Annotated in this window: 41 protein-coding genes; 33 read left to right on the forward strand and 8 right to left on the reverse strand. The window is 50.6% G+C overall.

Going from position 1 to position 40,474, the window contains the following annotated elements:
- Window positions 1–41 precede the first annotated feature (41 nt).
- Together FD32_RS05040 and FD32_RS05045 are read right to left on the reverse strand one after the other, a co-directional pair.
- The gene (locus tag FD32_RS05040; protein WP_047767875.1) at window positions 42–488 is read right to left on the reverse strand and encodes a YolD-like family protein; all 447 of its coding nucleotides are present in this window, start codon (window positions 486–488) and stop codon (window positions 42–44) included.
- On the reverse strand, window positions 488–2,002 hold the full coding sequence (locus FD32_RS05045; RefSeq protein WP_082126033.1) for a Y-family DNA polymerase: 1,515 nt from the start codon (window positions 2,000–2,002) through the stop codon (window positions 488–490). The genes FD32_RS05040 and FD32_RS05045 overlap by 1 nt, the downstream gene beginning before the upstream one ends.
- Before the next feature lie 294 nt (window positions 2,003–2,296).
- Here FD32_RS05045 and trpS point away from each other — a divergent pair, with 294 nt between their 5' ends.
- The 6 genes from trpS (at window position 2,297) to FD32_RS05075 (ending at window position 8,455) form a co-directional block, all read left to right on the forward strand.
- Window positions 2,297–3,319, forward strand: a complete 1,023-nt coding sequence (gene trpS / locus FD32_RS05050) for a tryptophan--tRNA ligase (protein ID WP_047767879.1) — start codon at window positions 2,297–2,299, stop codon at window positions 3,317–3,319.
- A gap of 178 nt (window positions 3,320–3,497) precedes the next feature.
- Entirely contained in the window at window positions 3,498–4,433 is a 936-nt protein-coding gene (locus FD32_RS05055) for a Ppx/GppA family phosphatase (protein ID WP_047767880.1), read from the forward strand.
- A complete protein-coding gene (locus FD32_RS05060; RefSeq protein ID WP_047767882.1) occupies window positions 4,426–5,676 on the forward strand; it encodes a hydroxymethylglutaryl-CoA reductase, degradative in 1,251 nt (416 codons plus the stop codon). Before FD32_RS05055 ends, FD32_RS05060 begins: the two co-directional genes overlap by 8 nt.
- 4 nt (window positions 5,677–5,680) lie before the next feature.
- Window positions 5,681–6,640 carry a hypothetical protein gene (locus FD32_RS05065; protein ID WP_047767884.1) on the forward strand — a complete coding sequence of 320 codons (960 nt, stop codon included), beginning with the start codon at window positions 5,681–5,683 and terminating at the stop codon, window positions 6,638–6,640.
- Between the two features lie 4 nt (window positions 6,641–6,644).
- Window positions 6,645–7,343 (forward strand): NAD-dependent protein deacylase, encoded by a 699-nt coding sequence (locus tag FD32_RS05070; RefSeq protein WP_047767886.1) that lies wholly within the window; start codon window positions 6,645–6,647, stop codon window positions 7,341–7,343.
- 131 nt (window positions 7,344–7,474) lie between these two features.
- The gene (locus tag FD32_RS05075) at window positions 7,475–8,455 is read left to right on the forward strand and encodes an aldo/keto reductase (protein WP_047767889.1); all 981 of its coding nucleotides are present in this window, start codon (window positions 7,475–7,477) and stop codon (window positions 8,453–8,455) included.
- A 45-nt stretch (window positions 8,456–8,500) separates the two neighbouring features.
- Here FD32_RS05075 and FD32_RS09810 read toward each other — a convergent pair whose 3' ends face one another.
- The 3 genes from FD32_RS09810 to FD32_RS05085 are packed head-to-tail and all read right to left on the reverse strand — an operon-like array spanning window position 8,501 to window position 10,879.
- Window positions 8,501–8,674, reverse strand: coding sequence for a FeoB-associated Cys-rich membrane protein (locus FD32_RS09810; protein ID WP_082126034.1), 174 nt, complete (start codon window positions 8,672–8,674; stop codon window positions 8,501–8,503).
- A gap of 10 nt (window positions 8,675–8,684) precedes the next feature.
- On the reverse strand, window positions 8,685–10,670 hold the full coding sequence (feoB, locus tag FD32_RS05080; RefSeq protein ID WP_047767891.1) for a ferrous iron transport protein B: 1,986 nt from the start codon (window positions 10,668–10,670) through the stop codon (window positions 8,685–8,687).
- Window positions 10,670–10,879, reverse strand: a complete 210-nt coding sequence (locus tag FD32_RS05085) for a FeoA family protein (protein ID WP_047767893.1) — start codon at window positions 10,877–10,879, stop codon at window positions 10,670–10,672. The genes feoB and FD32_RS05085 overlap by 1 nt, the downstream gene beginning before the upstream one ends.
- 204 nt (window positions 10,880–11,083) lie before the next feature.
- Here FD32_RS05085 and sufC point away from each other — a divergent pair, with 204 nt between their 5' ends.
- From sufC to FD32_RS05195, 22 genes are all read left to right on the forward strand, one after another.
- Window positions 11,084–11,881 (forward strand): Fe-S cluster assembly ATPase SufC, encoded by a 798-nt coding sequence (gene sufC, locus FD32_RS05090; RefSeq protein WP_047767895.1) that lies wholly within the window; start codon window positions 11,084–11,086, stop codon window positions 11,879–11,881.
- Window positions 11,882–11,891: 10 nt separating this feature from the next.
- Window positions 11,892–13,178, forward strand: coding sequence for a Fe-S cluster assembly protein SufD (sufD, locus tag FD32_RS05095; protein WP_047767897.1), 1,287 nt, complete (start codon window positions 11,892–11,894; stop codon window positions 13,176–13,178).
- A complete protein-coding gene (locus FD32_RS05100) occupies window positions 13,159–14,397 on the forward strand; it encodes a cysteine desulfurase (protein ID WP_047767899.1) in 1,239 nt (412 codons plus the stop codon). The genes sufD and FD32_RS05100 overlap by 20 nt, the downstream gene beginning before the upstream one ends.
- Window positions 14,384–14,839 (forward strand): Fe-S cluster assembly sulfur transfer protein SufU, encoded by a 456-nt coding sequence (sufU, locus tag FD32_RS05105; protein ID WP_047767901.1) that lies wholly within the window; start codon window positions 14,384–14,386, stop codon window positions 14,837–14,839. Before FD32_RS05100 ends, sufU begins: the two co-directional genes overlap by 14 nt.
- Window positions 14,839–16,248: a Fe-S cluster assembly protein SufB gene (sufB, locus tag FD32_RS05110; protein WP_047767904.1), complete on the forward strand. Its 1,410-nt coding sequence runs from the start codon at window positions 14,839–14,841 to the stop codon at window positions 16,246–16,248. The genes sufU and sufB overlap by 1 nt, the downstream gene beginning before the upstream one ends.
- A 17-nt stretch (window positions 16,249–16,265) precedes the next feature.
- Complete coding sequence (locus FD32_RS05115) at window positions 16,266–16,613, forward strand: metal-sulfur cluster assembly factor (protein ID WP_047767906.1); 348 nt, start codon at window positions 16,266–16,268, stop codon at window positions 16,611–16,613.
- A gap of 20 nt (window positions 16,614–16,633) precedes the next feature.
- Window positions 16,634–17,512, forward strand: coding sequence for a helix-turn-helix domain-containing protein (locus FD32_RS05120; protein ID WP_047767908.1), 879 nt, complete (start codon window positions 16,634–16,636; stop codon window positions 17,510–17,512).
- Window positions 17,513–18,103: 591 nt separating this feature from the next.
- Entirely contained in the window at window positions 18,104–18,955 is an 852-nt protein-coding gene (locus tag FD32_RS05125; RefSeq protein ID WP_047767910.1) for a DUF72 domain-containing protein, read from the forward strand.
- 87 nt (window positions 18,956–19,042) lie between these two features.
- A complete protein-coding gene (gene metG / locus FD32_RS05130; RefSeq protein ID WP_047767912.1) occupies window positions 19,043–21,067 on the forward strand; it encodes a methionine--tRNA ligase in 2,025 nt (674 codons plus the stop codon).
- A 3-nt stretch (window positions 21,068–21,070) separates the two neighbouring features.
- Complete coding sequence (locus FD32_RS05135) at window positions 21,071–21,883, forward strand: TatD family hydrolase (RefSeq protein WP_047767914.1); 813 nt, start codon at window positions 21,071–21,073, stop codon at window positions 21,881–21,883.
- Window positions 21,870–22,436, forward strand: coding sequence for a ribonuclease M5 (rnmV, locus tag FD32_RS05140; protein WP_047767916.1), 567 nt, complete (start codon window positions 21,870–21,872; stop codon window positions 22,434–22,436). Before FD32_RS05135 ends, rnmV begins: the two co-directional genes overlap by 14 nt.
- On the forward strand, window positions 22,429–23,322 hold the full coding sequence (gene rsmA / locus FD32_RS05145) for a 16S rRNA (adenine(1518)-N(6)/adenine(1519)-N(6))-dimethyltransferase RsmA (protein WP_047767918.1): 894 nt from the start codon (window positions 22,429–22,431) through the stop codon (window positions 23,320–23,322). Before rnmV ends, rsmA begins: the two co-directional genes overlap by 8 nt.
- A gap of 81 nt (window positions 23,323–23,403) precedes the next feature.
- Window positions 23,404–23,637, forward strand: coding sequence for a Veg family protein (locus FD32_RS05150; protein WP_047767920.1), 234 nt, complete (start codon window positions 23,404–23,406; stop codon window positions 23,635–23,637).
- Window positions 23,638–23,850: 213 nt separating this feature from the next.
- Window positions 23,851–24,702, forward strand: coding sequence for a 4-(cytidine 5'-diphospho)-2-C-methyl-D-erythritol kinase (ispE, locus tag FD32_RS05155; RefSeq protein WP_047767923.1), 852 nt, complete (start codon window positions 23,851–23,853; stop codon window positions 24,700–24,702).
- A 191-nt stretch (window positions 24,703–24,893) separates the two neighbouring features.
- Entirely contained in the window at window positions 24,894–25,805 is a 912-nt protein-coding gene (locus FD32_RS05160) for a metal ABC transporter solute-binding protein, Zn/Mn family (protein WP_047767925.1), read from the forward strand.
- On the forward strand, window positions 25,805–26,479 hold the full coding sequence (locus tag FD32_RS05165) for an ABC transporter ATP-binding protein (RefSeq protein ID WP_047767926.1): 675 nt from the start codon (window positions 25,805–25,807) through the stop codon (window positions 26,477–26,479). The genes FD32_RS05160 and FD32_RS05165 overlap by 1 nt, the downstream gene beginning before the upstream one ends.
- On the forward strand, window positions 26,473–27,270 hold the full coding sequence (locus tag FD32_RS05170) for a metal ABC transporter permease (RefSeq protein ID WP_047767927.1): 798 nt from the start codon (window positions 26,473–26,475) through the stop codon (window positions 27,268–27,270). Before FD32_RS05165 ends, FD32_RS05170 begins: the two co-directional genes overlap by 7 nt.
- A gap of 132 nt (window positions 27,271–27,402) precedes the next feature.
- Window positions 27,403–28,239 carry a pur operon repressor gene (purR, locus tag FD32_RS05175; protein ID WP_047767951.1) on the forward strand — a complete coding sequence of 279 codons (837 nt, stop codon included), beginning with the start codon at window positions 27,403–27,405 and terminating at the stop codon, window positions 28,237–28,239.
- A 1-nt stretch (window position 28,240) separates the two neighbouring features.
- Window positions 28,241–29,608, forward strand: coding sequence for a bifunctional UDP-N-acetylglucosamine diphosphorylase/glucosamine-1-phosphate N-acetyltransferase GlmU (glmU, locus tag FD32_RS05180; protein ID WP_047767928.1), 1,368 nt, complete (start codon window positions 28,241–28,243; stop codon window positions 29,606–29,608).
- A gap of 83 nt (window positions 29,609–29,691) precedes the next feature.
- Complete coding sequence (locus FD32_RS05185; RefSeq protein WP_047767929.1) at window positions 29,692–30,672, forward strand: ribose-phosphate diphosphokinase; 981 nt, start codon at window positions 29,692–29,694, stop codon at window positions 30,670–30,672.
- 142 nt (window positions 30,673–30,814) lie between these two features.
- Window positions 30,815–31,525, forward strand: coding sequence for a hypothetical protein (locus tag FD32_RS05190; RefSeq protein ID WP_047767931.1), 711 nt, complete (start codon window positions 30,815–30,817; stop codon window positions 31,523–31,525).
- A gap of 80 nt (window positions 31,526–31,605) precedes the next feature.
- A complete protein-coding gene (locus tag FD32_RS05195) occupies window positions 31,606–32,484 on the forward strand; it encodes a linear amide C-N hydrolase (RefSeq protein ID WP_047767933.1) in 879 nt (292 codons plus the stop codon).
- Window positions 32,485–32,546: 62 nt separating this feature from the next.
- On the opposite strand, the gene FD32_RS05200 is transcribed toward FD32_RS05195, so the two are convergent.
- Genes FD32_RS05200 through FD32_RS05210 form a run of 3 tightly spaced genes read right to left on the reverse strand, consistent with a single transcriptional unit; the run spans window position 32,547 to window position 35,610 of the window.
- Window positions 32,547–33,365, reverse strand: coding sequence for a Cof-type HAD-IIB family hydrolase (locus FD32_RS05200; RefSeq protein WP_047767935.1), 819 nt, complete (start codon window positions 33,363–33,365; stop codon window positions 32,547–32,549).
- Window positions 33,366–33,422: 57 nt separating this feature from the next.
- Entirely contained in the window at window positions 33,423–34,784 is a 1,362-nt protein-coding gene (locus tag FD32_RS05205; RefSeq protein WP_047767937.1) for an HD domain-containing protein, read from the reverse strand.
- A 1-nt stretch (window position 34,785) separates the two neighbouring features.
- Entirely contained in the window at window positions 34,786–35,610 is an 825-nt protein-coding gene (locus tag FD32_RS05210) for a lipoate--protein ligase family protein (protein ID WP_047767939.1), read from the reverse strand.
- Between the two features lie 173 nt (window positions 35,611–35,783).
- Here FD32_RS05210 and FD32_RS05215 point away from each other — a divergent pair, with 173 nt between their 5' ends.
- The 5 genes from FD32_RS05215 (at window position 35,784) to FD32_RS05235 (ending at window position 40,352) form a co-directional block, all read left to right on the forward strand.
- Window positions 35,784–36,173, forward strand: coding sequence for a YwiB family protein (locus FD32_RS05215; RefSeq protein WP_047767942.1), 390 nt, complete (start codon window positions 35,784–35,786; stop codon window positions 36,171–36,173).
- A 45-nt stretch (window positions 36,174–36,218) separates the two neighbouring features.
- Window positions 36,219–36,764 carry a DNA-directed RNA polymerase subunit delta gene (rpoE, locus tag FD32_RS05220; RefSeq protein WP_191980293.1) on the forward strand — a complete coding sequence of 182 codons (546 nt, stop codon included), beginning with the start codon at window positions 36,219–36,221 and terminating at the stop codon, window positions 36,762–36,764.
- Window positions 36,765–36,938: 174 nt separating this feature from the next.
- A complete protein-coding gene (locus FD32_RS05225) occupies window positions 36,939–38,543 on the forward strand; it encodes a CTP synthase (RefSeq protein ID WP_047767946.1) in 1,605 nt (534 codons plus the stop codon).
- Window positions 38,544–38,735: 192 nt separating this feature from the next.
- Window positions 38,736–40,013, forward strand: a complete 1,278-nt coding sequence (locus FD32_RS05230; protein ID WP_047767947.1) for a UDP-N-acetylglucosamine 1-carboxyvinyltransferase — start codon at window positions 38,736–38,738, stop codon at window positions 40,011–40,013.
- A gap of 93 nt (window positions 40,014–40,106) precedes the next feature.
- Complete coding sequence (locus FD32_RS05235; RefSeq protein WP_003714015.1) at window positions 40,107–40,352, forward strand: type B 50S ribosomal protein L31; 246 nt, start codon at window positions 40,107–40,109, stop codon at window positions 40,350–40,352.
- The last annotated feature ends 122 nt before the right edge of the window (window positions 40,353–40,474 follow it).

Raw genomic sequence — 40,474 nt, forward strand, 5'->3', positions numbered from 1 at the left:
AAATCCGAAGATTTCATCTAACTCCATTAATTATTTGGGACTTATGTCACAGCCCCATTTTTTACTGCAATTCTTTTCAAGTTTCGGATCACAACCGAGCTCCCGTCACGAAATCGTAGTCGCTGTCGTTGCCAGTCAACGTTGACCAACTGTCCGGTGTACTGTTCATAGTAGCCGTTTTGCCCATTGAAGTAGGTAACCGTGACTAAGGGCCAAGGCCAAATTTTACTCAGCTTCTTGATCTGCTTAGTGAGGGCCAACAACTGTGAATGACTGAGGTAGTCCTTATTTCGGTAGCGTTTGGCCGTCTGGTCCAGAAGTTCTTTATAACCGGTCAAAGCAGCAAACGGGGCGAACTGGCCCGCCCGGTCAATTTGGGGCATTGGCAAGTGGGCCTTCGAGACGTGGCGAGGCACGTCCATTATATCGTTATAACGGGATGTATCGTTGAACTGTTTCTTCTCGGCTTCCCATTGTTTTTTGTCCATTATGCCCGGTGTCCCCCAATCTCCTTGTTACGTTTCTTGGCGACTGCCCCGTCCTTCAAGTCCGCGGCACGAATAATCGAATTTTTCCCAAAGCGGTCCTGCAGTTTGAGGACCATCTTTTGTACCCGTTGGTCCTGTTGACGCTGGCGACGTTCCTGGTCTGCTTTTCGTAGGTGCTGGTTGGTGTTGGTAAAGAGGTCCAGCTGTTCCGTATGGGTCATCTGGTCCGCGACCGCCTGCTTTACGAGGTGGTTAGCGGTGACGGTAACCCGGCGGACGAAGAGGTCGGGATTGACCTTCTGCCGAAACACCTCCAGAAAGTGATCCGTTAGCTCCCGTGGTGATGCCGTCGGGAGTTTAGTTGTAAAACTACCGTGATCAGGGTGGGGAACCTTCCGGCCATAAAAGTCAGTCGTTGTCGGCCCGTGGTAGCCGTGACCCTGGTGGAGGCTTTCGACATCGTAGTTGACCGTCAGCGAGAACTGGTCCGCAACCATGTCCCGTTTGACCATCTGGAGGCTCAGCATGTCGACCATCTCCCGGACCACCAGTCGGGCTTCGTTGTACTTATACGGCTTAGGCAGAATAATACTGGAATAGATACCGTGGCTGCTTGACCGGTAGTTCTTAATGTCCTCCATAGTAGCTGATTCGTATCCCCAGGCATGGTCAATGATCAACTCGGCGTTCTTACCGAATTCGCGGTAGAGGACCTCCTCGTTTAAAGGGTCGGATAATTTACCCAAGGAACAGCGGGCAATGTCACCCATTGTGTTTAGCCCCAGCTTTTGCAGACGTTTGGCGTAACCACGACCAATCCGCCAAAAATCGGTCAACGGTGTGTGGGCCCAGAGGTAACGGCGGTATTCCTGTTCGTTCATTTGGGCGATCCGGACGCCATCCTCGTCCGCTGGAATCCGCTTGGCAACGATATCCATCGCCACTTTTGCAAGGTAGAGGTTTGTCCCAATCCCCGCCGTAGCGGTAATCTTGGTCTCCAGCTGAATCGTCTGGATCATCTCCTTGGCCAGGGCATGTGCCGAAACGTGGTGCTCAGCCAGGTAATCGGTAATGTCCATCAAAACCTCATCGATGGAGTAGGGGTGAATCTTTTCCGGTGGGAGGTAACGGAGGTAAATTTCGTAAATCTCCGCACTCTTCTTTAAGTAGAAGGACATTCGCGGCGGGACAATCTTGAAGCCAATCCGCAAACAGGGGTTACGCAAGAGCTGCGACCGATAAGCGGAGCTATACTTGGCTAACCGGTGGTGGGGCGCCTTTTGAGAACGCTCCCGGTTCAACTTTCCCACAATTTGCTCGACTTCGAAGAGGCGGGGGCGACCTGGTACCCCAAACTGCTTAAGGGCCGGGGAGACGGCTAGGCAGATGGTCTTGCTTGTCCGGGACTCATCGGCGACCACGAGGTTTGTGGTCAGCGGGTTGAGGTGGTGGGCGGCACACTCCGCTGAGGCATAGAAGGATTTGAGGTCAATTGCCAAGTAGGTGCGGGCCACGGTTAGCCCTCCTTTCATCAGATTCTTATTCCATTATACGGGGACTTTTTGTCCGGAACAAGCGTTTGCCTTGCCCGCTTGCCTTTTGGGGCGAAAATCGTTAGAATATAGACATTAAGTAGCACGAGTTTAGCGAGGGACGGCTGGTGAAAAGGTCCCCAGGGTGCGAACTGGATTTTAACATGATTATCAATAAAGAGCGGCAAGTTATTTGCAATGTAGGTGGCACCGCGCGCAAGCGTCCTATTAGTCAATCGGCTAATGGGGCGCTTTTAATATAAGGAGGAATTAATGATGGCAGAAAAGAAACACGTAATTTTAACTGGTGACCGGCCAACGGGTAAACTGCACATTGGTCACTATGTTGGTTCACTGAAGAACCGGGTGGCTTTGCAAAACACGGGGAAGTATGACACCTTCATCATGATCGCTGACCAGCAGGCCCTGACCGATAACGCCCGGGATCCCGAGAAAATTCGTCGCTCACTGCACGAAGTGGCCTTGGACTACCTGGCGGTGGGAATCGACCCAAAGAAGTCAACCATCCTCGTCCAGTCCCAAGTACCGGCCCTGAGCGAACTGACCATGCACTACCTGAACCTGGTCACCGTTTCCCGTCTGAAGCGTAACCCAACTGTCAAGACGGAAATCAAGCAGAAGAAGTTTGGCCAGAGTGTCCCAGCGGGCTTCTTGATTTATCCAGTGAGTCAGGCCGCGGACATCACCGCCTTCAAGGCTGATACCGTGCCAGTTGGTGACGACCAGGAACCAATGCTGGAGCAGACACGGGAAATCGTCCGGACATTTAACCGAATTTACAAGAAGAACATTTTGGTTGAACCGGAAGGGGTTTTCCCGCCAAAGGGTGAGGGCCGGATCCCTGGCCTTGACGGCAATGCTAAGATGAGCAAGTCCCTCGGCAACTGTATCTACCTCTCTGATGATGCCGACACAATCCAGAAGAAAGTTATGTCGATGTACACTGACCCGACCCACATTAAGGTTTCCGACCCCGGTCATGTGGAAGGAAATACTGTCTTTACCTACCTTGACATCTTCGATCCAGACAAGGAACAAGTGGCGAAGCTGAAGGAACAGTACCAGGCAGGGGGCCTCGGTGACGTCAAGATCAAGCGTTACTTAAACGAAGTCCTGCAAGCAGAACTGAAGCCAATTCGAGAACGGCGTGAAAAGTACGCCGCCAACATGGACTACGTTGACCAGGTCCTGAAGGAAGGATCCGCCCACGCCAATGAGGTTGCCAACCAGACCCTGAAGGAAGTTCGGGACGCCATCGGTATTAACTACTTCGGTTAAAATATAATTGAAAATGAGGGACGCCCTTCGTATTCGTTAATTTGAGTACGAGGGGCTTTTCTCTCACAAAAAAAGTTGCGAAACACCAGTAACAATTAGTGTTTCACGGAACGGAACATGGTAACATAAAAGAGATCGATTCTTTTAAATTAAATTTAATGTAGCGGAGGTGAAAATAGTGGAAAACCTCGCAATTGTTGACCTCGGCTCTAACTCGGCACGGATGGCAATTACAGAAGTTGCACCGGATGGCCGTTTTCGTGAAATCAAGCGGGTAAAGGAAAATACCCGCCTTTCTGAAGGAATGGGGCGCGAAAAGGTGCTCCAAGAAGCAGCGATGACGCGGACAATTGAAGCTCTGAAGCGTTTTAAGCAGCTCTATGAAGGAATTCCCAACGTCAAAGTTCGGGCAATCACCACGGCAGCTGTTCGTCAGGCCCAGAATCGTCAGGAATTCTTGAACCGGGTGCAGAAGGAAGTTGGCATCCAGCTTCAGGTTTTGTCGGGTAAAAAAGAGGCGTATTACGACTACTTGGGAGTCATTCGGACCCTTAAGCTTAACCACTGTTTAATTTTAGATGTTGGTGGGGCAAGCTGTGAACTGGTGTTAGTTCAACAGCGCCGCGCCCGGGACTTGATCTCGATTCCGGTTGGTGCGGTCAACCTTTCGGAGCAGTTCCACCTGAATGGTTATGTGCGTTCGGTGGACCTATTTCGGGCCCAGGTAGCGATGAATGACCGTCTGAAGAAGATTCCCTGGCTGCGTTACGCAACGCGGGTGCCAATCGTCCTCCTTGGCGGTGCTAACCGGACCCTGGCCCGGATGACCTGGGCCTACCACCACCGCCATCACCGGCGGACAATTCACGGTTACCAGCTTAGCGCCCGGGCGGTTTACGCCACTTATCGGGAGCTGTTGAACCGGAACTTGGCTCAGCGCAAGCGGATCCCGGGCCTGGAGCCGGAACGGGCGGACATTATTGTCGGGGGGATGCTCCCCTTAGTCAGCCTTCTCCAGCGGAACACCGATGGCCGGGTAATCTTTTCGGAGAGCGGTGTCCGGGAAGGTATCATTACCGAATACGTCAACCAAAGGAAGAAGAACAATGAGTGATTGGCAACACGGCTTTTATAAATTGTCACCAGAGGAGCGGCGGCAGCGGCTAACGGCAGCCCTGAAGCTACCGGCCTCCGTGAGCAACCTATTGGCTGACCACGCGTCTGTCCTGGGTAACCAGCTGGTGGAAAACTACCTCACGGATTATTCCCTGCCAGAAGGGGTGGCCCTAAAACTTGTCGTCAATGGCCAGGAATACCAGGTACCAATGGTGGTTGAAGAACCGTCCGTTATTGCGGCGGCTTCCAATGGCGCACAGCGGGTCGCCAAGAGTGGCGGCTTCACTGCCAAAAAGCAAAGCCGGGAACTGGTTGGTCAGGTGGTGGTGGAACCACGCGGTGATGTCAGTACCGACTTAACTTGGCTAAGGCAACACACAAGCGCGATGCTTAAGGTCGCTAACGATGCGCACCCGTCAATGCAGCGGCGCGGCGGCGGGGCCCAAAACGTCCATTTACGGACCCCGGGCCGCTTTATCAGTGTGGACCTGGGAATTGACGTTTGCCAGGCGATGGGGGCCAACAGTGTCAACACGATGGCCGAAGCGGTCGGCAAGTGGCTGCGGGCCCAGGACTTTAACGTCCTCTGCGCAATCCTGAGTAACTACGCAACCGCCAGTCTGCAGACGGTCACGTGTACGGTGGCCTTCCAAGACCTGGCGACTCCCCAGATGCCGGGGCAAAGAGTTGCGGAGCGGATTGCGGCGTTAAGCGCCCTTGCCCAAACTGACCCCTACCGGGCGGTGACCCACAACAAGGGAATTATGAACGGGATTGACGCCGTCTTAATTGCCAGTGGCAATGACTGGCGCGCCATCGAAGCGGGTGCCCATGCCTATGCCGTGCGTGATGGTCAGTACCGGGGCCTCAGTAGTTGGCAAGTGGAAGATGGCCAGCTAGTCGGACGCTTAACCCTTCCGTTACCGGTGGGGGTTGTTGGGGGCTCAATTGGCCTGAACCTGTTGACCCGGGCAAACTATCGGATTAGTGGTATCAAGACGGCTGAAGAATTAGCAGCTGTGACCGCCAGTGTCGGTTTGGCCCAAAACCTGGCTGCACTGCGGGCCCTTGCCAGTGCCGGAATTCAGGCGGGCCATATGAAACTCCAGTACCGGTCACTGGCAATTAGCGTGGGGGCCCAGCCGGCGGAGGTTCCACTGGTGACGAAGCGTTTGGCCCAACTCAACCATGTGGACCAGGCAGTAGCCCGGCGGGTACTCGATGAAATAAGAAAGGATTAATTGCATGAGTGAAGAAATTAAGTTAAATGCGGCGAACCAGGAACTGCTTAAGCAGGTTAACGAACTCTATCCTGAGGGGACCGTTTTTGTTCAGTTTCATGGTGAAAAATCGGGTTACGTCCGTCATGACCAGGCAACCCAGAAGACGCTGCCGGGCGGACTCTTTATCATTGTGACCGACCTGACCGCGCCCAACTACACGGCCTCCCATGAGCTCCTCCACCTCTTGATGCTCTTGCGCGGCTTTCCCCAGATCTTTTTCCAACTTTCCCTGGGTGATAAGCAGCTTGATGAACAGATGATGATCATGTCGACGGACCTGTACAACGTTGCCATGCACCGAGTCGTGGTCGCTGAACAACGAAAGCACGGCTTCATTGATGAACAAATTGAGCAGGAATACCTGAAGGGGATTGAACACACCCTGACGCCGGAAGGGGAAAAGGGGGATGAGGAGAAGACCCTCCGTCTTTTGACCCTCCTTGACGCCTTGGTATTCTACGGTGACCACCTGGACCAGTACGAAGAAACGCTGAAGGCTAAGTACCCAGAAGCATTAGCCGCAGCCAAGAAGATGTACGCAACGATCACCGCCAAGCCGATTAAGACACCATTTGACATGCGGCGGTCAATCATCAAGATTTACTCCTTGTTTGACCAACAGATGCAAGAGTGGAACCTGCCGGCCCTCCACAACAACGAGTACACGACCCTTTCACCAGTCCTGAGCGAGCGGCAATTGCGGTTGAGCCTCCGCCAGGTCTTTGAAATCTACCACTCTGATATGAAGGAGCGGGGAACGAAGAAGCGGGCGTACATTGGCATTCGGCGTAGCGACCGGCAGAATTCGTTTACCATGCCGGCCCCCCAACCGGAGACACCAGAAATGTTTAAGCGTATTTACGCCCAACCGGTGAAGAAGTTTCTTGAGCAACACAGTATCCCATATATTGTAAGGAAGTAATTAGATGGACACGAATATTCAAGCAAAGTTTGATAACGCAAAGCACATTGTTTTCCTGACTGGGGCGGGCGTTTCGACAGCCTCCGGGATTCCGGATTTTCGGTCGGCAAACGGCCTCTACACCCAGAACCGGAATGCGGAATACTACCTGAGTCACCGCTACTTTATAAGTGATCCGGAAGGATTTTACGAATTTTGCAAGAAGAATCTCTACTTTCCTGATGCTAAACCAAATATCATTCATGAAAAGCAGGCGGCCCTGACCCAGCAGGACCGTGCGACGGTGATTACGCAAAATATTGATAACCTGTACGAAGAAGCGGGCACCAAGCACCTGATCGATTTCCACGGGGACCTCTACAACGTGTTTTGTGAAAAGTGCGGTAAGACGGTTCCGGTTGAAGACTACCTGAAGAGTCGGATTCACGAGGAAGATGGCGGACCGCTGCGCCCGGATATCGTTCTCTATGATGAAGGAATCAAGCAGGAAAACATCATCAATTCTGTCCGGGCAATGCAAGGCGCCGACCTTGTGGTAATCGTTGGGACGTCCATGAAGGTCTACCCGTTTGCTGGCCTGCTGGAATACCGGAATAAGAACGCGGAAGTAATTGCCATTAACCGGCAGAAGTTGTCGTTTGGCTTTGACTTTACGATGGTTCAAGAAGACGCCACAAAGTTCTTTGCCGAATTAGATGTGTAAAAAATAAGCTGGGGAAAGCTTGTGATAGCTTTCCCCAGCTTATTTTTTCTTAAAACTACATTTACTTATCGCCAAGCCAGGATAAAATCAGATATAATGATGGAAACGAAAACGCTGACAACGAAAGGAGCATGACAATGGTTAAATTTGGTCATTCAACAGTTGAAGCAAACCCACTAGGATTAGGGACAAACGCCGTTGGGGGTTACAACCTCTTCCCGGGCCTTAGTGATGACGATGGCCGCAAGTTAGTTGAGGCGGCACTGGCAAACGGGATTAACCTTCTCGATACGGCCTACGTATACGGGCTAGGTCATTCCGAGGAACTGGTCGGCGAGGTTGTCAAAGAGCATTCCCGTGATCAGATTGTGATTGCCACGAAGGGCGCCCACGACTTCTCCACTGGTGAAGAGGTCATCAACAACGATCCCCAGTTTCTGGCGGACCAGGTCAACAAGAGCCTGGAACGGTTGGGAACGGATTACATCGACATTTACTACATCCACTTCCCGGACCACGATACGCCAAAGGCAGAGGCAGTGGGGGCCCTCCAGCGCCTGCGTGAAGAAGGAAAGATTCGGGCGATTGGCTTATCCAACTTTAGTCTCGACCAGATTAAAGAAGCTAACGCGGACGGCTATGTTGACGTTGTTGAAGACGAATTCAGCCTTCTTCACCAGGACCACCTGACGGACGGGATGCTGGACTACCTGCATGACAACCAGATTAGCTTTGTGCCATACTTCCCATTGGCTTCCGGCCTGCTAACTGGTAAGTATGACCAGGATGTGACGTTCCCGAAGGATGACATCCGCAGCCAGATTGCGGACTTTAAGGAACCACGCTACAGTGCCATCCTGGCAGCGGTTGATAAGGTGCGGCCGATTGCTGCTAACCATCATGCAACATTGGCCCAAACAATTCTGGCGTGGTACCTACAAAACCCACTGATTACGGCCGTAATCCCGGGAGCCAAGCGGGCTGACCAGGTAATTAGCAACGCTAAGGCAATGGACGTGACCCTGACTTCTGAAGAATACGGGCAAATCGAAGCGGCCTTTAAGGAATTTGCAAAGGTGAAGAGCGGTAAGTCACTAAAGGATCCAGACTAAAAATAAAAGCGCCTAACGAGAATTTCTCGCTAGGCGCTTTTGCTTTTAAAGGGTTAAATGCTGCCGTGTTTGGCGGTTCTTTAGCTGCTTGAGCTCACAATCGTAGTCGCAGGCGGCACACTTGCCACCCGTCTTGACCTTTTTGAAGGTGCGGATGATGACCCAGACGGCCAGACCGATGATTGCAGCAATGATTAACAGGTTAACTAGTAGTTTCATAATTGTCCTCCTAAAAGATTAGCGAACCAACTTGGAAAAGAATAAATGCCGTGATGTAGGCAATGATAAAACTGGAAACAACCGAGAAGAAGACCCACTTATAAGACCCGGTTTCCTCCTTGATCGTGGCCAGGGTGGCAAAGCATGGAATGTAGAGTAGGACGAAGGCCAACATTGCGTATGCCGCGACCGGACTCATGAACTGGCCGAGGGCCGCAATTAAAACGGCCTTACTACTGGTGTGGAACATGACCATCATGCTGGAAGTAATGACTTCCTTTGCCAAAACCCCCGTAAAGAGGGCACTAATAGCTTGCCACTGGACGATCCCAATTGGTTTAAACATCGGCACAAGGGCGTGACCAAGACTAGCAGCATAACTAGCTGTCGAATCGGTGACGAACCCATGGGGGCCAAAACTAGAAAGCAGCCAAATTAGGACGGTCCCGGCAAAGATAATGGTCCCGGCCTTTTTGATGAAGCCCTTCCCCTTATCCCAGGTCCCGTGCCAAATAATATCTAAGCGGGGGAGGTGGTATTCGGGAAGTTCCACAATAAACACGGAACGGTCCTTGACGTGGAAAAGCACCTGGTAGAGCTTGGCCACGAGGAGGGCGACGACCACACCAAGGAAGTAGATTGAAAAGACAATCAATGCCTGGTGGTGCGGGAAGAAAGCGGCCACCACGAGGCTGTAGATTGGTAGGCGGGCCGAACAACTCATGAAGGGCATAATCAGGGTTGTGACGAGCCGCTCCTTAGGCTGCTCAATTGTCCGGGCGGCCATGATCCCCGTGACGTTACAGCCGAAACCGATAATCAGCGGGATGAATGATTTACCATTGAGGCCAATCATCTGCATCAACCGGTCCGTTACCAGAGCCGCCCGCGCCATGTAGCCTGAATCCTCAAGCAGGGAGATACAGGCAAAGAGGGTAAAAATCTGGGGGATAAACGCTAACACCCCACCGACCCCCGCAATAATTCCGTTGACAATCAGTGAACGGAGGGCGGGAATGGCCCCTGCTTGAATCAGCAGGTGGTTAACGGTATTTGAGACGGGAACGGACAGGAACCAGTCAAGCAAATCTGATAGTGGGGTCCCGACCCAGTCGAAGGAGAGCTTGAACATCAGGAAAAAGATTCCCGCAAAGATTGGTAGTCCCAAAATAGGGTTGGTGACCACCTTATCAATCTTGCTTGTCAGCTGGGGCTGTTGGCTTTGCCCTGTTTCAGTTGCGTCCTTCAACAGTTTTTCGATAAATGCCAGCCGGGTGTCGTAGATCTTGTCCGCAAAATGCTGGGCATCGTAATATTTCTCCTGACTCAAAAGCGGGGTCAGTTTGCGCTGCCTAGCAATTTTACGAATGGCCTTATTTTGGTCGATGAACTGAATTGCTAACCAGCGGGCGAGGGTGGGCTCAAATTCAAAGTCTGCGGTGAGGGCCTCACTAGCCTGGCGAATGGCCTGCTGAAGCATTGGTGGGTAGGTCAATTGCAGGGGGTGGGCAGTTACCCTTTGATAGTTGGCAATCTGATCATGCAGCTCCTTGATTCCCCGGTGCCCCCGGGCGTTGGTGGCCAAGACCTTGCACCCCAGTCGTTCACTAAGAAGGTCCAGGTTGTAACTTCGGCCGCTTCTCTTGAGGTCATCAATCATATTTAAAATTAAAATAGCGGGGATACCCCGTTCAAGGACCTGAATCGTCAATAGGAGGTTGCGCTTCAACTGACTAGCGTTGGTGATGTTTAATATAAGGTCTGGCCGGTTATGGAGGAGGTAGGTCGTTACAACGGCCTCGTCCTTAGTTAACGGGTTCAGTGAATATGCTCCCGGTAGGTCGACGATTTGGACGGCCGAATCCTTGAGGGTCCCGACCTTTTTCTCAACCGTTACCCCCGTCCAGTTACCAACGTAGGCATACTTATTGGTGAGTGAATTAAAAAGAGTTGTTTTACCTGTATTAGGGTTACCAATTAAGGCGACACTTGGCATTATGCTTCAGCCTCCGTTAAAGCGTAAAAGTCGTGGTAACGAATTCCAATCCGCTGGTTATTATTTTCAATAATTACGGGACCATGAAATGGGTAACGCTGGATTACCTTAATGGGGCACCCTTCACAAAGACCCATGTTATGGAGCCGGTTAGCAGTTGGTTGGTTTAGACAGCTGAAAGAATGAAGTATGTATTTATGACCATTCATAATTATCACCCGAATAAAATATTCTAAAAGTATATAAAAAGCTACATTTTATAGTTATATTATACCGCATTGAAACCGCTTAAAAAATATTTGCTTGTAAAGCTTCAATCTTGATACTATTCGGTTATAATAAATGTGTATATTTTTTAACCATTATTTCTTACGGAATAATTTGGAATATTTAGTTTAAGGGGATGCTTTGAAATGGCCACACTTGAAGTGCGCGATTTACATGTTTCTGTTAAGGATGAAGAAAGTAAGAAGGAAAAGGAAATCCTCAAAGGGGTTAACCTGAAGATGAAGACGGGTGAAATCCACGCCATCATGGGACCAAACGGGACCGGGAAGTCCACTCTTTCACAAACGATCATGGGACAACCGGGTTACAAGGTTACGCAAGGTGACATCCTCTTAAACGGTGAAAGTATTGTTGGCATGCCAGTTGATGAACGGGCACGGAAGGGCTTGTTCCTGGCAATGCAGTACCCAGCAGAAATTCAGGGGGTAACGAACGCTGAATTTCTCCGGGCCGCAATCAACGCCCGTCGTCCACAAGACGACCAAATTTCCGTAATGGACTTCATCAAGAAACTGGACAAAAACCTGGAACTGTTGGACATGAGTCAAAAGATGACGGAACGGTACCTGAACGAAGGCTTCTCCGGTGGTGAAAAGAAGCGGAACGAAATTCTGCAACTCCTGATGATCGAACCAACCTTTGCCATCCTTGACGAAATTGACTCCGGCTTGGACATCGATGCCTTAAAGGTTGTCTCCAAGGGTGTTAACTCGATGCGGGGCGACAACTTCGGCTCACTGATTATTACCCACTACCAACGGCTGCTTAACTACATTGTTCCAGACACGGTCCACGTTATGATGGACGGACAAATTGTTGAGACCGGGGGCCCAGAACTGGCTAAGAAGCTGGAAGACGAAGGTTATGCCGGCCTGCGGGATGAATTAGGTCTCGACATCAAACTAGTCGACGATGAAGACTAGGAGGTGCACTATGACTGAACTAGCAGAAGCAAAGGAACAGCTGACCAGCGCCAGCCAGCAGCATGATGAACCGCGGTTCTTGCTGAACCAGCGGCTTTTTGCACGGGACCTGATGGAAAAATTGCGGCTGCCACGGATGCAGCGGTTTAAGTTCCACGACTGGCCGCTAATTGCCGATCAGCCCCTAACCTGGGTTAGTTCTAATACTGACCTGGAAGAACTCGCGCCGGACGATGAAGTTATCCGGGTGACCCAGGTTGGCCAGACAACGGTTAAAATTCATATTCCAGAAAAGCTGCAGGATGAAGGGGTCGTATTGACCGACATCTTCACGGCGGCAAAGAACTATCCAGAAATCTTTAAGAAGAACTTCATGACGGCCATCAAGGCGGACGAAAACTTGCTGACTGCCTACCACATGGCATACCTGAATGCCGGCCTCTTCTTGTATGTACCAAAGAACGTCGAGATTAAGAAGCCGATTGAAGCTGAAATCGTTCAGGACAACACCCAGGACCAGCCACTGATTTCTCACATCTTGGTTGTTGCTGATCAGGGAAGCAAGGTCAAGTTTATCCAACACCTGACGACCGTTGGGAAAAATGAAAATCCGGCCAACATGATGATTGAGCTGATTGCCAAGGACAACAGCGAGATTGACTTCTCCTCTCTTGATGAGCTGGGGGCCAGCACCCACACCTACTTCAAGCGGCGGGCCGACATTGGCCGTGACGCCCACGTTGAATGGGCTGTCGGCCTGATGAATGATGGGGACACGGTTGGTGACATGGACTCCGAATTATTAGGCGAATGCGGTTATGCTAACTCCAAGATGATTGCCGTGACGACCCTTAATCAGGAAGTCGGGGTCAACAACCGCGTTACTAACCACGGTAAGCACACGATTGGTCTGATCAACCAACGGGGAGTCATCCTCGAAAACTCTGAACTGATCTTTAATGGGATTGGTCAAATCATCCACGGGGCCCACGGTTCCAAGGCCGACCAGCAGAACCGGGTCTTGATTATGTCAGATAAGGCCCGGGGAGATGCCAACCCGATCCTCTTAATTGACGAAAACGATGTGGAGGCTGGGCACGCCGCCAGTGTCGGCCCGGTTGACCCCCACCAGATGTACTACCTGATGAGTCGAGGGATTCCACGTAAGCAAGCGGAACGGATGGTTATCCGGGGCTTCCTTGGTGCCGTTTTGAGTGCCATTCCAGCTGCCGACGTCCGTAAGAAGCTGGTTGATATTCTAGAAAGGAAGCTTACTGATGGCCAACAGTATCAATGATTCATACCAAGACTTTCCAATTCTGGACCAAAAAGTAAATGGTGAGCGGCTTGCTTACCTCGACAACGCGGCAACCGCCCAAAAACCACAGCAAGTGATTGATTCCTTGGTCCACTTCTACGAGCACGATAACGCTAACGTTCACCGGGGGGTTCACACCCTGGCGGAACGGGCCACTGAGCAGTATGAGGCCGCTCGGACGAAGGTCCAGCACTTCATCAACGCCAAGAACCACAACGAGATCATCTTCACTAAGGGCTGCACCGACGGATTAAACCTCGTCGCCGCTACTTATGGCGAACAAAATATCCATGAAGGTGACGAAATCGTCATCACCATCATGGAACACCACAGTAACCTGATTCCTTGGCAACAACTGGCGATTAAAAAGCACGCCACGTTGAAGTATATTGAATTAACACCAGAGGGCACCCTAGATATGGAAGACGCTAAACGTAAGATTACCGATAGGACCAAAATCGTGTCGGTAGCCCACGCCAGCAACGTCCTCGGGACGGTTAACCCACTGAAGGAATTAGCCAAGATTGCCCATGAACACGGGGCGGTGATTGTTGGTGACGGTGCCCAATCCGTTCCCCACATGCCAGTGGACGTCCAGGACTTAGACGTTGATTTCTACGCCTTCTCTGGGCACAAGATGATGAGCCCGACGGGGATTGGGGTCCTCTATGGCAAGGCAGACCTCTTACGGGCAATGCCGCCATACCAGTACGGTGGTGAAATGATCAATACCGTTCACCGGGATGAGACCACCTTCGCAGATATTCCGTTCAAGTTTGAGGCGGGGACCCAAAACATTGCCGGAGCGATTGCCCTGGGGACCGCGGTTGACTACCTGGAAGAGATCGGCATGGAAAACGTGGAAAAGAAAGAACAAGAAATCGTTGACTACGTTCTTCCTAAGCTAGAAGCACTACCTTACATTACTGTTTATGGGCCCCAAGATCCGGCCCAGCATACGGGGGTAATTGCCTTTAACATGGACAACCTGCACCCGCATGACGTGGCAACGGCCCTCGATGCTGAAGGGGTGGCCGTTCGTGCTGGTCACCACTGCGCACAGCCACTGATGGAAGCGCTGGGCGTAAGTGCCACCACCCGGGCCAGCTTCTACTTCTACAATTCGAAGAAGGATGCTGATCAATTAATTAACGCAATCAAAGCAACAAAGGAGTTCTTTAACGGTGGGACTATCTAAGTTAAATGGCTTGTATCTGGACGTCATCTTAGATCACGCCAACAATCCGCGGAATAAGCATGATATCCCTAACGCAACGAGTAAGATGACGATTCATAACCCAACCTGCGGTGACACGATCAACGTGGCCGTTGAGGTTGAGGGTGACCGGATTAAAAACATCGGTTATACCGGTTCTGGGTGCACGATTAGTCAAGCCTCTGCCAGTATGATGACTGAAGCAGTTAAGGGGAAGACCACTGAAGAGGCCCTCGACATGGCGAAGACTTTTTCCGACATGGCCATCGGGAAGAAACACTCCGAAGATGACCTGGAAAAGCTTGGCGATGCCCAAATCTTGACCAGTATTATGGAATTCCCAGCCCGGATCAAGTGCGCCACAATTTCATGGTGGGCACTACAGCGGGCCCTGCTAAAGAAAGATGACGAGGAGGAAGAGTAATGAGTGATGATGCAGCCAGCATTGTAAATAACGACGAAAATTATGAATACGGCTTCCACGATGACGTCAAGCCGGTCTATTCAACGGGACGGGGGCTTACGGAAGACGTTGTTCGTAAGATTTCCGCGGAAAAGCATGAGCCAAAGTGGATGCTTGATTACCGCCTGAAGGCCTACAAGATTTACAAGAAGCTTCCCATGCCTAAGTTTGGTCCAGACCTGTCTAAGCTGGACCTGAAGAACATGCTTTACTACCAAAAGATGACGGACAAGAAGTTTCGGGACTGGAAAGATGTTCCAGAAGACTTAAAGAAGACCTTTGACCGCCTGGGGGTTCCGGAAGCAGAACGGAAGTACTTGGCCGGGTCATCTGCCCAGTACGAATCAGAAGTGGTTTACCACAACATGAAGAATGAATTCTCCAAGCTGGGGATTATCTTCACGGATACGGATACCGCTTTGCGTGAGTACCCGGACCTCTTTAAGAAGTGGTTTGGTAAGCTGGTTCAACCAACCGATAACAAGTTTGCGGCCCTAAACGCTGCGGTTTGGTCTGGTGGTTCCTTCATCTACGTTCCTAAGGGTGTTAAGACGAAGACCCCAATCCAGTCTTACTTCCGGTTGAACGCTGAAAATACCGGACAGTTTGAACGGACCCTGATCATTGTTGACGAGGGTGCCAGCGTGGACTACGTTGAAGGGTGCACGGCCCCGAATTACTCTTCTGACAGTCTGCACGCGGCCGTAGTTGAGGTAAACGTCTGCAAGGATGCCTACTGCCGCTACACGACCATTCAGAACTGGTCCGACAACGTCTACAGCCTGGAAACCAAGCGGGCGGCCGCAGCCGAAAACGCCACGATGGAATGGGTTGATGGTAACCTGGGTTCCAAGGTCACGATGAAGTATCCAAGCGTATACCTGAATGGTGAAGGCGCCCGGGGAACAATGCTGTCCATTGCGGTTGCCAGCAACGGGATTCACCAGGACTCCGGTGCCCGGATGATCCACAATGCCAAGAACACCTCGAGCTCAATCGTTTCCAAGTCGATTGCCAAGACTGGTGGTTCGACGGACTACCGAGGGACGGTGCGCTTTGGTAAGCACTCGGACGGGTCTAAAGCCCACGTTGAATGTGATACCATTATCATGGATGATCAATCATCGTCAGACACGATCCCGTACAACGAAATTGATAACGCCCACGTGGCAATGGAACACGAAGCCAAGGTTTCCAAGATTTCAGAAGAGCAGCTTTACTACTTGATGAGTCGGGGAATTTCTGAAGCGAAGGCAACGGAAATGATCATTATGGGCTTTGTTGAACCATTTACCAAGCAGTTACCGATGGAATACGCGGTCGAATTAAACCGGCTGATTAGCTTCGAAATGGAAGGCTCAATCGGCTAATAAACGGAGGTATTAAGATGGCCAAAGATAGTGATGAAGAAAAAGAAAGTAAGGAATACTCGCCGACCGAAGATGCGGTAATGGGGGCTTTGGAAAAGGTTATCGACCCAGAACTAGGGATTGACCTGGTAAACCTCGGCTTGATTTATGATGTATCGGTTGATGACGACGGCCTGTGCATCGTAACGATGACTTTGACAACGATGGGCTGCCCACTTGGTGACTTCTTGAACGATGCCATCACCGAAGCGGCCACCTCCGTTGATGGAGTAGACAAATGCAAGATTAACTTAGTCTGGGAACCTGTTTGGGGCATTGACAAGATGAGTCGGTTTGCCAAGATTGCCCTCGGTTTGCATGGCTAAACGAAAAGGTGGGAGCGCGAATGGATATTCAAAAGTTTGTCCAACGACGAAAGAAACGGGGCATTTCCCAGGTCGCATTGTGTGACGGTATCTGTACGCAATCCACGCTCAGTAAATTTGAAAGCAACGGTCAAATTCCCTCAGTGTTGATTTTGGGAAAGCTATGCCAACGGTTAGACTTGAGTATCGATGACCTTGCTGAAAATGGGAAGAGTACGCAAGAGCCCGTCCACAAAACAGTCTTGGACGAGGCGGAACTTAATCTGATGGCGGAAAAGTTTCCCCTGGTAATCAGCCAGCTGCGAGGCGTTAAGGAACAGGAATTACCGAACCTCCAGCAGCGGATGCAGTACTACTACTTGCGGGGGATGCTTGATACCCTAACTAATAACCAAACAGCCACGACGATGTTTAATTTCACGCAGATCCTGGATAAGCTGGATGAGCAGCACGAAACGGTGTATTCTCAGCTGGCCTATCTCGGGTCAGGGATTCTTTACGCCCGTAAAAACGAGCTCGGCAACGCAGAGTTCTTTTTCACGAAGGTAATCAACTACCTGCGGGCGCAAAACGACTCCGTCAAGTTGGCTAAGGAATCAACGACGACTTACTTGCGGTTAATAATGATGTTGTACTACGTTGCGGAATACGAGGCGTTACGGGAACGCTACCCACGCAGCAACCACTGTCTACAGATGGTGACGGACTTCTGCGCCCGGCGCCACGTAACCTTCTTCATGCCGCGGACCCGGCTTCTGCAGGCCAACAACGCAATTCGTGGCGGTGGGGACCCGGACCATATTGCCGACCTGCTGAACGATGCGCTAGTGTTTGCCCGCTTCAACCACAATAACGTTGTTGAATTGCAGGCTGCGGCACTGAAGAAGCACTTTGCCTAAAAAGCGACTGGGAAAGTACCGGCCCCATAGTCAATGGACTTGCTCTGCAGCGCTAGGTACTCGCTTATGGTTTTTAGACAATTGCTGTATAATTATTCGAGAACATAAAAAGAGGGTGGAAAAAACCGCGGTTTTTTCCACCCTCTTTTTACATAACAGGTGAACTAAGCAAAGAAGACGACCTTCCCATCCACCTTGATGGGTAATACTGCTGAACCCTTCCGGTTCTCAGTCGACTTCTTAGTGTTGTGAAAAAGCTTCTTAGTTAGTAGCATTGTGATCGCTCCTTTCATATTTTCCATATCTAACATATCATCTTAAATGTCGTCTGGCCAGCTTTTTGAACGATTTTGCCCACCGCCTCTTATTTTATAAACTGCATAAATTTTCGGTGGACTCGGAACCTTGTGCATATTAAAATTAAACTATGCATAACAGCCGTTAAATCAGCTGATGATCACGTGAATAATGCATATATATTTTTTGCAAAAATTAAGAATTTGCTAAGCAATTAATGAGTAAGGGCCCGTCAATTTGGTTGCATTTACTGACCCGGCCCGATAGGATAGCCTTGTGATAAGGAGGGAGATTATGGCAAAAATTACGATGGGAATGACGACGTGGACGGAACACCCCGTCCTGATTCACAATGAGCAGCGACCGGTGACTCTCAATGAATACGCCCAGCATTTTCCAACAGTGGAAGTTGATACCTTCTTCTACGCTCTGCCTCAGATGAGCACCATTCAAAACTGGCTGGCGGCGGTTCCTGAAGACTTTACCTTCATCATTAAGGCCCACCAGGGGATGACCCTTCACCGGCGCCACCAGGATAAGGGAGAATTGGCAACCCTCTTTGAACAGTACCGGCGGACAATTGCTCCTTTGGTAGCGGCTGGTCAGTTAAAGACGGTCCTATTCCAGTTTCCACCGTACTTTGACGCCAGTGTTGCGGATATTGAGTACCTGAAACTTGTCCGTACGTGGATGGGACAACTGCCGGTGGCGGTGGAACTCCGCAACAGTAGCTGGTATCAGCCAGGAGTCGTGGATTCACTGATCAGCTACTGTCGTGACCTTAAGTTCACTCTGGTAGCAGCGGATGAACCTCATGATACTGTGACCTCCGTTCCCTTCAAGCTGGTTACTACTAACCCGGACCTGGTCCTCCTGCGTCTGCACGGCCGGAATAAAGAGGGGTGGGCAAACCAGGATAAGAGCTGGCGCAAGACGCGGACTCTCTACCGTTACAGTGAAAAAGAGTTAGCCGCTTTTGCTCAGGCAATTCGGGCCCTGAACCCGACGCCCAAGGAAATCTGCGTTGTTTTTAACAATAACTCCGCAAAGGACGCCGCCCCGAACGCCCTGCAACTGCAGAAAATGATGGGGATTCACTTTTCGGGACTGGCACCCCGGTCACCGGAGCAACTCGACCTGTTTTAACGGCGGCAGACTGCTCATCGCGCCGCTATTTATGCTATACTTAACGTCAATGCAATTCTAAAATCATACTAGAAAGAGGGGCCTCATATGGCTACACAAAAACCAACCTATTACATTACAACACCAATTTACTATCCATCTGGTAAGCTGCATATTGGTAACTCCTACACCACGGTTGCCTGTGATGCGGAAGCCCGTTTCAAACGGCTAAACGGTTACGATGTCTTCTTCTTAACGGGGACTGATGAACACGGTCTGAAGATTGAGCAAAAGGCCGATAAGCTTGGGATGCAGCCCCAAGAGTACGTTGATCAAATGGCTGCCGGCATCAAGAAGCTGTGGAAGACACTGAAGATCACCAACGATAAGTTTATCCGGACGACGGATGACTACCACGAAAAGGCGGTCCAGAAGATTTTCCAAAAGTTTGTTGACCAGGGTGACATTTACAAGGGCGAATACGTGGGTTGGTATTCAGTTGATGATGAAGAATACTTCACGGAAAGCCAACTAGCCGAAGTCTACCGCGACGATAACGGCAAGGTAATCGGGGGGAAGGCACCGTCCGGTCACAAAGTTCAGCTGGTTAAGGAAGAGTCATACTTCTTCAAGATGAGTAAGTACGCCGACTGGCTAATGAACTATTACAAGGAACACCCGGACTTCATCGAACCCCACAGCCGGATGAACGAAATGGTCAATAACTTCCTGAAGCCGGGCCTAGAGGACCTGGCTGTCACCCGGACCTCCTTCAACTGGGGGGTTAAGGTTCCAAACGACCCGAAGCACGTTGTCTACGTCTGGATTGATGCCTTGTCCAACTATATCACTGCCCTGGGCTACGGCTCTGACAACGACGAACTCTTCAAGAAGTACTGGCCGGCGGACGTTCACATGGTTGGTAAGGAAATTGTCCGTTTCCACACCATTTACTGGCCAATTATGCTGCACGCGTTGGGACTGCCACTGCCGAAGCACGTCATTGGCCACGGCTGGTTGACGATGAAGGACGGCAAGATGTCCAAGTCCAAGGGGAACGTGGTTTATCCTGAAACTCTGGTTGACCGCTACGGTCTCGACGCTACTCGTTACTACCTACTGCGGGCAATGCCATTCGGCAACGACGGGGTCTTCAGTCCAGAAGACTTTGTCGACAAGGTGAACTTTGACCTCGCTAACGACCTGGGGAACCTGCTGAACCGGACCGTCGCCATGATCAACAAATACCAAGGCGGTAAGATTGATGGTCAAAACACTGCTGAGACGGCCTTGGACGCCGACCTGGAGAAGACGGCCCAGGACGCCATCACGGAATACAAGGAAATGATGGACAAGACCCACTTTGCCGACGCGCTGGCTACTGTCTGGAAGCTCGTTTCCCGGGCTAACAAGTACATTGATGAGACCGAACCATGGGTTTTGGCAAAGGACGACAGCAAGAAGGATGTTCTGTCTGACGTAATGACCCACCTGGCAAAGAGCCTCCGGGTAATTGCGGCCCTGCTGCAACCAGTTATGCCGGACGCACCAAAGGAGATTGCCCGGCAACTGGGCCTGCCAGAAGAAGCAGTTTCCTTAGAGAACCTGGAATTCAACGACTTCCCGGCAACCGCCCAAGTGGTTGCTAAGGGGACGCCGATTTTCCCTCGTCTGGACGTTAAGAAGGAAGTGGAGTTCATCAAGAGCAAGATGAGCGCCAACCAAAAGACAAAGGGACGTAAGGCAATGGAAGAAGCCAAGAAAGAGGCCGTTAAGAAGGAAGAAGTGGCTACGGATGGCAAGAAGTTGATCCGGATTGAAGCCTTCGATAAGGTGGACCTAAAGGTAGCCAAAATCACCGCTGCTGACCACGTCAAGGGTGCTGATAAGTTGCTAAAGTTCCACATGGATGATGGGACCCCAGACGGCCGGCAGATTCTTTCCGGAATTGCCCAATGGTACCCGGACCCAAGCGTCCTGGTTGGCAAGAAGGTCGTTATCGTTGCCAACCTGAAGCCGCGGAAGATGCGCGGTGAAGTCAGCCAGGGGATGCTGCTTTCCGTTGAGAAAAACAACCAGGTAACGGTTGTAACGGTTGATGACGCCTTAGAGCCAGGCTTGGAACTGGGCTAAGCCATGGGAAAGAAGCAACGTGACTGGCGGCAGGTGTATGATTCCCACACTCACCTGAACGATGATCCCTTTTATGACGACGTACCGGCCTTTGAGGACCGGGCGGCATACTACGGGGTGACCCAGATGAACATCGTGGGTTCAAATGCCAAGCTGAACCAGCGGGCACTGGACCTGGGCCACCGCTTTAGCAACCTGCACCCCATCATTGGCTGGCACCCGGAGGATATCCGGACCTTTAATGAAAAAGCCCGGCAAACTCTCCGTCAGCAACTTGATGACCCGGCGGTTGTGGGGATTGGTGAAATTGGCCTGGATTATTACAACGACGAGCATTCGCCCCATGACCAACAGCAGGATATCTTTGAGGAGCAGCTGGCCTGGGCCCGGGAACGGCACCTGCCCGTTTCCATCCACTGTCGGGAGGCCCTGGCCGATACCTATGCCATTTTGAAAAACGCCCACGTGGGTGACTTTGGCGGGGTGATGCACAGTTTTAATGGCTCTCCCGAGTGGGCGGAAAAGTTCTTGGCATTGGGGATGGCAATCTCCTTTAGCGGGGTCGCCAGCTTTGGAAATGCCAAGGACGTGCATGCCGCTGTTCAGGCGGTTCCCCTGGACCGGATGATGGTGGAAACAGACGCCCCGTATTTGACGCCGGCCCCGTTTCGGGGAAAGCAGAACGAACCGGCCTTTACCAAGTTCGTTGTCGATGCGGTTGCCGACCTCAAGCAGGTTTCCTTTAGCCAGGCGGCCTACCATACTTACCAGAACGCAAGGAGGCTCTTTTTAAAAAGACATCATGACGAAGATTAAAGAAGTAATTGTCGTTGAGGGCAAGGACGATACGAAGCAGGTCCAAAAGGCGGTTGATGCTGATACCTACGAAACGAACGGTTCAGCATTGAATGCTAGCGACCTGGCCCGGCTGAAGAAACTTCAGCGAAGCCGGGGACTAATTGTCTTTACTGATCCCGACTTTAACGGCGAACGCCTCCGGAAGATGATCAGTGCTGCCGTACCGGGAATTAAGCACGCCTTTATCCGCCGTGACCAAGGGGTGCCTAACGAAGCGCATGGCAGTTTGGGCGTTGAGCACGCTGACCCCGCAGTGATCAAAGCAGCGTTGAAGCACCTTTATACCCAGGCGCCCGCAGCGAACCCGCTCTTCTCCCAGCGTGATTTACAGGCAGCGGGGTTAACCGGCCAGCAGAACTCAAAGCGCCGGCGAGAACGCCTGGGCCAGATCTTAGGGATTGGCTACGGAAACGGTAAGCAACTGGTTCACCGTTTGAACATGTTCCAGGTGACCGCTGACCAGTTTACCGCCGCAGTGAAGCAAATTTACCAGGAGGAAAGCAATGAGTAAGACACCACAAATTGGAAGTCGCACCCGCACACGGGCCATCATGGAAAAGTACGGGATCCACACCAAGAAGAGCTTTGGTCAGAACTTCTTGACTGACCTCAACGTCTTGAAGCGGATTGTCGATGCCGGTGAGATCACCAAGGCGGATAACGTGATTGAAATTGGCCCGGGGATTGGGGCCCTCACTGAGCAGCTCGCTCAGGCGGCTGGTGAGGTCCTGGCTTTGGAAATTGACCAGGACCTGATTCCAGTCTTAAATGAGGTTCTCAAGCCCTACCCCAACGTCAAAGTCTTGAACCAGGATGTCTTAGCAGCAAACCTACCGGCACTGATTCAGGAGCAATTTACGGACCCCACCAAGCCGGTCAAGGTGGTTGCTAACCTGCCGTACTACATCACCAGCCCGATTTTAATGAACCTCCTGAAGGTGCCTGTTAAGTGGGCCGCCATTTGCGTCATGATGCAAAAGGAGGTGGCCCAACGACTGGCTGCCCAGCCGGGAACTAAGCAGTACGGGGCCCTAACTTTGGCAATTGAGTACCAGATGACGGCAACGATTGCCTTTAACGTTTCCCGCCATGCCTTTGTGCCATCGCCCAATGTTGATTCAGCAATCGTCGTTCTTAAGCCCCGAAAAGAGCCACTGCCAGTCCAGCCCTTTGACCAGCAGAAGCTTTTTGGCTTCATTCGTGGTTGCTTTGCCCACCGGCGGAAGAGCCTGTGGAATAACCTCCAATCAGTCATTGGTAAGCAGGCGGACGTAAAGGAAAAGATGCAGACGATTCTTGATCAAGCGGGAATTTCTCCGCAAATTCGGCCAGAAAGACTGACCCTCGACCAGTTCATTGACTTGGCCAACCGCCTCCACGCGGCAGCACTTCTCTAAATTGACTTTTCTGTAATATAATGGTAATATTAATTGCTTAATAATTTAATGGTACTGTTTATTGCAGTGAGGTGAAGTGGAGTGCCAGAAACGATTGTGGAGATCAAGAAGAAATTGGATGATCGAATTGGCCAGCCGGTCTTAGTAAAGGCTCAGGCGGGACGTAAGCGGGTGGCAACACACCACGGGGTCTTGAGCAAGACCTACCCAGCGATTTTCATTGTCCACTTAAACGATGGTCAGGGTTCCCTTGACCGGATCTCTTACAGCTATACGGATGTTTTAACGCATAACATCTCGTTAGCCTTTGAATAATAACAGTTAGTAGAGCTGTGAAACTTGCGCGTCTCAATACACAATAACCTCCAGTGCCCGGCATTGTCGAACACCGGAGGTTATTTTTATTCTTCCAACATGCACGGGGAGTGAAGTGGCTGATGGCTTTGCAACGGTAAGAGCTTGCCGTTTATTTCTCCCATTAGTATAATCAAATTAAGTAGATTATATGAGGTTGGGAGGGAAGATTCGATGCGTGTAACTGAAAAGGCGCCAGCAAAGTTAAATTTAAGTCTCGATACGCCAATGCGTTACTTCGACGGTTCACCGCGCTGGGACATGGTGATGACCTCGGCCGACTTGGCTGACTACGTGACCGTTGAGACCCACCGGCGGCCAGCAACGATTAAGGTGTACACCAATAGTGGCTTCTTACCGAACGACCAGCGGAACCTTGCCTATCAAGCGGCCCATATTCTTCGCAACCGTTTCCACTGTAAGGAAGGGGTCACAATTAATATTAAGAAGAACATTCCAGTTGCTGCCGGCCTTGGTGGGGGGTCTTCAGATGCGGCCGCGGTCCTGCGCGCCCTTAATAGTATGTGGCAGTTGGGGCTTTCAAAGCAGGAATTGGCAACGATTGCCCTCACAATTGACTCCGATGTTCCTTACTGTGTTTATAGTCAGTTGGCCTACGTCTCTGGCCACGGTGAGAAGATTGAACTATTGCCACCCCAACCCCACTACTGGGTCGTGATTGCCAAGCAACAGATTAGCGTTTCAACGCCCCAGATTTTGCGGCAGATCAATTACGAAAAAATTGACCACCTAGATAACGATCAGTTACTTGCCAGCCTGCGGGCCCAGAATTGGCAAACGGCAACCAAGTACATGGGAAACGTCCTTGAACCGGTCACGATGAGCTTTTACCCGGAGATTAAGCGGTTGAAGGAAAAAATGGTCGAGCTAGGGGCCGACGTTGCCCAGATGAGTGGAACCGGGCCAACTGTTTTTGCCATTTGCCACACCGAATCGCGCGCCAAGCGGATTCAAAACAGTATCCGGGGCTTCTGCCGTGATGTCCATGTGGTGACCCTGTTGTGATAATGTGCAGGCCGGAAAAAGTATTCCGGATGACCAATAATTAAATTTGAAAACTAAAAGAGTGCGGGAACAAGTTGCGGGTTTGTTCCCGTACTCTTGTTTTTTTCGATAAACTTGCATTGCGGGCCAATTTTCGTTAAGATAGTTTTATTATAAATAGTAATCGTTACGATTTAGGAGAGAACTACGCAATGAAGAAGTATTGGACCGGTGTTGGTGCGTTGGTGAGCGTTCTCGTGGTCATTTTGGTACTGTCCTGCCTGCCACTTAAGGAGGGCCACCAGGAACAGAAGCCTATTCGGGTTGTCACCAGCCTTAATTTTTATGGTGAGGTCGCCCAGCAAGTTGCCGGGAAGTATGGCCAGGTAACCTCAGTGATCAACAACGCCTCAATTGATCCCCATGATTACCAGCCGAGCACCCAGCAATCACAACTGATGGGGAAGGCCAATCTGGTAATTCAAAATGGCCTTGGCTATGACCACTGGTTGACCAGGATGACCCAAGCCAGTGGAAATCATAACCTCCGTGTTATTGATGTCGGTCGTCAGGTTGCCGGCGAGCAGGCGGGGGCCAACGAGCACGTTTGGTACCAGCCAACCACGATGAAGAAGTTAGCAAAGGAACTTGCCAATCAGTATTCACGAATGGACCCTGATCATTCCGGTTACTACCACCGCCAGGCCCGGAAGTACCTTAAGTCGTTACGGCCCCTGGATAAGGAGATTGCTCACGTTAAGCAGGACGTCGGTCAACAGCGGGCAGTTGCCGTCAGCGAACCCGTCTTTGACTACGCCTTGAATAACCTTGGTTACCAGGTGGTTGACAGCCACTTCGCGAAGGCAACCGAAGACGGTAATGATCCCTCACCACAGGACGTCAAGGACCTCCAAGACGCCATCATTAACCACCGAATTGCCTTCTTTGTGGAGAACGCCCAGTCTGACGACCATGTGATTAATAATATGGTTCAGCTGTCCCACAAGCATGACGTCCCGGTCTTGAAAGTGACGGAATCAAAGCCCAATGGGAAGACCTACCAGCAGTGGATGATTGACCAATACCAAGAACTCGCCAAGATTCAGCAGAAGGAGATTCGATAATGGCAGTATTATCAGTAGATGACTTAACGGTCGCTTATGGGGACCATACCGTCTTTAGTAATCTCAGTTTTACCATCAACAGTGGAGACTTTCTTGTCGTGGTTGGTGAAAATGGGGTGGGAAAGACGACCCTTGTAAAGGCCCTCTTAGGACTGATTAAACCTAAGGAGGGGACGATTAACATCCCCAAGGACACCCGCCTGGGCTACGTGCCTCAGTTCCGGAACCTTGATGAGGAATATCCTCTATCAATTCGTGACTTTGTGGCTTTAAACAGCCGCCAGTCGCGGTGGCCATGGCTGACGAAGAAGGAGCGGCACCGCCTGGACCGGATCATTAGGATCACCGACCTGACTAAAATTGCGGGACGACCCCTAGGTCTCGCCTCCGGTGGGGAAAAGCAGCGGGCCTACCTTGCTCAGGCCCTGCTTACCAACCCCCGCCTCCTGATTTTAGACGAGTCCACCGCTAGTTTGGATAACGAGATGAAGTACAGTCTGCTGGACCTGGTGGCCCGTTTTCAAGAGGACGGCCTCAGTGTGATGTTCATTACCCATGATTGGGACCTTGCCCAACGGTACGGCACCCGCTACCTCCACATGCAAGCGGACGGGTACACGGCGGGGTCGATTAACGAACTTGCAGCGATTGTAAAGGGGGAAGAAGAATGCTAAGTCTTGCCTTTATGCGGCACGCCTTTGTCGCCAGTAACTTTATTGCAATCGTCAGTGGGGTGATTGGGGTGTTTGTGGTTGCCCGCCAACTGTCCTTTCTGACCCACACCCTGTCGGAAATTGGCTTTGCCGGGGCCTCCTTTGCGGTCTTTGCTGGCTGGGCACCCCTCGACGGAATGATTCTCTTTACCATGCTCAGCTCCGTTTTGGTGGGGCAGATGAGTATTAAGGAATCACGGCGGGAGGCGGTCATCAGTGCGGTGTCGGGCTTGTTCATCGGTCTGGGGATCCTTTTCCTTTCCCTCAGCAGCCAGACGGCCAGTTCCGCGACCAGCATCCTCTTCGGGAGCGTGGTTGGGATTAGTGCCAGTGAAGTTCACCAGCTGATTATCTTGTCGGCGGTAGTTTTGGCAATTACCGTCCTGATCTACCGCCAACTGAAGTTCTCTTCCTTTGACGAGGTTGGGGCGCAGGTGAGTGGGTTCAACCAGACGGTTATTTCGGTCGTCTTTTTGCTCCTCCTGGCGTTGAGCGTCAGTGTGGCCGCTCAGATCGTTGGTTCGCTGTTGATCTTCATTCTGCTAACGATTCCCGCAGCCAGCGCCAAGTACTTCACCCATGGTGTCGCGAAGATGATGGGGCTCGCAATCCTCTTCTCCCTTCTGGGAACCTGGGCCGGACTACTGTTGGGCTACTTGACCAACTGGCCGGTCAGCTTCTTCATCGCCGTGATTGAGGTCATCATTTACGTCATTGCCCTTTTATACCAGAACTTCATTGAAGCAAACTAAAATTGGTTAAACCCGCGTCAGCAAAAAACTTTGCCAACGCGGGCTTTTTTGGAAATAATTCAGAAAAGCCGAACATTTTATGGTAAAATTCATTATGAATTAATCCTTTTGGAAAGGCGGACAATGACGATTATGAAAGTACGAAGAAGCAACCGGCTGGTCGATATGACCCGCTACCTACTAGAACACCCCCGAACATTAGTGTCGCTTAAGTTCTTTAGTGAACGCTATGGTTCGGCAAAATCCTCAATCAGTGAGGACTTGAGTATTATCAAGCACACCTTCCAGACTTGGGGAGAAGGACGTCTGAAGACTATCCCCGGTGCTAGTGGTGGTGCTGTGTTAGCGCCCTTTTACTCCCAGGAGAACGCGGAAAAGGCAATCGCTAACCTGGTAAACGAGGTCAACGATGACTCCCGCTTTCTTCCCGGCGGCTATGTTTACCTGTCGGATCTGATTGGCCGGCCGGACATCCTCCACCAAGTGGGTCAGATAATTGCGACTCAGTACATGGATAAGGACGTCGACGTAGTGATGACGGTGGAGACCAAAGGAATTCCGATTGCCCAGAGCGCGGCAATGTACATGAACAAGCCGTTTGTGATCGTTCGGAATAGTTCCCACATTACCGAAGGGCCGACGGTGAGTGTTAACTACGTCTCAGGATCAGTCAAGCGGATTAAGAAGATGGAACTGTCACGGCGGACCTTGTCGGCAGGGGCCAACGTCGTCGTTGTTGATGACTTCCTGAAGGGTGGCGGAACCCTGAACGGGATGGCGTCCTTGATTAGGGAATTCGATGCCAACCTGGTGGGGATGACCGTCTTGGCTGAAAGCAGCAATAGTGATCACCGCTTAGTTGATGATTGCACGTCATTAGTCACGGTTGATGCAGAAGATGGCGATCAAAAGACCATCACCGCACGTCCTGGTAATTTTATGGAAAATGTCTTCGGAAAGGAAAATTAGAATGGTAAAGAGAAATGCAGTTATTTTAGCAGCTGGTAAGGGGACCCGGATGCGTTCCAAGCTCCATAAGGTCTTACACCAGGTTTGTGGAAAGACAATGGTTAACCACGTCTTGACTCAACTGGAAAAGGCCCACATCGACACGATCGTCACGGTTGTTGGTTTCGGGGCCGACACGGTTAAGGAAGAACTGGGTCACCGGACCCGTTACGCCTTGCAACGTCAGCAACTAGGCACCGGCCACGCGGTAATGCAAGCCCGGGACCTGCTTGCTAATGAAGACGGGGAAACAATTATCGTTAGCGGTGATACCCCGCTGTTTACTGCAGATACCTTTGAAAAGCTATTTAAATACCACGAATCGCGACACGCGGCCGTAACGATCTTAACTTCAGTGGCCCCGGACCCAACCGGCTACGGCCGAATTGTCCGGGACAACGTCGGTATTGTTGAGCGGGTCGTTGAACAAAAGGATGCCGATGTTCAAGAGCGGGCAATCAAGGAAATCAATACCGGGGTTTACTGCTTTGACAACAAGAAGCTCTTCGAAGCCCTGACCAAAATCACGAATGATAACGCTCAGGGTGAGTACTACCTGACCGACGTAATTGGGATCTTCAAACAGGAGGGTGAAATCGTCACCGCCTACAAGATGGATAACTTTGAAGAATCAATGGGGGTTAACGACCGGATTGCTTTGGCCAAGGCCAACAAGGTAATGCGGGCGCGGATCAACAAGCACTGGATGCAAGAAGGGGTCTCCATGATTGACCCGGCAACCACATACATCGATGCTGATGTCCAGATTGGTAACGATACTGTCCTGGAAGGAAACGTTGTTATCAAGGGCCACACCGTAATTGGCAAGGACTGCTACATCTCTGCAGGCTCACGGATTGTGGACTCGACCATCCACGATGGGGTCAAGATTACCTACTCAACGCTGGAAAGTGCAGAAATGCACAACGGCAGTGACATCGGTCCGAACAGCCACCTGCGTCCGGAAGCAGAGATTGGTGAAAACGTCCACATCGGTAACTTCTGTGAAGTTAAGAAGGCCTACATCGGTGCCGGTACCAAGGTGGGCCACCTGACCTACATTGGGAACGCCACTTTGGGTAAGAATATCAACGTCGGTTGTGGGGTCGTCTTTGTCAACTACGATGGAACCAACAAGCACCATACCAATGTTGGGGACCACGCCTTTATCGGCAGCAACAGTAACCTGGTTGCTCCCGTTAACATTGCCAAGGATTCCTTTATTGCGGCCGGTTCCACGATTACTGACAGTACGGAACAGTATGACATGGCAATTGCCCGGTCACGGCAGACCAATAAGAAGGATTACGCTAAGAAGTTACCGTGGTAATTTCACTTTTGCTTGCTTTTTAATTCTGGGGTCGATATCATAAGAGGTAGATAATTGACTCACTTAAACTTCCGGAGGATCTAATGACACAGTCTAATATTGATTCTAATTTCAAATTGTTTGCCTTAAACTCAAACCGACCGCTGGCGGAAAAGATTGCCCAGCACCTGGGGATTGAGCTTGGTAAGTTATCTGTCGACCGTTTTAGTGATGGTGAAATTCAGATTAACATTGAAGAGAGTGTCCGGGGGGACAACGTTTACGTTCTTCAATCAACCTCTGCACCAGTTAACGACAATTTAATGGAACTCTTGATCATGGTTGACGCTTTACGGCGGGCCAGCGCCAAGACCATTAACGTTGTGATGCCGTACTACGGCTACGCACGGCAAGATCGGAAGGCACGGAGTCGGGAACCAATCACTGCCAAGTTGGTTGCCAACATGTTACAAAATTCCGGTGTTGACCGGGTGATTGCTCTCGACCTGCACGCCGCCCAGATTCAAGGATTCTTTGATATCCCGGTTGACCACCTGATGGGGGCACCACTATTGGCTGAATACTTCATCAATGAAGGGGTCGCCGACAACGCGGTTGTCATTTCTCCAGACCACGGTGGGGTGACCCGGGCACGGGCACTGGCTGAATTTTTGAAGTCACCGATTGCTATCATTGATAAGCGGCGGCCACGGGCTAACGTTGCCCAAGTTATGAACATCATTGGGGATGTTAAGGGCAAGACTTGTATCATGATTGACGATATGATTGATACTGCCGGGACGATTACCCTTGGTGCCCAAGCCTTGATTGATGCGGGCGCAAAGGAAGTTTACGCTTCATGTACGCACGCGGTTCTTTCCGGTCCAGCCATCGAGCGTCTCTCAAAGTCCCCACTGAAGGAAGTTGTTGTGACGGACTCGATTAAGTTACCAGCTGAAAAGCAAATTGCGAAGATCAAGCAGGTTTCCGTGGCCCCACTGATTGCGGCAGCAATTAAGCGGATCAACGAAAACCGGCCAGTCAGTCCGCTGTTTAAGCAGGTTTTTCAAAGTGCCAAGGCATAGATATTAAACGAAGGATTCCAAAATGGCGTTGCCAAGTTTTGGGACCCTTCGTTTTCTAATATTCGTGTTGATTCTCTTAAGATTTTGGAGAGAATTCCAATCCATGATATAATAAAATGGGCAGTAGCGAAGGAGGATAAAAATGCAAAAAAAGCAACTATTTAATAAGATGATTACTGGGACGGCTGCGGTGGCAATCGCACTGACGCTTGCTGCTTGTGGTAACCACGACTCAGCAACATCTAGTACTTCTTCGACAAGTTCATCTGTACGGTCCTCGGAGACCACATCGGGCAGTGCATACCGTGCTGCTAACAAGTTGATCCGTAACGAGGACTACCAGGGCGCATATGACCGTTTGAACAATACCAATAATCGTTCAACACAGGCCGACAATATTGCTACTGATTTGCAAAACTACATGAGTGCTCGCAAGGCATACCGGAATGGGGACTATGCTACTGCTTCTAATAATCTAAAGGAACAAAAGTCAACTAGTCCGGCAATGCGCGATGCATATTCCGAGTTGCAAGATAAGATTGATAGCGCTCAAAAGGGCAGCACTAGCACGAGCCAGAATGCCAATAGTGCGGCTACAACCAGCAGTGCTACCAAGAGTGCCGCTTCCTCATCGTCGACCGCTACCGCGAAGACGACTGATGATGTGGTGGTTGAATTTGCCAATAAGATGGGCTTTAGCGGCGAAAAGGGTTACCAAATTATTACCACTAGTAAGTCTGGTAACACCTACAAGTTTGAAGTTCGGCGGAACAACAGTGATAACACTGTTTCAAATATGGTCGGCTTCTACCAATACAACAGCGAGACTGGTGCCGTTACCAAGTTGAGCTAATTTACGGACGAATATTAAGGGAGTACGACGTTTGTTGGGCTCCCTTTTTTGTTAGGCCAAAGAAAAGTGGGGAAAATAAAATGTGTACAGTAATTACGACAGGACGACTTTTTGGCCGGACAATGGATTTTCCGCCACGAACACCATGGAAGTTAACTTACCTCCCAGTCGACTACCAGTGGCAACCGGCCATTGGGCACCGGGTGGTGATTAACCACCACCGTATTCTGGGCGGGATGCGCTACTTTGATGGTCACTACCTGATTGGTGACGGCATTAATGATGCCGGGTTAGTCTGTGCGGAGCTCTTCTTTCCCGTTGCCGCGGACTACCAGGAATGGGTGCGCCCCCAAACGCTGGCCCTTACTCCCCAGGACTTTATTAACTGGGTCCTGGACAGTCATGATTCGGTGGCCGCCGTCTTGGCAGAATTAGACCAGGTTTCGGTTGTTGGCCAGCCGTGGTTTGATAGGCAACAGTACCCCTTTCACTGGTTACTGATGGACGGGAGCGGGACCTATGTGATTGAGCCCCTCAACGGCCGACTACGGGCCCGTCTTAACCCCGCGGCCGTGTTTACCAATACCCCTGACCTTGACCAGCAAGTTGGTCACTTAAATGCAATGTTGGGCTTAGCGGGCCACCAGTTTAGCCGGGCGACCATTCACCGGCTGCAGACCTATTTTCAGCCTGGACCCCAGGGTGGAAACTCTGTGGACCGTTTTAAGCGGGCTGCCCTTGCCCGGTGGCGAGGACGACCGAGTACTCCCCAGCAATTGCGCACTTTTCTGCAGGACGTCACGGTGCCCCATAACCAACGCCACGCCCACAGTTACACCCACTACCAGGCAGTCATCGACCGTTATCGTGGCGAGTATACATTCTATGACCTGGCGAGTGGTCAGAGGGTCCAGAAAAATCTGGCGTCGTTAACGGGTCCGGTCCCGAACCGTTTTTAAAGCAAAAGTCACTCCCCGTTGGTATCATGCCAACGGAGAGTGGCTTTTAGTAGTTAGTTACTTTAAAAGACGTACTTTTCAATTGCTTGGGCGACTCCATCGTGGTTATTATCACCGGTAACAACGTCCGCCACGGCGAGGGCCTTATCGACTGAATTGCCCATGGCCACCCCGAGCCCAGCAAATTCAAGCATTGAGTTATCGTTTTGGGCGTTCCCCAATGCCATCACTTCATCGGCGGTAAGCCCCAGTTCGCTGCTGAGCCGGTCCAGGGCCTTGCCCTTGCTGGCTTCCTTATGCATAAATTCAAGGTAGAAGTCTTCACTCCGCACAATTGAGAAGCGGTTGGCAAGTTCTTCAGGAAGGTCCTTAACGGCTTGATCAATTTTTTTCTTATCGTCCACCATCATCGCCTTGGCAATTGTGTACTGGTCCTGAATGCGGGCCATTTCATCGAGGGAACGGTAACGAACCAGCATGCTGACCAGCTCAGATTCGTAGATGGTGTAGTAGCTAAGGTTTTGGTTGGTAGTGTAGATGTAATCTCGTGTTTCAATTTGGGAGTGGACCCCTTCTTTGAGGCAGTAATTGACCCAGTCCGCATAATCGTTGAAGGAAATGCTGTAGTCAACCATGACGTTGCCACTGGTGGTTTGCGCCAGGGCCCCGTTAAAACTGACAACGTACTCATCCTCGCGGTTAGCTAGGCTCAACTGGTCAAGGTAGGCCCGCACCCCAGTCATTGGCCGCCCAGTGCAGAGGACAATCTTAATTCCCTGCTGGCTGGCCTTTTTGATTGCGGCGACAGTCTTAGGGGTAATCTGGCGGTTATCGTTAATTAACGTACCGTCGATATCAATTGCTACCATTTTAATTGCCATTATTAATTTCTCCTTTTCAATTTTAAATGCCGTTAGTCACTAAAAAGCAGGCCCGGGCTACTTTTCCGGGTCGACAATGTGGTTATTTTTAATATAGCTCTGGAATTTCTCGTAAATTGGCTCGAAAATTTCGATATCCTGGTGTTTCTCTAACATCTCTTTCGGGAAGAAGAAGCGCTGGTCACCGGCTTCCCGCCCGGAGACACTCGCCACTAAAGTACTGACCTGGGACAGCTCAACAAAGTCACCGTTAGGCTGGAGCAGTTCAATTTGAGTCTGGGGCTTGGAGGCCTTCGGGTTATAGGTGTCGTAGGGAAGCTTGAAACTATCGTTGACAGCCGTGTAGTAGCGGCTATCGAAGCCTGCCGTTTGGATCAGGTCGCGCAACTGTGGTAAAAACTTTGCTGAATCCTGGTCGTAGATAGCGGACTTGAAGGGTCGTCGACTCAGAAAACGGTTGGCCAGGTCGCTTAAGATGTCATCGCGCGAGTGGGTCCAGTGGTTGAAGTAGGTCGTCAAGACCCCGTCGTCGAGGGCGAGGTAGTCATCAAGTGTGAACCGGTGGTTGAAGAAAGGCATCAGCATGTGCGGGGTAAATTCCGGTTCAAAATCGCTGGGGTGCTCGTAGATGTACTTTGCCCGCATTAAGAGGTGGTCCAGGATGACTTCCATTGCCCTGGAGACCGGGTGGAAGTAGACCTGTAAGTACATTTGTAAGCGGCTGATGATGTAATCCTCCACCGCGTGCATCCCCGAGATCTCAAAGGCAATCCCGTTCTTGACGGGGCGCATAACGTGGAGAACCCGGTCAAGGTCAAACTTACCGTAGTTGGTCCCGGTGTAGTAAGAGTCCCGCTGGAGGTAGTCCATCCGGTCAGCGTCGACCTGACTGGAAATCATCTGAATAACCTGCTGGTTATGGTAGCTGTGGTCAATCACACTGGCTACCTGGTGGGGAAAGTCGGGCGAAACCCGGCGCAGGATCTTGTTAATGTTGGTTTCCGGACTGGTGATGAGCTGGCGGGTGATCTGCTCGTGGTTGGTAGCAAAGATGTGCTCGAAAGTATGGGAATACGGACCGTGGCCAAGGTCATGCAGGAGGGCGGCACACAATGCGACCGGTCGTTCGCTATCGTCCCACAGGCCGTCACCAGGCACTTGCTGGGGGTAGTTACGTTGGAAGTAGTTACACATTTCCCGGGTAATTTCATAAACGCCGAGACAGTGGCCAAAGCGGGAGTGCTCGGCACCGTGAAAGGTAAACGATGAGGTGCCAAGTTGCTTGATCCGGCGGAGACGTTGAAACTCCGGTGTATTGATCAGGTCAAGGATGATTTGGTTGTCAACGATGATTTGCCCGTGGATGGGGTCCCGAAAGACCTTCTCACGCGGGAGTTTTTCCCGATAAAATTCTTGCACACTAATTCTCCTTTGAAAGTCGCTGCTGAAGCTTACCGATGGCAATCCGTTCATCATTTAAGGACTTGATGAAGTCGGCCTGCCACATCAGCTGGTCAAATTTGGCTTGCTGGTGGTGGGGAAAGACGTCGCGCAGGCGTTGCTTGGCATCGGCCACCGTGACCTCATGACCAAGCAGGCTACTGATGGTTGTCATTGACGTCGGCCAAACATCAGGGAAGCGCCACTTGTTTTCTTCATCACTGAGGCCAGCATCGTAGAAGTCGCGAACTAGTTCCCCACGGGTCATCTGGGGACCATTGATCCCGAGGTAAAGCATTACGACAACCCCGTCCATGTTGCGCCGTTGAGAGATGCCACCGATCTTTTGCCCATTAACGTGGACATCAAAGGTCCCCGGACAGTATGAGTGGGTGACTTCTCCGGTTTCAATTTGTAATTCAGGAAAGGCGGCCTTGATGACGGTGATCATTCGTTCGTAGGCCTCATCGATCGTCAGTTGGCGCGTTTCAAGGTGCCACGGGAAGAAGAGGGAGAAGTTCAGGATGCCATCGTCACTGATCACGGCAAGGCCACCAGAGTTACGGAGAAAGTAGTGGTAGCCATGCCGTTCGCAAACCTTTAAGGCCTGGTCGAGGTGGGGGAGGCGCTGGTCCTTGAGCCCCAGGATGACGGTCTTTTCAAGGGTCCAAAAGTGGAGGAGGGGGGTGGCCATTTCCTTACTCGACTGGAGGAGGGCGTTAGTATAGATAAAGGATGTGGTGTTATTTTTAGGGACCAGTGGCTGGTCAAATTCAGCAACTGGTTGCTTGATAAAGTCATTCATGATTAACAATCTTCTTTTCTTATTCTTTATACAATTTATTATACAAGAAACCGGCAGAAATTAATGGCTTTTGGTCACCTTTTCGGTCGATTTCAAGTATAATTGGGAGGAAAATTACGGATAGAGAAAGGGCGCGATGGATTATCAAGAAAATTACGCCGGTACAAGTTAAGCTGACAACGACAATTCACCAGGACGGTCAGCAGGAAAACTTCACCTTCAGTGAGGACGGCAACTTTGTTGAATTGAACGGAAAGTACTACTTACGCTACGTCGAACACCAAAATGGGCAGGCCACCCCGGTCCAATTTTGCTTAGACAACCAGGTCCACCTCCACCGCGAAGGCGTGATGCGGACCCAGCTTGAATTTGACCAGGAAAAGGAGACGGTCACCCGCTACCGGACTGAGTACGGGGTGATCCGTCTGGGTGTTGTTACTAAGCGGCTGGAAAAGGACTTGGACCTGGCTGTTCCCGCGGGGCACCTCAACGTGGACTATGTTCTAAAAACCGGGGGCCAGGAAGTGGGAAATTACCAACTTCAATTGCAATTTAGGGCCTAATATTGTAAGATGTAGTTTAGACTTTTTGAAGGGATGTGCACCAATTTGGAATTAAAGGTTTTTGACGGCCAAGACAAATCAGAACTTTCAATGGTTGAGGTGGCGCACGCTATCTTAGCTCACCATGGAGAAGCGATGGCGTTTGTTGACCTGACCAATGAAATTCAACAATACCTGGGCAAGAGCGATGAGGAAATCCGTGAACGGCTCGCCCAGTTCTACACTGATTTGAACATCGACGGCAGTTTTATTTCCCTTGGTGACAATACCTGGGGCCTGCGGGCATGGTACCCATTCGAATCCATCGACGAAGCCACGGTTGGTGAAAGCGATGAGGACGAAGAAGACCGGCCAAAGAAGAAGCGTCGTAAGGTTAACGCCTTCTTGGCAGACTCCAATGACGACGATGACGTCATCGACTACGACAATGATGATCCAGAAGATGAAGACCTGGATGACAACGACGATGACGATGAAGAAAACGACGACTTTAACGACGACGATAACGATTTAGACGACAACATCGAAGATCAACTGTCTGAATTGCATGACGAAGACGATGACGACGATGATGACGATGATGACGAATAAATCTTAAGCGTCTCCCTTGACTATTTTACGGTGACCCTGTATTATCTTTCTTGGGCGCCTGTAAAATACAGGCTATGAAGTTCGTAAATAAGTAAGCTCCCTGTTTCAACGGAAATAGGGAGCTTTTCTGTATTTATAACCGCCTACAATTAAAACAAAGGAGTAGTAAAAGCAATGACGAAATACATTTTTGTAACTGGTGGGGTTGTTTCATCCTTAGGAAAGGGGATTGTCGCTGCTTCATTGGGTCGCCTATTGAAGAACCGGGGCCTGAAGGTGGCAATTCAGAAGTTTGACCCATACATTAACGTGGATCCCGGAACGATGAGCCCATACCAACACGGTGAAGTGTTCGTTACTGATGATGGTACCGAAACCGACCTGGACCTCGGTCACTACGAACGGTTTATTGATAATGACCTGAACAAGTACTCAAACGTCACTACTGGTAAAATCTACTCCGAAGTGTTGCGCAAGGAACGGCGTGGTGACTACTTAGGACGGACGGTCCAAGTTATCCCCCACATTACCAACGCAATCAAGGACAAGATCAAGCGGGCCGGTGAAAGTAAGGACGCGGAAGTCGTCATTACGGAAATCGGGGGGACCGTTGGTGATATCGAATCCCAGCCATTTATGGAAGCTATCCGGCAGATGCGTGAAGAAGTGGGTTCCGAGAACGTCTTATACATTCACACCACGCTGGTTCCGTATCTGCGGGCTGCAGGTGAAATGAAGACCAAACCAACCCAGCACAGTGTTCGGGAACTTCGCGGCCTGGGGATTCAGCCGAACATCCTGGTTGTCCGGACGGAAAAGCCAATCACCGACGAGATGCGGCAGAAGATCGCCCTCTTCTGTGACGTTGACCCGAAGGCGGTAATTGAATCATTAGATGTCAACACCCTCTATGAGATTCCGTTGAACCTGCAAAAGCAGGGGATGGACCAGTTGGTTGTTGACCACTTCAACATCGATGCACCAGTTGCCGATATGCGGGAATGGACCAACATGGTCAACCACATTGAAAACGAACTGACCAAGACAGTTAAGATTGCCATGGTTGGTAAGTACACTGACCTGCAGGATGCTTACATTTCCGTTAACGAGGCCCTCCGCCATGCCGGCTATCCCGTTAACGCCAAGGTGAAGATTGACCACTTTAATGCGGAAAACATCACTCCTGATAACGTTGCCGACACCTTGAAGGGCTACGATGGGATCCTGGTACCCGGTGGCTTTGGGAGCCGGGGAATTGAAGGAATGATTACCGCAATTAAGTATGCCCGGGAAAACGATGTGCCGTACTTAGGAATCTGCTTGGGGATGCAGACCGCCTGCATTGAATTTGCCCGTGACGTCCTTGGTTACAAGGATGCTAACTCGACCGAATTTGATCCAAATACGGAACACAACATCATTGATCTGATGGCGGACCAGGAAGATGTTGAAAACATGGGTGGAACCCAACGACTAGGTGCTTACCCATGCAAGCTGAAGCCGGGAACGGTTGCTTCTGCTGCTTACGACAATAAATCCATGATTAGTGAGCGGCACCGTCACCGTTACGAATTTAATAACGCTTACCGGCAAGAGATGGAAGACCACGGCCTGGTTGTTTCAGGAATCAACCCGGACCGGAACTTGGTCGAAGTGGTGGAACTACCAAAGAAGAAGTTCTTCGTTGCTGCCCAGTACCACCCAGAATTCTTGTCACGACCAAACCGGCCAGAGGGACTGTTTGCTGCCTTTATTAAAGCAGCCGCCAGTGAAAAGTAATCTTGAAAAATAATTCTTAAAGGGAGCGGGGGAAATAGGAGCCCGCTCCCTTTTAATTTCCTTAAGATTATCCGGAAAAGGTTGTAATTTAATAAACAATTAATTATCATTACTATTGATTGTTTAATAGCAATACTTAACAAGATAAAAACGATTATAAAACTAACTATTTTTAAGTGAGGAAACACGGAAATGAAAAGAATGATCATTCAAGGAGGAAACCGACTGTCGGGCGAAGTTACAATCGGTGGTGCAAAAAACAGTACCGTTGCGTTGATCCCGGCTGCCATTTTAGCGGATACGCCAGTACAATTTGACACGGTTCCGGATATCTTGGATGTTCACAATCTGATGATCATTTTAAAGTCAATGAACGTCAAATCAGAGTTTAGCCACGGCGTTCTCGACATTGACCCAACCCAAATCATCGAAGCTGAACTTCCAAGCAAGGCCATTAAGAGTCTCCGGGCTTCATACTACTTTATGGGCGCACTGTTAGGTCGTTTTCACCGTGCAACTTTAACCTTCCCCGGTGGTGACAACATTGGGCCGCGACCAATTGACCAGCACTTGAAGGCCTTTAAGGCACTGGGGGCAACCGTCAGTGAAAATAACGGGACGGTTCACCTCGAAGCTAAGGACGGTCTGCACGGGGCCCGTATCTTCATGGATATGGTTTCCGTGGGGGCCACGATTAATGCAATCCTGGCAGCGGTTCGCGCTGAAGGGACGACGGTGATTGAAAACGCCGCCCGTGAGCCCGAAATCATTGACTTGGCAACCTTCTTAAATAACATGGGTGCCAAGATTCGGGGTGTTGGTACGGACACCATCCGGATTACGGGGGTCAACACCTTGCAATCGATGAACACCCACACGATTATTGCTGACCGGATTGAAACAGGGACTTACTTAGCCCTGGCAGCGGCCCTTGGTGACGGGGTAATGATTCACAACGTCATCCCGGAGCACTTGGAATCATTTACCAGTAAGATGATTGAGATGGGGGTTAACCTCCAGATTGACAGCGATAAGATTTATGTCCCGAAGACAACGAAGCTCAAGGCAGTTCACGTTAAAACCATGCCTTTCCCAGGTTTTGCAACTGACCTGCAGCAACCGTTGACGCCATTAATGTCCTTAGCGGATGGTGACAGCGTAATCGTTGACACCATCTACCCAAAGCGGGTTAAGCACGTCCCTGAACTACAAAAGATGGGGATGCGGATTGAGACCCATGATGGGACCATTGTGATCAAGCATACTGACCACCTACACGGGGCTAACGTCACTGCTGGCGAAATTCGTGCCGGGGCCGCTTTGACCATCGCGGGACTAATGGCTAATGGAACAACGGTAATTAACAACGCTGGTAACATTCTGCGCGGCTACGACCGGATTGTGTGGAAGCTCAACCGCCTCCATGCAAACGTTGCAATTGAGGACGATTCATCAGTAAAAATTAGCTAAACTGTTGCGTTGATAATTAATTCATGTTATTCTGTTAGGGTTGATTATCTATGTTTCAGGCAATGATTCATGGCAAAAGGAGCGTATTAAGTTATGAAACAAGGAATTCATCCAGATTACCATCCAGTAGTATTTGAAGACTCTTCTACTGGTTACAAGTTTATCTCTGGTTCAACTGCCACTTCAAAGGAAACCATCAAGTGGGAAGACGGTAACGAATACCCATTAATCCGGGTTGAAGTTACTTCTGATTCACACCCATTCTACACTGGTAAGCAAAAGTTTACCCAAGCCGATGGTGCGGTGGACAAGTTCAACAAGAAGTACGGTCTCAAGTAAGATTTGTACAATTACAAAAAGGCTGGAAAGGGCAATTGCTTTTTCCAGTCTTTTTTTGCTTTTCTGGGCTCTTCGTCAAGAAGTACTGATAAGATAAATTGAATAATTTCTAAGCAGCTCTT

The sequence above is a fragment of the Limosilactobacillus panis DSM 6035 genome (assembly GCF_001435935.1).
Classification (GTDB): domain Bacteria; phylum Bacillota; class Bacilli; order Lactobacillales; family Lactobacillaceae; genus Limosilactobacillus; species Limosilactobacillus panis.

Bases quoted from the DNA above. Each gene is read 5' to 3' on its own strand.
- FD32_RS05065 (WP_047767884.1), top strand. From the start codon at position 5,681: ATGAGTGAAGAAATTAAGTTAAATGCGGCGAACCAGGAACTGCTTAAG.
- FD32_RS05200 (WP_047767935.1), bottom strand. From the start codon at position 33,365: ATGGCAATTAAAATGGTAGCAATTGATATCGACGGTACGTTAATTAAC.
- FD32_RS05165 (WP_047767926.1), top strand. From the start codon at position 25,805: ATGGCAGTATTATCAGTAGATGACTTAACGGTCGCTTATGGGGACCAT.
- rsmA (WP_047767918.1), top strand. From the start codon at position 22,429: ATGAGTAAGACACCACAAATTGGAAGTCGCACCCGCACACGGGCCATC.
- FD32_RS05100 (WP_047767899.1), top strand. From the start codon at position 13,159: ATGGCCAACAGTATCAATGATTCATACCAAGACTTTCCAATTCTGGAC.
- sufC (WP_047767895.1), top strand. From the start codon at position 11,084: ATGGCCACACTTGAAGTGCGCGATTTACATGTTTCTGTTAAGGATGAA.
- ispE (WP_047767923.1), top strand. From the start codon at position 23,851: ATGCGTGTAACTGAAAAGGCGCCAGCAAAGTTAAATTTAAGTCTCGAT.
- metG (WP_047767912.1), top strand. From the start codon at position 19,043: ATGGCTACACAAAAACCAACCTATTACATTACAACACCAATTTACTAT.
- FD32_RS05115 (WP_047767906.1), top strand. From the start codon at position 16,266: ATGGCCAAAGATAGTGATGAAGAAAAAGAAAGTAAGGAATACTCGCCG.
- FD32_RS05170 (WP_047767927.1), top strand. From the start codon at position 26,473: ATGCTAAGTCTTGCCTTTATGCGGCACGCCTTTGTCGCCAGTAACTTT.
- rnmV (WP_047767916.1), top strand. From the start codon at position 21,870: ATGACGAAGATTAAAGAAGTAATTGTCGTTGAGGGCAAGGACGATACG.
- FD32_RS05225 (WP_047767946.1), top strand. From the start codon at position 36,939: ATGACGAAATACATTTTTGTAACTGGTGGGGTTGTTTCATCCTTAGGA.
- sufD (WP_047767897.1), top strand. From the start codon at position 11,892: ATGACTGAACTAGCAGAAGCAAAGGAACAGCTGACCAGCGCCAGCCAG.
- FD32_RS05135 (WP_047767914.1), top strand. From the start codon at position 21,071: ATGGGAAAGAAGCAACGTGACTGGCGGCAGGTGTATGATTCCCACACT.
- FD32_RS05190 (WP_047767931.1), top strand. From the start codon at position 30,815: ATGCAAAAAAAGCAACTATTTAATAAGATGATTACTGGGACGGCTGCG.
- FD32_RS05085 (WP_047767893.1), bottom strand. From the start codon at position 10,879: ATGAATGGTCATAAATACATACTTCATTCTTTCAGCTGTCTAAACCAA.
- FD32_RS09810 (WP_082126034.1), bottom strand. From the start codon at position 8,674: ATGAAACTACTAGTTAACCTGTTAATCATTGCTGCAATCATCGGTCTG.
- feoB (WP_047767891.1), bottom strand. From the start codon at position 10,670: ATGCCAAGTGTCGCCTTAATTGGTAACCCTAATACAGGTAAAACAACT.
- FD32_RS05125 (WP_047767910.1), top strand. From the start codon at position 18,104: ATGGCAAAAATTACGATGGGAATGACGACGTGGACGGAACACCCCGTC.
- sufB (WP_047767904.1), top strand. From the start codon at position 14,839: ATGAGTGATGATGCAGCCAGCATTGTAAATAACGACGAAAATTATGAA.
- FD32_RS05040 (WP_047767875.1), bottom strand. From the start codon at position 488: ATGGACAAAAAACAATGGGAAGCCGAGAAGAAACAGTTCAACGATACA.
- FD32_RS05060 (WP_047767882.1), top strand. From the start codon at position 4,426: ATGAGTGATTGGCAACACGGCTTTTATAAATTGTCACCAGAGGAGCGG.
- FD32_RS05160 (WP_047767925.1), top strand. From the start codon at position 24,894: ATGAAGAAGTATTGGACCGGTGTTGGTGCGTTGGTGAGCGTTCTCGTG.
- FD32_RS05070 (WP_047767886.1), top strand. From the start codon at position 6,645: ATGGACACGAATATTCAAGCAAAGTTTGATAACGCAAAGCACATTGTT.
- FD32_RS05230 (WP_047767947.1), top strand. From the start codon at position 38,736: ATGAAAAGAATGATCATTCAAGGAGGAAACCGACTGTCGGGCGAAGTT.
- purR (WP_047767951.1), top strand. From the start codon at position 27,403: ATGAAAGTACGAAGAAGCAACCGGCTGGTCGATATGACCCGCTACCTA.
- FD32_RS05210 (WP_047767939.1), bottom strand. From the start codon at position 35,610: ATGAATGACTTTATCAAGCAACCAGTTGCTGAATTTGACCAGCCACTG.
- FD32_RS05195 (WP_047767933.1), top strand. From the start codon at position 31,606: ATGTGTACAGTAATTACGACAGGACGACTTTTTGGCCGGACAATGGAT.
- FD32_RS05120 (WP_047767908.1), top strand. From the start codon at position 16,634: ATGGATATTCAAAAGTTTGTCCAACGACGAAAGAAACGGGGCATTTCC.
- FD32_RS05075 (WP_047767889.1), top strand. From the start codon at position 7,475: ATGACAATGGTTAAATTTGGTCATTCAACAGTTGAAGCAAACCCACTA.
- glmU (WP_047767928.1), top strand. From the start codon at position 28,241: ATGGTAAAGAGAAATGCAGTTATTTTAGCAGCTGGTAAGGGGACCCGG.
- trpS (WP_047767879.1), top strand. From the start codon at position 2,297: ATGGCAGAAAAGAAACACGTAATTTTAACTGGTGACCGGCCAACGGGT.
- FD32_RS05185 (WP_047767929.1), top strand. From the start codon at position 29,692: ATGACACAGTCTAATATTGATTCTAATTTCAAATTGTTTGCCTTAAAC.
- FD32_RS05235 (WP_003714015.1), top strand. From the start codon at position 40,107: ATGAAACAAGGAATTCATCCAGATTACCATCCAGTAGTATTTGAAGAC.